This window comes from Bacillus sp. NEAU-Y102 (assembly GCF_054788175.1).
The window spans coordinates 1-55848 of the sequence record NZ_JBTWFK010000018.1 but is presented as its reverse complement, the minus strand read 5'-3'; the positions used below and the strand labels follow the sequence as shown (position 1 = coordinate 55848).

The window sequence follows — 55848 nt, the reverse complement described above, 5'->3', positions numbered from 1 at the left end:
AGAATACCGTCAATATCTACAACAAGTACTAACAGAAACTGCTGAAAGTCCACTCTTCCAATCCAAGATGATTGATATCATTAGTAAAGGTGTACAAAAGGCTGAAAAAGGTGGATCTGATAAGAAAGAAGCAGGCGGTGACGGTGGTTCTCAAGGCGAGAAGAAGGAAGAACAGTGAAAATAATAACTATAATAACGAGTGGACAATGTATAAATTGTCCACTCGTTATTACTTTATCTTGCTATTAACAGACAAAATGGCCCTCTAGTTAAGCGAAAGGTTTACTAGCAACAAAACCCTTATTGTTGCCAGTAACAGATGAACCCCACTGATTAAAGTTTTACTTTATTTTTGTGTAACAGCTGTTTTATCAATTACTGCTTCGGCTATTTTACTATAAATAATGCCGGTTGTATGTGTATCTTCATATACTGAAGGAGCAAAGTCTTCTTTATTCCAATCAGGTTGTTGCAGCGGAATACGACCAAGAACATTTGTTTGTAGTTCGGTAGCCAACTTATCTCCCCCGCCTTTTCCAAATACATATTCTTTCTCACCAGTTACCTTACTTTCAAAATATGCCATGTTCTCAACAACACCGAGAATACTATGTTCAGTGCGTAATGCCATCGCTCCAGCACGCGCCGCTACAAACGCAGCTGTTGGATGAGGCGTCGTTACAATAATCTCTTTGCAAGATGGCAACATTGAGTGCACATCTAACGCAACATCACCTGTTCCTGGTGGTAAATCTAGTACTAAATAATCTAAATCGCCCCATTCCACTTCTGTGAAGAAGTGGTTTAACATTTTCCCAAGCATAGGTCCTCTCCAAATAACTGGTGCATTATCCTCTACAAAGAAGCCCATTGAGATTACCTTTACACCTAAACGTTCCACCGGAATTATCTTGTCACCTCTTACGATGGGACGTTTTTCTATCCCCATCATGTCTGGCACACTAAAACCGTAAATGTCCGCATCAATAATACCAACTTTTTTTCCTAAACGAGCTAAAGCAACTGCAAGGTTAACGGAAACGGTTGATTTTCCCACCCCACCTTTTCCACTCGCTACTGCTAAGAATGTCGTTTTTGAATTTGGTGACAATAAAGATTCACTTTGCTCTGCTTCTTGTTCTGGTGCAAACTGAGCTAATTCCTCTTCTGTAAATTCTGCAAAACGAAGTCCAACTGTTGCTGCTCCAAGTTCTTTTACTAACTTTACAATTCCAGACTGCAACTGCATTTGTTCCGCTGTACCAGTTTTTACGATTGCAATTTTGACACTCACATGTTCCTTCTCAGGCTTGACTGTTACCTCTTTAATTGCACTTGTTTCTTTTAATGTTTTATGTAAAAACGGATCTACAATCCCTTCTAACGCTTCAACCACTTGTTCTTTCGTTACCATAATTAGCCCAGCCCCCTGTATGAAAAATAACGTAATGTTAATTGAATTCATCTTTGTTTATTCTTCAAATAAATGCGTTTACATTTCCAGTATAACATATTTTCCGAAAACTTCGTTAACGAGAGAAACTCAAAAAAATCCTCCTTATTCTGGAGGATTTCCTTTTTCCGTGAAATAACGCAATATACCACGGTATATTGCAGCTGCTACCTTCTGTTGATATTTCTCCGAATTTAACATATACCTTTCGTTCACATTCGATAAAAAGCCGGCTTCAATTAAAGCACCTGGTGTTTTCGCATACTTCAATAAGTATACGTGAGAGATTGTTTTAGCAGAACGATTCGTATTTTCTAAACTCGTTCTCAATTCAGCCTGTATAAATTTCGCAGCACGTTCATTTTCAATTGAAGAGCGATAGTAGAATGTTTGTGCGCCTTTCGATCCACTACTAGTTAAAGCATTTAAATGAATGCTTGCAAAAAAGTCTATATCTGGTTTATTGATGATTTCTACACGTTTTTTTAAATCTTCCGCTTTACGTCTACTATATGACTTTGTATCTTTGTTAGCTAAATCATAATCTCCCTCACGCGTTAAAATAACTAGTGCACCTTGTTCTTGTAAATAGTCTTGTACCTTTTTTGTAATTTCAAGCGTAATATCCTTTTCTATAATGTCCTTTCCACCAACAGCCCCTCCATCTGGTCCACCATGCCCAGCATCTAATACGATTACTTTCCCTGATAAGGGTAAATTCCAAGCTCGCCACGATTTTGTGATTTGAAATTCTTGTTTGACTAAAAAAAACAAAACAACCGCAGCGAGTGCAAAAGAGATAATTCGAATTCTCTTCATACCTTTCCTCCTCCAGCTAGTCCCTCTAATTACTTATATGGGACAAGAGGAAAGTTTATGCTTGTCTTAATGAAGCTTTAATCGATATCTTCTTTCACCTTTTTCATACCCTTCTTGCCACCACAATCCTATAAACTGCTGACAAGATTCAAAAAGTAATTCCTCATCTTTCAACTTTATTTCTCGCATAGTCATACTCGTTAAAAATTGAAATAGCGTTTCAGTTAATTGTTGTTCTTCTTCTAAAGCTCTATATTTCACATCAAAAAACGATTCACCATAATAACCAAATTTACTATATCTCGCTCCTAATAAATAAGATTCTATCCCTAATTCAATACAGTAATCTTCATACTGACGATGAAGCTCTTGCATTTGAAAGGCATCACGAATATTTGAACGTAATGTTTTTAATGATAATTCCCGCAACATCTTCCGCTCGTATTTTAACTGCTTTTCTTTTTGTTTTTCTCGTAAGCTGACAATGACATTCATAGTACTTATAAACCTCCCTAATACGTATTAGTCTAAACTTCTAAAGAAGAAGCATACGCGCGGCGGTAGCACTAAAATATTCCAAGCTATAAAAATTACAAAAGAGGAATGAAACACAAAAAAACCCCAACCAAAATGGTTGGGGTTTTTAGTTCGCAAAAATTAACGTTTTGAGAACTGAGGTGCACGACGTGCGCCTTTAAGACCGTATTTTTTACGCTCTTTCATACGTGCGTCACGAGTTAATAGACCTGCACGTTTTAGTGTTAGACGGTATTCTGGATCAGCTTTTAATAAAGCGCGAGAAATACCGTGACGAATAGCACCAGCTTGACCAGTGTATCCACCACCATTTACGTTTACAAGTACATCGTAGTTACCTAAAGTTTCTGTTGCAACTAGAGGTTGTTTCACTACTTCACGTAATGCAGCAAATGGGATATAGTTTTCAAAATCACGACCGTTAATGATAACGCGTCCTTCGCCTGGAACTAGGCGTACGCGCGCTACTGAACTCTTACGACGTCCAGTGCCATAGTATTGAACCTGTGCCAAAGTAAGCCCTCCTTTAATTAATTATCCGCGAAGTTCGTAAACTTCTGGTTTTTGTGCTTGGTGTGGATGCTCTGCTCCAGCATACACGTTAAGTTTCTTAGAAACTTGACGGCCTAAGCGTCCTTTTGGAAGCATGCCTTTAATTGCAAGCTCTAACATTTGTACAGGGTAGTTTGTACGCATTTCAAGAGCTGTTCTTTGCTTAAGTCCACCTGGGTGGTTAGTGTGACGGTAGTAAATTTTATCGTTTAATTTATTACCTGTTAAATGAATTTTCTCAGCGTTAATAATAATTACATGATCACCCGTGTCAACGTGTGGTGTAAATGTAGGTTTGTTTTTACCACGTAAAATGGATGCTACTTCAGTAGATAGGCGACCTAAAGTTTGACCTTCAGCATCAACCACATACCATTTACGCTCAACTTCGTTAGCTTTTGCCATAAAAGTCGTACGCATGTGTTTCCCTCCTCGTTATCTTTTCCATAGAAAAAATCTATTGTTTATCTTAAACACGATTTCCTTCCGGGGCTAATCGTGGTTTTAGAAACAATACCATATGTTATGATATACTTTTGAGTTTCTAATGTCAAGCAAATGTTACACCAGGATTAGTTGTTATAGTTTACCTCCCATAGGTAAAGCCCATGACCTGGAGCCATCTTTCCAGCAAACTGACGATTTTGTTTCGCTAAAATCTCTGGAATGCTATCAGGATCAAGCTTTCCTTGCCCTACGTTAAGTAACGTACCAACAATAATTCTAACCATATTATATAAAAATCCATTACCTACAAAACGAAAAATTAATTCATCATCTTGCTCAATTAACTCGATTTCATAAATTGTTCGCACTTTATCTTTTTTGTCAGTTTTTGCCGAGCAAAAAGAAGTGAAATCATGCGTTCCAATAAAATAAGGAATTGCTTTTCTTATAGAATTGATTTCGAGCGGATATGGATATTGATATACGTAATTTCTACGGAATACATCCGCAGTCTTTGATAATAATACACGATAACGATATTCTTTTTTCTCAACACCGTAACGTGCATGAAATTCTTCTGTTTTTTTCTCTACTCGCCTAATAACAATATCATCTGGCAACATTGTATTTAAAGCGTTATTCCATTGCCACTCCTCAAGAGACAAAGGAGTATCAAAGTGTATTACTTGCCCTTTTGCATGAACCGTAGAATCTGTTCTACCAGACGCCTGAACACGAACAAGTTCTCCCTTATGCAATTTCTGTAATGCTTTTTCTATCTCCTGTTGAACAGTACGATGCTTCGGCTGAATTTGATAACCACAAAAATGCATACCATCATATGCAACCGTACATTTTATTCTATCCATTTCTCTATTCTCCATTACGATCGCACCCATGCCAAAATACAAGCTAAACAAAATAAGCTTACAATCGTTACTGTATCGCTTGTTTTCCAGCGTAGTTGCCTAAATTTAGTACGTCCTTCACCACTTTGATATCCACGTGCTTCCATCGCAATAGCTAAGTCCTCTGCACGCTTAAAAGCACTGATAAACAGAGGAACGAGCAGTGAGATAATAGCTTTCATTCTATCTTTTATCGGTCCACCAGCGAAATCAATACCACGTGATGCTTGTGCTTTCATTATTTTACTCGTTTCATCCATTAATGTCGGGATAAAACGAAGAGAAATTGACATCATTAATGCGATTTCATGAACAGGAACCTTTATACGCTTCAATGGCTTTAATAACGTCTCCAAACCATCTGTAATTTCAATAGGTGTCGTCGTTAACGTTAATAATGTCGTCATTAAAATAATAACGAAGAACCGTACAGAAATGTATATCCCTTGCTCTAATCCTTTTTCATGTATCGAAAACCAACCAAGCTGGAGTAGTACATCCCCCTCTTTATTTGTAAAAATATGCAGGAAAAATGTAAAAAGAAAAATCCATAAAATTGGTTTTAAGCCCGAAAGTACATAACGAATCGGCACTTTTGCAAAAAATAAAGCAATGAGTGCATATAAAAATAAAAATCCATATGAAATCGCATTATTTGCTAAGAAAACAACAAATACATATAAAAAGACAATCAGCAGCTTCGTACGTGGATCAAGTTGATGAATAAGTGAATTCCCCGGGATATATCTCCCAATAATCAACTGCTGCATGATTCATGACCACCTTTTCGTAACACCTGCACAACTTCATGAGTAAGATCCTCTAAAGATAAGGTAGCCTTTGGAATTGAAATACCAAACTTCTCTTCAATTGCACGTTTATACTTTAATGACATAGGAAGATCCACACCAATTTTCTCTAGTTCATCAGCATGTGAAAATACTTCCTCTGCACTTCCTTGCAAAAAGACCGTTCCTTTATGCATAACTACAATCTGTTCCGCATACTGAGCAGCATCTTCCATATTATGCGTTACAAGGATAACTGTAAGCCCTTTCTCCTTATGCAACTTATAAAACATCTGCATAAGTTCGTTCTGCCCTTTTGGATCTAGACCTGCTGTAGGTTCATCTAATACAAGCACTTCAGGTTCCATTGCCAGTACACCCGCTATAGCAACACGTCTCATTTGTCCACCACTTAATTCGAACGGAGAACGTGTTAACAGTTCCGGTTCTAGCCCTACAAGTTCTATTGCCTCTCTAGCCTTTTGCTTCGCTTCGTCTCCAGATACCCCGAAATTAGTAGGTCCGAAGCAAATATCTTTCTCCACAGTTTCTTCAAACAACTGATGTTCCGGGAATTGAAAGACAACCCCTACTTTTTTACGTAGTGGCTTTAGCTTTTTTTCTTTCTTTCCTGCCGAAATCAAATGTTCACCAATTTGAACTGTACCATTTGTCGGCTGCAATAAACCATTTAAATGTTGAATCATCGTCGACTTACCTGAACCAGTATGACCGATAATGGCATAATAGCCCCCACTTGGAAACGACACGTCTACATCATAAAGTGCGCGTCTTTCAAATGGAGTTTTATATTGATAACGATGTTCTACTTTTTGGAATGTAATCTCCAAAGTTCGTTCACCAAGCTTTCCATTGTAAGATGCGTATTTTGCAAAAGAATTTCATTTCTTTTTAATAATTCTGCTATTTTCACCGAAAACGGTACATCTAAGCCAATTTCTTGGAGCATATGAGAGGACTTGAAAATTTTCTCTGGAGTCCCTTCCTCTAATATTTCTCCCTTATTTAAAATAATGACACGATCTGACTGCGCCGCTTCTTCTAAATCGTGCGTAATTGATAACACGGTAATACCTTTTTGATTAACAAGTTGTCTAACCGTTTCTACTACTTCACGTCTTCCTTGAGGATCTAACATTGACGTTGCTTCATCTAATATTAAAATAGATGGCTGAAGTGCTAAAACGCCTGCTATTGCCACTCGCTGTTTTTGCCCACCAGATAAGGAATGAGGCTCATCATTAAGAAAATCTTCCATACGGACAAGTCGTAAGGCCTGTTCTAATCTTTCAATCATTTGTTCTCTTGGCATTCCGATATTCTCTAAACCAAATACAACATCATCTTGCACTGTTGTTCCAACAAATTGATTATCTGGATTTTGAAATACCATTCCAATTTGTTTTCGAACATCCCATACCGTTTCCTCTGATAAAACCATTGAATCATTTACTGTAATAGTCCCTGCTTCCGGCAAAAACAAACCATTCAATAATTTTGCAAGTGTAGACTTTCCTGAACCGTTTTGTCCAATAATAGATACCCATTCTCCCTCATATAAGGAAAATGAAACATCTTTTAATGCATACGTGGCTGCCCCAGGATATTGAAATGATATATTTCCTATCCGAAGTTTCTCTTTTTTCAATAGAAGGCACCCTTTCCTTCGCCAAGCTCGCCTATTTTTATATTTAAAAAAAAGGGCCATGACCAGTTTCTTGAAAAGAACTGTCCTGCCCTTTTAATTATCATTATACTAACTCGATAATTACCATTGGTGCTGCGTCTCCGCGACGTGGACCAATTTTTGCAATACGAGTGTATCCGCCTTGGCGCTCAGCATAGCGTGGAGCTACATCAGCGAATAATTTTTGAAGTGCATCTTGACCAGTCTCAGCGTTAGCTACTTCATTGCGAATGAAAGCTGCTGCTTGACGACGAGCATGAAGATCTCCGCGTTTACCTAAAGTGATCATTTTTTCCACTACAGAACGAAGTTCTTTTGCACGAGTTTCTGTCGTTTGGATGCGCTCGTTGATAATTAAATCAGTAGCTAAGTCACGTAACATAGCTTTACGTTGCGCACTTGTACGGCCTAATTTTCTGTATGCCATTCGTAGTTCCCTCCTTTGTTCATGGGTTTAAATCCTCAGTCGTCTTTACGTAAACCTAAACCTAATTCCTCAAGTTTATGTTTAACTTCTTCTAAGGATTTACGTCCTAAGTTACGAACTTTCATCATATCTTCTTCTGTTTTGTTCGCAAGCTCTTGTACAGTATTAATTCCTGCACGTTTTAGGCAATTATAAGAACGAACAGAAAGGTCTAGTTCTTCGATAGTCATCTCAAGAACTTTCTCTTTTTGATCTTCTTCCTTCTCGACCATAATCTCAGCATTTTGTGCTTCATCAGTTAAACCAACAAAGATATTTAAATGCTCAGTTAAGATTTTGGCACCTAAAGAGATAGCTTCTTTTGGCCCGATGCTTCCATCCGTCCATACATCAAGCGTAAGCTTATCATAATTAGCCACTTGTCCGACACGTGTCTTTTCCACTTGGTAAGTCACACGTGATACTGGAGTATAAATAGAATCAATAGGAATTACTCCTATTGGTTGATCTTCGCTTTTATTTGCATCAGCTGGCGTATACCCACGGCCACGCTTTGCAGTTAAACGCACGCGGAAATGCGCATCTTTTGCTAACGTTGCAATGTGTAAATCTGGATTTAAGATTTCTACATCACTATCGTGAGTAATATCAGCAGCTGTGACAATACCTTCGCCCTGCACATCAATTTCCAACGTCTTCTCTTCTTCAGAGTAGATTTTAAGAGCTAACTTTTTCAAGTTTAAGATGATCGTCGTAACGTCTTCTACTACGCCCTCAACTGTTGAAAATTCATGTAATACGCCATCGATTTGGATAGCAGTAACAGCGGCACCAGGGAGTGAGGATAAAAGAATACGACGTAAGGAGTTACCCAAAGTAGTACCATATCCACGCTCAAGCGGTTCAATTACGAATTTACCATATTTAGCATCTTCGTTAAGTTCAACCGTTTCGATTTTCGGCTTTTCGATTTCAATCATTAACTAAACCCTCCTTCAAAACGTCGAAACCCCGGTTAAACAAAGGTATAACCCCTGTCTAACCGAAAGTCCCCCTTAGGCAGTTCCCGATTGTGCACAACAAGCGATGTTTCTGTACGAAATTTCTCGATAATGCATCATATCCATTATAGACAAAAGGGAAAATTCTATACAGAAAAATTACACACGACGACGTTTTGGCGGACGACATCCATTATGAGGAACTGGAGTAACATCTCTAATTGCTGTTACCTCTAGACCTGCAGCTTGAAGAGCACGAATTGCAGCTTCACGACCAGCACCAGGACCTTTAACAGTAACCTCTAAAGTTTTTAAACCGTGCTCCATTGCAACTTTAGCAGCAGCTTCAGCAGCCATTTGCGCAGCGAATGGAGTAGATTTACGAGATCCACGGAAACCAAGTGCACCAGCACTAGACCAAGAAAGTGCGTTACCGTGAGTATCTGTAAGTGTTACGATTGTGTTGTTGAAAGTAGAACGAATATGAGCTATACCAGCTTCGATATTCTTTTTCACACGTTTTTTACGAGTGTTTGTTTTACGTGCCATTGTTAGTTCAACCTCCTTTACTTATTATTTCTTTTTATTTGCTACTGTACGACGTGGACCTTTACGTGTACGAGCATTGTTTTTAGAATTTTGACCACGAACTGGTAAACCACGACGGTGACGAAGACCACGGTAAGAACCGATCTCCATTAGACGTTTAATGTTAAGAGATACTTCACGACGAAGGTCTCCCTCAACTTTAATACGATCGATAACATCACGGATACGTCCTAATTCGTCTTCCGTTAAATCACGAACTCGTGTTTCTGAAGAAATACCAGCTTCAGTAAGAATTTTTTCAGCAGTTGTGCGACCAATGCCGAATACGTAAGTTAAAGAAATAACAACGCGTTTGTCTCGAGGAATATCTACACCTGCGATACGTGCCATTCTGAATGCACCTCCTTCTGATTAACCTTGTTTTTGTTTATGTTTAGGGTTTTCACAAATAACCATTACTTTTCCACGTCTACGAATAACTTTACATTTTTCGCAGATTGGTTTAACTGACGGTCTTACTTTCATGTCTCGAACCTCCTTAAAGATTACGGAGTGCTATATTATTTAAAACGGTACGTAATACGACCACGATTTAAATCGTACGGAGATAATTCTACCGTAACTTTGTCTCCTGGTAAAATACGAATGAAGTTCATACGGATTTTACCAGAAACGTGAGCCAATACGACATGCCCATTCTCTAATTCTACTTTGAACATAGCATTTGGCAACGTTTCAAGAACGGTACCTTCGACTTCAATTACATCATCTTTAGCCATTCAATAGTTCTCCCTTCTTCAAATCAGTAACATTTTACACTGCTCTGAAATCCCGGAGAGCCAGCTACTTATAAAGTGGTAAGGATTTCGTATCCTGCTTCTGTAAGAGCAATCGTGTGCTCAAAATGGGCACACCATTTACCATCTACCGTTACCACTGTCCAGTCATCAGATAGTGTTTTTACATATCGTCTTCCTTGATTCACCATCGGCTCAACACAGATGACCATTCCCGGCTTTAATCTAGGGCCTCTATTTGGTGGACCATAGTGCGGGATTTGAGGGTCCTCATGTAAGTCTTGCCCGATTCCGTGACCAACATACTCCCTAACGATCGAGAATCCATTCTCTTCAGCATGGGTTTGAACCGCATGTGAGATATTTGATAATCTCTCGCCTGGTTTTACTTGTTCTAGACCAAGATACAACGATTTTTCTGTGACATCAAGTAGCTTTTGAACAGATTCAGAAATGTTTCCAACTGGATACGTCCATGCAGAATCTCCATGGTACCCATTGTATTTCGCACCAATATCGATACTGATGATATCGCCCTCTTTGAGCTTGCGCTTTCCTGGAATTCCGTGTACAAGCTCTTCATTTACAGAAGCACATATGCTCCCCGGAAATCCGTTGTATCCTTTAAAAGATGGCGTAGCACCATATTTTTGAATCGTCTTTTCCGCTATTTGATCGAGCTCTTTCGTTGTAATTCCTGGAGTAATGTGCTGTTTCAACTCTTGATGAGTTAAAGCAACGATTCTGCCAGCTTCTCGCATGATTTCTATCTCGCGAGGAGTTTTGCAGATGATCATTACGCTAAGCCTCCGATGAGAACATCGATATCAGCAAATACTTTATTGATATCTTGCTCACCATTAATGCTTTTTAAGTAACCAAGCTCGTCGTAGAAATCAAGCAAAGGTTTTGTTTGCTTAATATTTACATCTAAACGATTTGCTACAGTTTCTTCATTGTCATCAGAGCGTTGGTATAATTCGCCACCACATTTATCGCACACATCAGCTTTTGCTGGTGGATTGAATTCTAAGTGGTAAGTCGCACCGCACTCTTTACAAATGCGACGGCCTGTAAGGCGTTTTAATAACAACCCTGAATCCACATTAATGTTTAAAACATAGTCGATTTTTTTGCCAAGATCTTTCATAATCTCTTCAAGAGCTGATGCTTGTGCAACAGTTCGTGGGAAACCGTCTAGTAAGAAACCTCTTACGCAGTCTTCTTGACTTAAACGTTCACGAACAATTCCGATTGTAACTTCATCTGGAACAAGTGCACCTTTATCAATAAAAGATTTTGCTTGTAGACCCATTTCAGTTTCAGCCTTCATAGCTGCACGGAACATATCTCCTGTTGAAATGTGAGGGATGTTATACTTGGCTACAATCTGTTCGGCTTGTGTACCTTTACCAGCACCAGGAAGCCCCATTAAAATTAAGTTCATCCTTGTTCCCCCTCAGTACATGAGCATGTAGGGAAGATAGTTCTTCCCACTTACTCACTGCTTGATAAACCCTTTGTAATGGCGTTTTACCAGTTGGCTTTCTAGCTGCTTCATTGTTTCTAAAGCAACGCCGACAACGATTAACATACTCGTTCCACCAATCTGTGCAGATGGAGGAAGATTTCCCAATTTCGTAAAAATAACTGGTAAGATTGCAATCGCTGCTAGGAAAATTGATCCTACAAAGGTCAAACGATACAAGATTTTTGTTAGATATTGTTCTGTATTCTTACCCGGACGAATACCTGGAACATATCCACCTTGCTTGTTTAGATTCTCTGACATTTGCTCTGGATTAACCTGAACAAATGCATAGAAATATGTGAAGGCTACAATGAGCGCAACATATATGATCATTCCCACTGGGTGAGAATAGTTAAAGTTTGCAATAATCCACTGCGATACATCATGTTTCGGGAAGAACTGTGCAATAGTTGGAGGCGTAATTAAGAATGAAACAGCAAAAATGACTGGAATAACACCCGCACTATTTACCTTAAGCGGTAAATGTGTGTTTTGTGCTCCAGCATGATTCCCATTCCCTCCTGTTACACGCTTCGCGTATTGAATTGGGATCTTTCTAACAGCTTGTTGAATGAAAATAACACCAACAATAACTGCTAGCACAGCAAGTAAAATCAATGCAACTTTAACGATACTCATGAACAATTGATCTCCGATATTTTGAAACTGTTGTTGATACACTTGAGATATAACACTTGGGATCGCTGCAGCAATACCGCCAAAGATAAGGATGGAAATACCATTACCTACACCTTTAGCTGTAATCTGTTCGCCTAACCACATTAAAAATGCAGTACCAGCAGTCAGTACCGTAGCAATGTATAAATAAGTGCTCCAACCAGGATTCAAAATTAATTGCCCACCTACCATACCGTTAAAACCGATTGACATACCAAACCCCTGAATAAACGCAAGAACAATTGTAAAGTAACGCGTGAATTGCGTTAGTTTACGACGGCCCATTTCACCTTGCTTCGACCATTCCGAAAATTTAGGAACAACATCCATCTGCAATAATTGCACGATGATGGATGCTGTAATATACGGCATGATTCCCATCGCGAAGATGGAGAAGTTTTTCAAGGCGCCACCGCCAAATGTATTTAGGATGCCTAAAGCATTTAATTGGTCTTGTGCTTTCAGTACGTCTCCATTTGTAAATGGCACTGGGATAAACGTGCCAATCCTGAATACGATTAACATCGCTAAAGTGAATAATATTTTACGTCTTATCTCAGCAACGCGCATAAAGTTGGAGATTGTACGAAACATTAGATCACCTCAACTGATCCGCCAGCTGCTTCAATTGCTTCTTTAGCACTTGAAGAGAACTTGTGCGCTTTAACAGTTAGTTTTTTCTCTACTGCTCCGCTTGCAAGAATTTTAACACCGTCGTTTAACTTGCTGATAACGCCAGTTTCCAGCAATAATTCAGGTGTTACTTCTGTACCATCTTCAAAACGATTTAACGTTGATAAGTTTACAATAGTAAACTCTTTACGGTTAATGTTTGTGAAGCCGCGTTTTGGTAAACGACGGAATAATGGAGTTTGACCACCTTCGAAGCCAAGACGAACACCGCCACCAGAACGTGCGTTTTGTCCTTTATGACCTTTACCAGCAGTTTTACCGTTACCAGAACCGATACCACGACCGACACGGTTACGTACTTTACGAGAACCTTCTGCAGGTTTTAATTCATGAAGTTTCATTCCCAGGCACCTCCTTATATTAATGAGTTATCCTTAAGCTTCTTTTACAGTTAAAAGGTGAGAAACTTTGTTGATCATACCAAGAATAGCAGGAGTTTCTTCCTTAACTACAGTTGAATTCAACTTTTTAAGACCTAAAGCTTCTACCGTCGCACGTTGATCTTGTGGACGACCAATTACACTACGAGTGAGGGTAATTTCTAACTTTTTCGCCATTTGTTTTCCCTCCTTAACCTAGTAGCTCTTCTACAGATTTACCGCGTAATTTTGCAACATCTTCAGCGCGCTTAAGTTCGCTTAATCCGTTCACAGTAGCGCGAATCATGTTGATTGGTGTGTTAGAACCAAGAGATTTCGAAAGAATATCTTGTACACCAGCTAATTCAAGAACCGCACGAACAGGTCCACCAGCAATAACACCAGTACCCTCAGCAGCAGGTTTTAAGAATACTTCACCAGCTCCAAAGTGACCGTTGATTGTGTGTGGAATTGTTGTACCAACTAATGGTACAGCGATTAAATTTTTCTTAGCGTCTTCGATAGCTTTGCGAATTGCGTCTGGTACCTCTTGTGCTTTACCAGTACCGAATCCAACATGACCGTTTTTATCGCCAACTACAACTAGTGCAGCAAAGCGGAAACGACGACCACCCTTAACAACTTTCGCGACACGATTTATCGTAACTACACGTTCTTCAAGTTCTAATTTACTTGGGTCAATGCGATGCATCAATTTTCCCTCCTTTGACCATTAAAATTGTAATCCAGCCTCACGAGCAGCTTCAGCTAGAGCTTTAACACGGCCATGGTATAAGTAACCACCGCGATCGAATACTACTTCTTTAACGCCTTTCTCTACAGCACGCTTAGCAACTGATTCTCCAACTTTCGTAGCAGCTTCAGTATTGCTAGTACCGTTAAGAGCAAGGTCTTTATCAAGAGTAGATGCACTTACTAACGTTACACCATTCACATCATCAATAACTTGAGCGTAAATATGTTGGTTAGAACGGAACACGTTTAAACGTGGACGCTCTGCAGTACCAGTAAGTTTAGCACGTACACGTGCATGTCTTTTCTTACGAGTCGCATTTTTATCAGCTTTAGTGATCATTTTCTTGTCACTCCTTTCTCTCACCTAACGGGTTTACTTAGCAGTTTTACCTTCTTTACGACGAACAACTTCGCCTTCGTAACGAATACCTTTACCTTTGTAAGGCTCAGGAGCACGTACAGCACGGATGTTAGCAGCAAATTCGCCAACACGTTGCTTGTCGATACCTTTAATTACGATTTTAGTTGGTGCAGGTACTTCAACTTCAAGACCTGCTTCCGGAGTCATTTCTACTGGATGAGAATAACCTACGCTTAAAACAAGTTTATCTCCTTGTTTTTGAGCACGGTAACCAACACCGACTAATTCAAGTCCGCGTGCGAAACCTGCAGTTACACCTTCAACCATGTTTCCGATTAAAGCACGAGTTGTACCGTGTAATGCACGGTGTTCCTTCTGTTCAGATGGACGCTCAACTGTTAGTGTATTTTCTTCAATTTTGATAGACATATCAGCATTGAATTTACGAGTTAATTCACCTTTAGGGCCTTTTACTGTTACAGTATTGTCTTCTGCAATTGTAATAGTAACACCTGCAGGGATTTCAAGAATCTTTTTACCAATACGAGACATGTGGTCACACCTCCGTTCGTTTTAAATATATATTACCAAACGTATGCTACTACTTCTCCACCAGTTTGTAATTGACGAGCGTCTTTGTCTGTCATTACTCCCTTAGATGTAGAAACAAGAGCGATACCTAATCCGTTAAGTACACGTGGTACTTCGTCAGCTTTAGCGTAAACGCGTAAGCCAGGTTTACTGATACGTTTTAATCCAGTGATTACACGTTCATTGTTTGCACCATATTTCAGGAAAATACGAAGGATACCTTGTTTGTTATCCTCGATGTATTCTACATCACGAATGAAACCTTCACGTTTTAAAAGTTCAGCGATCTCTTTTTTGATTTTAGAAGCAGGAACCTCTAATTTCTCATGACGTACCATGTTCGCATTACGGATGCGAGTAAGCATGTCTGCAATTGGATCTGTCATCACCATGTGTTTTACCTCCTTCCCATTTGTGGGTTTTACCAACTAGCTTTTTTAACACCAGGAATTTGACCTTTATATGCAAGTTCACGGAAACAAATACGGCAAAGTTTAAATTTGCGGTATACAGAATGCGGACGACCGCAGCGTTCGCAACGTGTATACTCTTGTACTTTAAACTTAGGAGTACGCTTTTGTTTCGCTATCATAGATTTTTTAGCCACGTTTTCGCCTCCTCTACTTAGCGTTGGCTTCCATTATTTTTGGAATGGCATACCGAATTGTGTTAAAAGTTCACGAGCTTCTTCATCAGTTTTCGCTGTAGTAACGATTACGATGTCCATACCGCGTACTTTGCTTACTTTATCATAATCAATCTCAGGGAAGATAAGTTGCTCTTTAACACCTAATGTGTAGTTCCCACGACCATCGAATGATTTCTTAGAAACACCACGGAAATCACGTACACGTGGTAAAGAAACCGATACTAATTTGTCGAAGAACTCATACATTTGCTCGCCGCGTAAAGTTACTTTCGCACCGATTGGCATACCTTCACGAAGACGGAAACCAGCGATTGATTTTTTAGCACGAGTTACAACAGGTTTTTGACCTGCGATTTGTGTTAATTCTTCTACTGCATTGTCTAAAGCTTTTGAGTTAGATACCGCGTCACCAACACCAGTGTTGATTACGATCTTTTCGATTTTCGGTACTTCCATCACAGATTTATAGTTAAACTTGCTCACTAGAGCAGGAGTAATTTCCTTTTGGAACTTCTCTTTAAGGCGATTCAATGAAGTGACCTCCTTTCTTAAGAAAATTATTTATCTAATAATTCACCAGATTTTTTTGCAATACGAACTTTTTTACCATCTTCTACTTTGAAGCCTACGCGAGTAGGTTCACCTGTTTTCGGATCTAAAATCATAACGTTAGAAACGTGAATAGGTGCTTCTTTAGTAATAATTCCACCTTGTGGATTTAATTGAGATGGCTTAGAGTGTTTTTTAACGATGTTAACACCCTCAACGATAACACGGTTTTGCTTTGGGAAAGCCACAAGGATAACGCCTTGTTTTCCTTTGTCTTTACCAGTGATTACCTGTACTTTATCACCTTTTTTTACATGCATCTTAATTCTGCACCTCCTTAGCAAGGCAATACCTTAAATTATAGAACTTCTGGAGCTAAAGAAACGATCTTCATGAAGTTGCTATCACGTAATTCACGAGCTACTGGTCCGAAGATACGAGTACCACGTGGGCTCTTATCGTCTTTAATGATAACCGCTGCGTTTTCATCAAATTTGATGTAAGAACCGTCCGGACGACGAGCTCCGCTCTTCGTACGTACTACTACTGCTTTAACAACGTCACCTTTTTTAACAACGCCACCTGGTGTTGCTTGTTTTACCGTAGCAACGATAATGTCACCAATGTTAGCATATTTACGACCAGAGCCGCCTAATACTTTAATTGTTAAAAGTTCACGTGCACCAGAGTTGTCAGCAACTTTCAAACGAGATTCTTGTTGGATCATGTTATGAAACCTCCCTTCGGACTAAAAATTCCGATTCGTCTATTTAGATAATAACCGCTTCTTCAACGATTTCAACTAAACGGAAACGCTTAGTAGCAGAAAGCGGGCGAGTTTCCATGATTTTAACGATATCGCCAAGTTTCGCTTGGTTTTGCTCATCATGGGCTTTGTACTTCTTAGAATACTTAACACGTTTTCCGTACAAGGAATGAGTTTTGTAAGTTTCAACTAAAACTGTAATCGTTTTGTCCATTTTGTCAGACACTACACGACCAGTATAAACTTTGCGTTGGTTACGTTCGCTCACTATGCAAACCTCCCCTCAATTTATCGATTAATTCCGATCTCTCTTTCACGAACTACAGTTTTCATACGAGCAATTGCTTTACGCACTTCACGAATGCGAGTTGGATTCTCTAATTGTCCTGTAGCAAGTTGGAAGCGAAGATTAAACAACTCTTCCTTTAAAGCTTTAACTTTTGTTTCGATTTCGGCAGTGGTTAATTCACGAATATCATTAGTTTTCATTAGATTCACCACCATTTTCTTCACGTTTTACGAATTTACATTTCACAGGTAACTTGTGAGCTGCAAGACGTAATGCTTCGCGTGCTACCTCTTCAGATACACCCGCGATTTCGAACATAATTTTCCCAGGTTTTACTACTGCTACCCAGCCTTCTGGTGCCCCTTTACCGGAACCCATACGTACTTCTAGAGGTTTTGCAGTGTAAGGTTTAGAAGGGAAAATTTTAATCCATACTTTACCGCCACGTTTCATGTAACGAGTCATTGCACGACGAGCAGCTTCGATTTGACGGTTTGTAATCCATGAAGCAGCTTGTGCTTGTAAACCGAATTCACCGAAAGCAATTTCAGTTCCACCTTTAGCACGACCACGCATTTTACCACGATGCTCTCTACGATATTTTACGCGTTTTGGCATTAACATATTATTTTCCTCCTTCCTCAGAAGCTTTCTTTTTTGTAGGAAGGACTTCTCCACGGTAGATCCATACTTTTACGCCTAATTTACCGTATGTTGTATCAGCTTCAACTGCTGCATAGTCAATATCAGCGCGAAGTGTATGAAGTGGAACAGTTCCTTCACTGTAAGATTCTGCACGAGCGATATCAGCTCCGCCAAGACGACCAGAAACCTGTGTTTTAATACCTTTAGCACCTGCACGCATAGCACGTTGAATAACTTGCTTTTGTGCACGACGGAATGATACACGGTTTTCTAATTGACGAGCGATGTTTTCGCCTACTAATTTAGCGTTAAGATCAGCTCTCTTAACTTCTAAAATGTTGATGTGTACACGCTTGCCTGTTAATTGGTTAAGAGCTTTACGAAGTGCTTCAACTTCAGTACCACCTTTACCAATTACCATACCAGGTTTTGCAGTGTGAATTGTAACATTTACACGATTTGCTGCACGTTCGATTTCTACTTTAGCAACAGCAGAATCTTTTAAGCGTACATTAATGTACTCACGGATTTTGATGTCTTCATGTAATAATGTAGCGTAATCTTTCTCAGCGAACCAACGAGATTCCCAGTCACGGATAACACCGACACGAAGACCAATTGGATTAACCTTTTGACCCATCGATTATCCCTCCTTCTTTTCTGATACCACAACTGTGATGTGGCTTGTGCGTTTGTTAATTTGGCTTGCACGACCCATTGCACGTGGACGGAAACGTTTCAACGTTGGACCTTCGTCAACGAAGACTTTTTCAACAACTAGGTTGTTAATATCCATCTCATAATTGTGCTCTGCATTTGCGATTGCAGATTTTAAAACTTTTTCTACAACTGGAGAAGCAGTTTTTGGTGTGTGGTTAAGGATAGCAATCGCTTCACCCACTTGCTTACCTCGGATTAAGTCTACTACTAAACGAACTTTACGAGGAGCAATACGAACTGTTCTCGCTACTGCTTTAGCTTGCATTGAAGTGCCTCCTCTCATTATCTTCTAGTTTTCTTATCGTCAGCAAGGTGACCTTTATACGTACGAGTTGGTGCGAATTCACCTAACTTATGGCCAACCATATCCTCAGTGATGTACACAGGTACGTGTTTACGACCATCATATACAGCGATTGTGTGTCCGATGAACTGAGGGAAGATTGTTGAACGGCGAGACCAAGTTTTAACAACTTGTTTTTGCTCAGATGCAACTAATTTTTCCATTTTGCTCATTAAGTGATCATCGACAAATGGTCCTTTTTTTAAGCTACGAGCCATTTTGGTGCCTCCCTTCGTGATTGGCGTACGGTTCTAGAAATGAACCGTACTACAATCCCATTATTTTTTACGACGACGAACGATAAATTTGTCAGACGCTTTGTTTTTCTTACGAGTCTTGAATCCAAGAGTTGGTTTACCCCATGGAGACATTGGAGACTTACGTCCGATTGGAGAACGACCTTCACCACCACCGTGTGGGTGATCAACCGGGTTCATTACAGAACCACGAACTGTTGGGCGTTTACCTAACCAGCGAGAGCGACCTGCTTTACCGATTTTGATAAGTTCATGTTGTTCGTTACCTACTTGACCGATTGAAGCGCGACAAGCAGATAATACAAGACGTACTTCACCAGAAGTTAAACGTACAAGTACGTATTTACCTTCTTTACCAAGTACTTGAGCAGATGTACCAGCAGAACGAACTAATTGTCCGCCACGACCAGGCTTAAGCTCGATGTTATGAACAACAGTACCTACTGGAATGTTGATTAATGGTAATGCGTTACCGATTTTGATGTCAGCTTCTGGGCCAGACATAACTTCCATACCTACTTCTAAAGATTTAGGAGCAAGAATGTAACGTTTTTCACCGTCAACGTAGTTAATTAATGCGATATTCGCAGAGCGGTTTGGATCGTATTCGATCGTAGCAACGCGTCCTGGAATTCCATCTTTGTTACGCTTAAAGTCGATGATACGGTATTGACGCTTATGTCCGCCACCTTGATGACGTACAGTAATTTTACCTTGGTTATTACGACCAGCCTTCTTGCTTAAAGGAGCAAGTAAAGACTTTTCGGGTCTGTCAGTCGTGATTTCAGCGAAATCATTCGTAGTCATATTACGACGACCGTTAGTAGTTGGATTATACTTTTTAATTCCCATCTCAATTTCCCTCCTTCTTTAGTAAGAATTAAACACCTTGGAAGATTTCGATTTCTTTGCTGTCAGCAGTTAGCTTAACGATTGCTTTACGACGACGGCTAGTAAAACCAGCGTGACGACCAACGCGTTTTGCTTTCGGCTTGTAGTTCATGATGTTCACTTTTTCTACTTTAACACCAAAGATCGCTTCAAGAGCATCTTTAACTTCTGTTTTATTAGATTTAACGTCCACATCGAACGTGTATTTTTTTTCAGCCATCATTTCCATAGAACGTTCAGTGATAACTGGGCGCTTAATGATATCACGAGGATCTCTCATTATGCAAGCACCTCCTCTACTTTTTCCACTGCCGCTTTTGTCATGATTAGCTTATCATGATGAAGCACGTCTAAAACGTTTACGCCATCAGCAGTGATTACTGTTACTCCAGGGATATTGCGAGCAGATAACTCTACAGATTCGTTTGCATCAGCAGTTACGATAAGAGCTTTCTTCTCAACAGTTAATCCTTTAAGTACTGCTAGCATGTCTTTTGTTTTTGGTGCATTTAATACTAGGTCTTCAAGAACTACAATGTTGTTCTCAACTACTTTAGTAGCTAATGCAGATTTAATTGCTAAACGACGAACCTTCTTAGGAAGTTTGTACGCATAGCTTCTTGGTGTAGGTCCGAATACCGTACCACCACCACGCCATTGAGGAGAACGGATAGACCCTTGACGAGCACGTCCAGTTCCTTTTTGACGCCATGGTTTACGACCACCACCGCGAACTTCAGAACGAGTTTTTACTTTGTGTGTACCTTGACGTAAAGATGCACGTTGCATCATTACAGCTTCGAAAAGTACAGCTTCATTTGGTTCGATACCGAAAATAGCTTCAGCTAATTCGATTTCACCAACCTGTGAACCAGTTTGGTTATATACAGTAACTTTTGGCATTGGAATTCCTCCTTCCTATTGTGAATTATTTGCTAACCTTCACAGCGCCTTGAACAACTACAAGAGATTTCTTAGCACCTGGAACGTTACCTTTTACTAGTAATAAGTTGCGCTCAGTGTCAACTTGAACGATTTCTAAGTTTTGGATAGTAACTTGGTCTCCACCCATACGTCCAGCAAGTTTTTTGCCTTTGAATACACGGTTCGGAGCAACTGGGCCCATTGAACCTGGACGACGGTGATAGCGAGAACCATGAGACATAGGTCCGCGAGATTGTCCGTGGCGTTTGATAACACCTTGGAAACCTTTACCTTTAGAAATTCCTGTTACGTCAACGATTTCACCTGCAGCGAAAACTTCAACTTTTACCTCTTGACCAACCTCTAATCCGTCCACGTCTGCATCGCGGATTTCGCGAATGAAGCGCTTAGGAGTTGTAGATGCTTTAGCAGTGTGGCCTTGTTCAGGTTTGTTAGTTAACTTTTCACGTTTATCTTCAAATCCTAACTGGATTGCATTGTAGCCATCAGTTTCAGTTGTTTTCTTTTGAAGAACAACGTTTGGATTAGCAGCGATAACTGTTACTGGGATTAACTCACCGTTCTCAGCAAATACTTGAGTCATACCGATCTTTCTTCCTAAGATTCCTTTGGTCATGAGTTACACCTCCTACATTTTTAAGTTATATAATTTATAGTTTAATTTCGATATCTACACCAGACGGTAAGTCTAAACGCATTAATGAATCTACTGTTTGTGGAGTAGGACTCACGATATCGATTAAACGTTTGTGTGTGCGCATTTCGAATTGCTCACGAGAATCTTTGTACTTATGAACAGCACGAAGAATTGTGTAAATAGTCTTCTCAGTTGGTAATGGGATCGGACCAGAAACTGTTGCCCCAGAACGCTTAGCTGTTTCTACAATTTTCTCAGCTGATTGATCAAGAATACGGTGATCATAAGCTTTTAAACGGATACGAATTTTTTCTTTTGCCATTATTTTCCCTCCTTCGTTCGCCTATTTCTAAAATAGACCTTCTCCATGGAAATTTCCCCACACCATGCCATGGCAAAGCGGCCGGGTGTGTCAGCAACCTTCCACTTCATCGCAGTCAAAGACCAACATTGTCTATTATACAATGTTATTAGTCTAGATGCAAGCATCTTTTTGTTTGCATCTGCTTTTCTCTACTTTTGCTATTATACATGGCACTTTAAAGAATTTCAAGTTTTCATCTACTAGAATTCATTTTACAGTTTTTGGGTTTCGTTTTAATGTTTTTATATACTATAGAAGAAACTCGTCAAAACATAAAGATATCATCCAATTCATTATATAAACACAAACAAAACCCCCCAAGGGAAATCCCTTGGGGGGTTTTATATCAGTTAAGATTACTCAACGATAGTAGCAACTACACCGTAACCTACTGTACGTCCACCTTCACGAATAGAGAATTTAGTTCCCTCTTCGATAGCGATTGGAGCGATAAGTTCGATAGTCATTTCGATGTTGTCACCAGGCATTACCATTTCAGTACCTTCTGGTAATTGGATGATACCAGTTACGTCAGTTGTACGGAAGTAGAACTGAGGACGGTAGTTAGCGAAGAATGGAGTGTGACGTCCACCTTCTTCTTTAGATAATACGAAAACTTCAGCTTTGAATTTAGCGTGTGCTTTTACAGAGCCAGTTTTAGCAAGAACTTGTCCACGTTGGATGTCTTCACGAGCAACCCCACGAAGAAGAGCACCGATGTTGTCTCCAGCTTGAGCTTGGTCAAGAAGTTTACGGAACATTTCTACACCAGTTACAGTTGTAGAAGCATTCTCTTCAGCAAGACCGATGATTTCTACTACGTCACCAACTTTAACGATTCCGCGCTCTACACGACCAGTTGCAACTGTACCACGACCTGTGATAGAGAATACATCCTCGATAGGCATTAAGAATGGTTTGTCAGTTTCACGTTCTGGAGTTGGGATGTAAGCATCAACTTCAGTCATTAATTCAATGATTTTTGCTTCCCAATCAGCTTCTCCTTGAAGAGCTTTAAGAGCAGAACCTTTGATTACAGGAATGTCGTCGCCTGGGAATCCGTATTCAGATAATAGGTCACGAACTTCCATTTCTACTAATTCTAATAATTCTTCGTCGTCAACCATGTCGCATTTGTTTAAGAATACAACGATGTAAGGAACACCTACTTGACGAGAAAGAAGGATGTGCTCACGTGTTTGAGGCATTGGGCCATCAGCAGCAGATACTACTAAGATACCGCCGTCCATTTGAGCAGCACCAGTGATCATGTTTTTAACATAGTCAGCGTGACCTGGGCAGTCAACGTGTGCATAGTGACGAGTTTCAGTTTCGTACTCAACGTGTGCAGTTGAGATTGTGATTCCGCGCTCTCTTTCTTCTGGAGCAGCGTCGATTTGATCGTATCCGCGTGCTTCAGCACCACCAGCTTTTGCAAGAACTGTAGTGATCGCAGCAGTTAATGTAGTTTTACCATGGTCAACGTGGCCGATTGTACCGATGTTAACATGGGGTTTAGAACGTTCGAATTTAGCTTTAGCCATTCTAAATTCCTCCTTAGTTTATATAGGTTATTTTATATTTAGACTAGAAAGCGAAACTTACGTCCCACTTTCTAAGCTTACATAAGTAGTTATACTCGAACAATTGATAAAAATCAATTATTCGCCTTTATTTTTTTTAATAATTTCTTCTGAAACAGACTTCGGTACTTCTTCATAATGATCAAATGTCATTGAGAATGTTCCGCGTCCTTGAGTGTTAGAACGTAATGCTGTCGCATAACCGAACATTTCAGAAAGCGGAACCATAGCGCGAACAACTTGTGCGTTACCGCGAGCTTCCATACCTTCTACACGTCCACGACGAGATGTTACGTCACCCATGATGTCTCCCATGTATTCTTCAGGGATTACAACTTCAACTTTCATCATTGGCTCAAGAATTACTGGGTTACATTTAGAAACCGCAGCTTTAAGTGCCATAGATGCAGCGATTTTGAACGCCATCTCAGATGAATCGACATCATGGTAAGAACCGTCAACTAATGCTGCTTTAATGTCAACTAGTGGGTAACCAGCTAGTACACCATTTTTAAGTGAGTCTTCAAGACCCGCTCCAACAGCTGGGATGTATTCACGTGGAACTACACCGCCGACGATTTTGTTTTCGAATTCAAATCCTTTACCTTCTTCGTTAGGTGCAAACTCAATCCAAACGTGACCGAATTGTCCACGTCCACCAGATTGACGAGCAAACTTACCTTCAACTTTCGCAGCAGCGCGGAAAGTTTCACGGTATGCTACCTGAGGAGCACCAACGTTTGCTTCGACTTTGAATTCACGGCGCATACGGTCAACGATGATATCAAGGTGAAGTTCACCCATACCAGCGATGATAGTTTGGCCAGTTTCTTGGTCAGTGTGAGCACGGAATGTTGGATCTTCTTCAGAAAGCTTAGATAATGCTGTACCCATTTTATCTTGGTCAGCTTTAGATTTTGGTTCGATAGCTACAGAGATAACTGGCTCTGGGAATTCCATAGACTCAAGGATAACAAGACTCTTCTCGTCACAAAGAGTATCACCAGTAGTAGTATCTTTTAAACCTACAGCAGCAGCGATATCACCAGCGTAAACTGTTGAAATCTCTTCACGGCTGTTAGCGTGCATTTGTAGGATACGTCCTACACGCTCACGCTTACCTTTAGTTGAGTTTTTCACGTATGATCCAGAGTTTAACACACCAGAGTACACACGGAAGAACGTTAACTTACCAACATAAGGGTCAGTCATGATTTTGAATGCTAGAGCTGCGAATGGTTCTTCATCGCTAGACTTACGTTCTACTTCTTCATCTGTATCCGGAAGAGTACCTTTAATAGCAGGTACATCTAATGGAGATGGTAGGTAGTCGATAACTGCGTCTAACAGGATTTGAACACCTTTGTTTTTGAATGCAGAACCACAGATTACTGGGAAGAATTCTACAGAAGTTGTAGCCTTACGGATACCAGCTTTAAGCTCTTCTACAGTGATTTCTTCACCTTCTAGGTACTTCATCATCATTTCTTCATCAAGCTCAGCTACCGCTTCAATAAGCTTTCCACGGTATTCTTCAGCTAGTTCTTTGTGCTCTTCAGGAATTTCGACACGCTCGATGTCTGTTCCTAAATCGTTACCGTACATGTAAGCACACTCTTCAACAAGATCAATGATACCATTGAACTCATCTTCAGCACCGATTGGTAACTGAATTGGATGTGCGTTTGCTTGTAAACGATCGTGGATTGTTCCTACAGAGTATAAGAAATCTGCACCGATCTTATCCATTTTGTTAACGAATACGATACGAGGTACACCGTAAGTAGTAGCCTGACGCCAAACAGTTTCTGTTTGTGGTTCTACACCAGATTGTGCATCAAGTACTGCTACCGCACCATCAAGTACGCGTAAAGAACGTTCTACTTCTACTGTGAAGTCTACGTGTCCTGGAGTATCAATGATGTTTACACGGTGACCTTTCCATTGAGCTGTAGTTGCAGCAGAAGTAATTGTGATACCACGCTCTTGCTCTTGCTCCATCCAGTCCATCTGAGATGCACCTTCATGAGTTTCACCGATTTTATGAATACGTCCTGTGTAATACAGAATACGCTCAGTTGCTGTTGTTTTACCAGCATCGATGTGAGCCATGATACCAATATTACGAGTGTTTTCTAAAGAGAACTCTCTTGTCATTTGGTGTCTTGCTCCTTCCATATATGGATTGGATTTTTTATTTTAAGTAGCAAAAAAGCCACTTTATATTGTTACATATGCCAGTGTCCAGTACCCTCATTATGTAAAACGAGCGCCCAACGAAAGGGAGAGGCATTCTCCCTCTCCACACTTCCATAAGCGACAAATAAAGCGGTTTATGCTTACATTTATTTTACGTTGAATCCTACCAACGGTAATGAGCAAATGCTTTGTTAGCTTCTGCCATTTTATGAGTGTCTTCACGTTTCTTAACAGATGCACCAGCGTTGTTAGCTGCATCTAAGATTTCGTAAGCTAGACGCTCTTCCATAGTTTTTTCACCACGAAGACGAGCATAGTTTACTAACCAGCGAAGACCTAAAGTTGTACGGCGTTCTGGACGAACCTCAACTGGAACTTGGTAGTTAGCACCACCAACACGACGAGCGCGTACTTCAAGAACAGGCATGATGTTCTTAAGAGCTTGCTCGAATACTTCCATTGGTTCTTTATCTGAACGTTCACGAACGATATCGAAAGCGTTATAAAGAATTGTTTGAGATTTACCTTTTTTACCGTCAACCATCATTTTGTTGATAAGGCGTGTTACTAGCTTAGAATTGTACATTGGATCTGGTAACACGTCACGTTTCGCAACAGGTCCTTTACGAGGCATATTGAGTTCCTCCTTTCATTATAGGTTTATTATTTTTTAGCAGGTTTTGGTCGCTTAGTACCATATTTAGAACGTCCTTGCATACGTTTGTCAACACCAGCTGTATCAAGCGCTCCACGAACGATGTGGTAACGTACCCCTGGTAAATCCTTTACTCGACCACCGCGAATTAATACTACGCTATGCTCTTGTAAGTTATGACCGATACCTGGGATGTAAGCTGTAACTTCAATCCCGTTTGTTAAACGTACACGAGCGTATTTACGTAACGCTGAGTTAGGTTTCTTTGGAGTCATTGTACCAACACGAGTACATACACCACGTTTTTGAGGTGCAGAGATATCAGTTGATTTTTTCTTTAAAGAGTTAAAACCTTTGTTTAACGCAGGTGATTTAGATTTCCATACTTTATCAGTACGACCATTTCTCACTAATTGGTTAATAGTAGGCATTTGATTATCCTCCCTTCGCATGTTTGTATGACCACATATCCAGGTGGTTCATTATTAGTTGAAAACAAAGTTTTTGCAAGGAAGAGCAAATGCTCTCTCCTCACAAAAACAGTTTTAACTTATTATTCCTATTGCTGAAGCTCCCACTTGAATCCCCGAAACTTTTCCAAGCTTACGAACTGATTCAACTTTTGTTATGGGTATGTTATGTTGCAAAGCAGTGCGAATGATAACATGGGTTAACCGCACATCAGCATCTTCTGCAATAACAACTTCTTTAACTATACCATTTTTGATTGCTTCCAATGTTCGTTTATGACCAACGACTACATTTTCAGCATTTGACACTTTTTGATAAGACATATAAATATCCTCCAAAGCATCGTTCAGGAGCAACCTTGATTATAGTAACATTTTGACTCATACAATGTCAACTAGGATTAGCTGTTTTTATACAAAATTTACGACGGAAAATTTTACTGTTCCACATAAACTTCATCGTTTTCTACATTCATGTTATCTTGTGTTGTTTTTACAAGATCCACTTTACGATAACGATTCATACCTGTTCCAGCAGGAACAAGCTTACCGATAATAACATTCTCTTTCAATCCTAGAAGCTCATCGCGTTTACCTTTAATTGCTGCATCCGTTAAAACACGAGTTGTTTCTTGGAACGAAGCTGCAGATAAGAACGAATCTGTTTCAAGTGAAGCTTTTGTAATACCAAGTAGAACAGGTCTAGCTGTCGCTGGTTGTTTACCTTTCAGTAACACCTTCGCATTCGCATCAGTAAACTGATGGATATCTAGTAATGTTCCTGGTAATACATCTGTTTCACCTGCATCACTTACACGAACTTTACGTAGCATTTGGCGTACCATTACTTCTACGTGTTTGTCACCAATTTCTACCCCTTGCATACGGTATACTTTTTGAACTTCACGTAATAAGTATTCTTGCACTGCTGTAATGTCCGTTACTTTTAGTAATTCTTTCGGATCAATAGAACCTTCTGTTAACTCTTTACCGTGGCTAATTGGCTGTCCTGGAGTTACTTTCAGACGAGCACCGTAAGGAATAGCATACGTACGAGCTTCAACTTCACCCTGTACAACTACTTCTTGGCGATCTTTAACATCGTTGATCGCTGCGATAACACCGTCGATTTCACTGATAACTGCCTGACCTTTCGGATTACGAGCTTCGAAGATCTCTTGGATACGAGGTAAACCTTGAGTGATATCATCTCCGGCAACCCCACCTGTATGGAATGTACGCATCGTTAACTGTGTACCTGGCTCACCGATAGATTGAGCTGCGATAATACCTACCGCTTCTCCTACTTCTACGTCTGTACCAGTTGCTAAGTTACGACCGTAACACTTCTTACATACACCGTGGCGAGTGTTACACGTGAACGCTGAACGAATGTTTACAGTTTCAACACCCGAATTTTCAACGATATGAGCGATATCTTCAGTAATTAATTGGTTTTCACTAACTAATACTTCACCTGTTTCAGGATGTTTTACAGTTTTTCTTGCAAAACGTCCAACAAGACGATCATATAATGACTCAATTACTTCATTACCCTCTTTAATTGCACCAATTAATAGACCACGATCTGTTCCACAATCATCTTCACGGACAATTACATCTTGTGCAACGTCTACAAGACGACGCGTTAAGTAACCAGAATCGGCAGTTTTAAGTGCTGTATCGGCAAGACCTTTACGCGCACCATGCGTAGAGATGAAGTACTCAAGTACTGTTAAACCTTCACGGAAACTTGATTTAATTGGAAGTTCGATAATACGACCAGATGGATTGGCCATCAGACCACGCATACCAGCAAGCTGAGTAAAGTTCGATGCGTTACCACGGGCACCGGAATCACTCATCATGAAGATTGGGTTGCGTTTATTCAAGGATTTCATCAGTTTTCCTTGGATAACATCTTTTGCATTACTCCAAATAGAGATAACGCGATCGTAACGTTCTTCTTCCGTGATTAAACCGCGACGGAATTGTTTAATTACATTATCTACTTTTGCTTGTGCTTCATGGAGAATTTCATCTTTTTCACCTAATACAAGAATGTCAGATACCCCAACTGTAATACCAGCCTTTGTAGAGTACTTAAATCCTAAGTTTTTCATACGGTCAAGCATGCGAGATGTTTCCGTAATTTGGAAACGTTTGAATACTTCCGCAATGATGTTACCAAGGATCTTCTTGCTAAATGGTGCCACTTCTTCGCGACTAGCAATAATTTCTTTAATGTTCGCACCTTTTTCAACGAAATATTCCGCTGGTGTTTCTTTTTCAAGGTTTGAGTTTGTCGGTTCATTAATATAAGGGAACGACTCTGGTAAGATTTCGTTAAATATTAATTTACCAACTGTCGTTAATAGAAGCTTACCCTTTTGCTCTTCAGTAAACGTTACGTTATTTACTGAACTTGCAGCAACTGCAACACGTGTGTGCAGATGTACATATCCATTTTGGTATGCAAGTATTGCTTCGTTTGCATCTTTGAAGACCATACCTTCACCGATTGCGCCTTCACGCTCAAGTGTTAAGTAGTAGTTACCTAATACCATATCCTGAGATGGAGTAACAACTGGTTTTCCGTCTTTTGGATTCAAGATGTTTTGTGCCGCTAACATAAGAATACGAGCTTCTGCTTGTGCCTCTGATGATAACGGAACGTGAACCGCCATTTGGTCACCGTCAAAGTCCGCGTTGTATGCAGTACATACAAGTGGATGAAGACGAATTGCGCGACCTTCTACTAATGTAGGTTCAAACGCCTGGATACCAAGACGGTGAAGTGTTGGTGCGCGGTTTAGAAGTACTGGATGCTCTTTAATCACAGATTCTAAAACGTCCCAAACTTCAGGGTGTACACGCTCAATTTTACGTTTCGCACTCTTAATATTGTGTGCTAAGCCTTTTCCAACTAACTCTTTCATAACGAAAGGTTTGAACAGTTCAAGCGCCATTTCTTTCGGTAATCCACACTGGTACATCTTTAAGTTCGGTCCTACAACGATTACAGAACGGCCAGAGTAGTCAACACGTTTACCTAATAAGTTTTGACGGAAACGTCCTTGTTTACCTTTAAGCATGTGAGATAGTGATTTTAATGGGCGGTTACCTGGTCCAGTAACCGGACGGCCACGACGGCCATTATCGATTAATGCGTCTACAGCTTCTTGTAACATACGTTTTTCGTTTTGAACGATGATGCTTGGAGCACCTAGGTCCAATAGACGTTTTAAACGGTTGTTACGGTTAATTACACGACGATATAAGTCGTTTAAGTCAGAAGTAGCAAAACGTCCACCATCTAACTGTACCATTGGGCGTAGTTCTGGTGGGATTACTGGTAGAACATCTAAGATCATCCAAGATGGTTCATTTCCAGAGTTGCGGAATGCTTCTAATACTTCTAGACGTTTAATAGCACGAGTACGGCGTTGTCCTTGTGCTGTTTTTAATTCTTCTTTTAAGAAGTCTACTTCTTTATCTAAATCGATGTCTTGTAGTAGCTTTTTAATCGCTTCTGCACCCATAGCAGCTTGGAATGTGCTACCATATCGATCACGATATGCACGGTATTCTTTTTCAGAAAGTAATTGCTTCTTATCAAGTGGTGTATCTCCACTTTCTGTTACAACATAAGAAGCGAAATAAATTACTTCTTCAAGCGCGCGAGGGGACATGTCTAAGACAAGTCCCATGCGGCTCGGGATACCTTTGAAATACCAAATATGAGATACAGGAGCAGCTAATTCAATATGACCCATACGTTCACGACGTACTTTTGCACGCGTTACTTCAACGCCACATCGATCACAAACTACACCTTTATAACGTACACGTTTGTATTTTCCGCAATGACATTCCCAGTCCTTTTGTGGTCCGAAAATACGCTCACAGAACAAGCCATCTTTTTCAGGCTTTAACGTACGATAGTTAATAGTTTCTGGTTTCTTAACTTCACCGTATGACCAAGAACGAATCTTGTCAGGTGAAGCAAGTCCAATCTTCATATATTCAAAGTTATTTACATCTATCAAGGGGCCTACCTCCCTTTTAGTCTACAGGTTATCCCAATTATTCCTTAGTTGTCTCAACTTCGACATTCAATTTATCTGCTGATTGATGATCATCATCATCTTCTGTATCACGCATTTCAATTTCTGTATCGTCGCTAGACATCATTTTAACGTCCATACCTAAACTTTGCAGCTCTTTAATCAATACTTTGAATGATTCAGGAACGCCTGGTTCTGGAACATTTTCGCCTTTAACAATTGCTTCATAAGTCTTAACACGTCCAACAACATCATCAGACTTCACTGTTAAGATTTCTTGAAGAGTATAAGCAGCACCGTAAGCTTCAAGTGCCCAAACCTCCATCTCACCGAAACGCTGTCCACCGAACTGAGCTTTACCTCCAAGAGGTTGCTGCGTTACAAGTGAGTATGGTCCAGTAGAACGAGCATGAAGTTTATCGTCAACCATGTGCGCAAGTTTGATCATATACATGACACCAACAGATACGCGGTTATCGAATGGTTCACCAGTACGTCCGTCATACAGGATTGTTTTCGCGTCATTTGCCATACCAGCTTCTTCAATTGTGCCCCAAACATCTTCCTCACGAGCACCATCGAATACTGGTGTTGCAATGTGAATGCCCAGGTATCTTGCTGCCATACCAAGATGAAGCTCTAATACCTGACCGATATTCATACGAGATGGTACCCCTAATGGGTTTAACATAATATCGATTGGCGTACCGTCTGGTAAGTAAGGCATATCTTCTTCTGGTAAAATACGAGAAATAACACCTTTGTTACCGTGACGTCCGGCCATCTTGTCACCTTCAGAAATTTTACGTTTTTGAACGATATATGCACGTACAAGTTGATTCACACCTGGTGGCAATTCATCGCCATCTTCACGGTTGAATACTTTTACGTCTAAGATAATACCGCCACCACCGTGTGGTACACGTAGTGATGTATCACGTACTTCACGCGCTTTTTCTCCAAAGATAGCATGTAATAGACGTTCTTCAGCTGTTAATTCTGTTACACCTTTAGGTGTTACTTTACCAACAAGTAAATCTCCATCTTTTACTTCAGCACCAACGCGAATGATACCGCGCTCGTCAAGGTTACGTAATGCGTCTTCCCCAACGTTTGGAATGTCACGTGTAATTTCTTCTGGTCCAAGCTTCGTATCACGAGCTTCTGATTCATATTCTTCAATATGAATAGAAGTGTACACATCATCTTTTACAAGGCGCTCACTCATGATAATCGCATCCTCGTAGTTATAACCGTCCCAAGTCATGAAGCCAACAAGCACGTTACGTCCAAGTGCTAGTTCACCTAATTCCATAGAAGGACCATCCGCAAGGATTTCACCTTTTACAACTTCATTTCCAACACTTACGATTGGACGTTGGTTGTAACAAGTTCCTTGGTTAGAACGAATGAATTTTTGCATTTTGTAGCGATCTAAGTCGCCTTTTACTGTTTGACCGTCAACTTCTACATAGCGACGTACCCAAACTTCACGTGCTTCTACGCGCTCAACAACACCAGGATGTTTACAGATTACTGCAGCACCCGAGTCTTTTGCTGATACGTACTCCATACCTGTACCTACAATCGGAGATTCCGGATTCATTAACGGAACCGCCTGACGTTGCATGTTCGCTCCCATAAGTGCGCGGTTAGAGTCATCGTTTTCTAAGAACGGAATACAAGCTGTCGCTGCCGAAACTACTTGTTTTGGAGATACATCCATGTAGTCGATGCGTTCTCTATTTGTGACAATATTTTCGCCACGGAAACGAGCTACGATATCTTCACTTAGGAATTCACCTTCATCAGATAATTTCATATTCGCTTGGGCTACAACATAGTTATCTTCTTCATCTGCTGTTAAATAATCAACATGCCCTGTTACAAGACCAGTTTCTGGGTCAACACGACGGTATGGTGTTTCAATGAAACCAAACTCATTTACTTTCGCGAACGAAGATAATGAGTTAATCAAACCAATGTTTGGTCCCTCTGGTGTTTCAATCGGACACATACGACCATAGTGGGAGTAATGAACGTCACGTACTTCAAAGCCTGCGCGCTCACGCGTTAAACCACCAGGTCCTAATGCAGATAGTCTTCGTTTGTGAGTTAACTCTGCTAATGGATTTGTTTGGTCCATGAACTGAGATAACTGAGAACTTCCGAAGAACTCTTTAATAGATGCAATAACAGGACGAATATTAATTAGTGCCTGTGGTGTAATTGCATTTGTATCTTGGATCGACATTCTCTCACGAACAACACGTTCCATACGAGAAAGGCCGATACGGAATTGGTTTTGTAATAGTTCTCCAACAGAACGCAGACGACGGTTTCCTAAATGGTCAATATCATCTGTATCTCCTACTTTGTATAGTAGGTTGAAGAAGTAACTGATAGAAGCAAGGATATCACCTGGTGTGATGTGTTTCACATCACGAGTAATGTTTGCATTACCAATTACATTAATTACGCGTTCGCCTTCCGACTCAGGAGCATAAATCTTAATAGATTGCAGCTCAACATCGCCTTCTACCACTCCACCCATTGGTTTCGCTGTTTTGAATCCAATGTTTTTCTCTAAGTAAGGTAAAATGCGATCAAGTGTACGACGATCTAAGATTGTTCCTTCTGCCGCTAAAATTTCACCAGTTTCTGGATCCACTAATGTTTCAGCTAAACGTTGATTAAACAATCTGTTTTTAATGTGTAACTTCTTGTTGATCTTATAGCGACCTACATTTGCTAAATCGTAGCGCTTTGGATCGAAGAAACGAGACACAAGTAAGCTCTTAGCATTTTCTACTGTTGGTGGTTCACCAGGACGTAGACGCTCATAAATTTCAAGCAATGCTTTTTCTGTGCTATCTGTGTTGTCTTTTTCTAATGTGTTGCTTAAGTATTCGTTATCACCTAAAAGCTCGGTGATTTCTTGATCAGAGCCAAACCCTAATGCGCGTAACAAAACAGTTACAGGAAGTTTACGCGTACGGTCAATACGCACATATACAACATCCTTAGCATCTGTCTCATACTCTAACCAAGCTCCGCGGTTTGGAATTACAGTAGCAGTAAAACCACGTTTTCCGTTTTTATCCACTTTGCCACTATAGTATACGCTTGGAGAGCGAACTAACTGGGAAACGATAACACGTTCTGCACCGTTAATTACGAATGTTCCAGTCTCTGTCATGAGTGGGAAATCTCCCATGAACACATCTTGTTCTTTTACTTCACCAGTTTCCTTGTTGATTAGACGCACTTTTACACGAAGTGGTGCTGCATACGTCACATCACGCTCTTTGCATTCGTCTACAGAGTATTTAGGTTCACCTAAGCTGTAGTCGATAAATTCAAGCGATAGATTTCCCGTAAAGTCTTCAATCGGAGAAATGTCTTGGAACATTTCTCGCAAACCCTCATCAAGAAACCACTGATAAGAAGAGGTTTGAATTTCGATAAGATTTGGTAACTCTAATACTTCACTAATACGGGCATAACTTCTTCGTTGGCGGTGGCGTCCGTATTGAACTAGTTGACCTGTCAACTGCTTCACCCCTCAAATCATGAGTATTATAAATGCACAAAAAAATTTGTGCAAAATCACAAATAAATACAACTACTGCTATTAGCGTAGTCTTTTTCTCTTAAAGATAAATACGTTGAGTCTTTCTACCTGCTCAAAAAAGAAAAATGGCTTCTATAAGAAAACCATCATTCTGTTTCATAATCTGCTGATTTTACTATCTTTTCCAAGAGAAACAAAAATATACATCTTTCTCAACGCAGAAAATCATATATTGGCATTGTATAATGTTAACATAGCCAAAAATAACCGTCAACGTTTTTTTGATTTTATGATATAATATCCTTTTTTCTTTTCTACAACCTCAACTTCAGAAAATACCTCCTCTAGTTTTTTCAGCGCAGATGGTGCACCTTGCTTCTTTTGAATAACAATCCAAAGTTCTCCACCTGGAACTAAATACTCCACAGCTTTTTCTAAAATTTCATGTACGACATCTTTACCCGCACGAATTGGAGGGTTAGATAGAATAGCAGCATACTTGCCATCTACATTTCCATAGACGCTACTTTGAAAAATACGTATATTCTCGATTTTGTTATTAGCGGCGTTTTCTTTCGCAAGTCCAAGCGCCCTTTCATTCACATCCACCATGTGAACTTCACGACCTTGAAACTCTTTCGCTAGCGACAAACCAATAGGACCGTATCCGCAACCTACATCTAATATATTACCTTTAATATCTGGCATTTGAAAAGCTTCAATTAAAAGACGGGAACCAAAGTCCACTTCGTTTTTCGAGAACACCCCATGGTCGGATAAGAAAGTAAATTGAGATCCACGAAGTGCAAATTCCCATCGCTTACGATCACTTTTACTAGAAGGGTCGTTAGAAAAATAATGGTCTGCCATATGGCCACCTCTCTTCTTTACAGTTAAAAAAAAAGCTCGCATGAGAGCGAGCTTTTTTTAAAGCATCAAAAGTTAATTACTTAACTTCTACAGCAGCGCCAACTTCTTCAAGTTTAGCTTTGATTTCTTCAGCTTCTTCTTTAGCAGCAGCTTCTTTGATTACTTTTGGAGTGTTGTCAACTAATTCTTTAGCTTCTTTTAAGCCAAGACCAGTGATTTCACGAACAACTTTGATAACTTTGATTTTTTGTGCACCAGCGCTAGTTAGTTCCACATCAAATTCAGTTTTCTCAGCAGCAGCTTCTCCAGCGCCACCAGCAACAGCTACAGGAGCAGCAGCAGTTACGCCGAATTCTTCCTCGATAGCTTTTACTAAGTCGTTAAGTTCTAATACAGTCATAGATTTAACTGCTTCAATGATTTGTTCTTTAGTCATTGTAAATATCCTCCCTTAAATAGGTTTGTATTGTTTTATCGATAATACGTAATTATCTTTTAAAAAATTAAGCGCCTTGCTCTTCCTTTTGTTCTGCAACTGCTTTAGTAGCAAGTGCAAGGTTACGGATTGGAGCTTGAAGAACGCTAAGAAGCATAGAAAGTAAGCCTTCACGTGATGGAAGAGTAGCGATTGCTTTAACCTCATCAAGTGTTACAAGTTTACCTTCGATTACGCCCGCTTTAATTTCTAAAGCTTCATGATTTTTAGCGAAGTCGTTTAATACTTTCGCAGGAGCAACTACATCCTCGTTACTGAACGCGATTGCGTTTGGTCCTGTTAAGAATTCGTTTAACTCAGCCATTTCAGCAGATTCTGCAGCACGACGAGTTAGAGAGTTTTTGTAAACTTTGAACTCAACGCCAGCTTCACGTAATTGCTTACGTAATTCTGTTGCTTCAGAAACTGTTAAACCACGGTAGTCAACAACGATCGTAGATTTACTAGCACGAAGTTTGTCCGCGATTTCAGTTACAACTTGTTGTTTAGTTTCGATTACTTTGCTCATGTTATTACACCTCCTGTAGATTATATAGAAGATGTACCGAAAGTGCACTAAAAACCTCCATGCCCAACTTGTAGACATGGAGGCATATAGTCACAGAAAAAAAATTCCGTTTCGTATATTAACACCTAGGTAGGAAATTAAGTCTATTGACACCTACTGTCTACGGTACACTATTTAAATTCACAACATAAATGATTATATTAAATCTTCTTTATGAAGTCAACTTCCAATTTTTACGCTAATGTAGAAACGTCTACACGTACGCCAGGTCCCATTGTAGAAGCAACTGTTACGTTCTTCATGTAAGTACCTTTTGCAGCAGATGGCTTAACTTTTAATAAAGTATCAGCGATTGTTTTGAAGTTTTCTACTAATTTAGCATCTTCGAAAGATACTTTACCGATTGGAACGTGGATGTTACCAGCTTTATCAACGCGGTATTCAACTTTACCAGCTTTGATTTCGTTAACAGCTTTAGTTACATCGAAAGTAACTGTTCCAGTTTTAGGGTTTGGCATTAAACCTTTAGGTCCTAATACGCGACCAAGTTTACCAACTTCACCCATCATGTCAGGAGTTGCTACTACTACATCGAAATCGAACCAACCTTGTTGGATTTTACCGATGTAATCAGTATCGCCTACGAAGTCAGCTCCAGCAGCTTCAGCTTCTTTAGCTTTTTCACCTTTAGCGAACACTAATACACGTTGTACTTTACCAGTACCGTGCGGAAGAACAACTGCACCACGGATTTGTTGGTCAGCTTTCTTAGGGTCAACACCTAAACGGAATGCAGCTTCTACAGTTGCATCAAATTTAGCTGTGTTTGTTTTCTTTACTAATTCTACTGCTTCTGTTGCAGAGTAAGCAGCTGCACGGTCAACAAGCTTTGCAGCTTCTACGTACTTTTTACCTCTTTTAGCCATTTTTATTTCCTCCTCGAATGTGGTTTTAGCGGAATAACCTCCCACGTTTACGCCTGTTTTCAGGTATAACCTGAGGATGAGCGCCATCCATTTATTTAAAAACGATAATCATTTACGATAATAAAGGTTGCGAATTGGAATTCCAGACCCGCAACCTTTTTTTAAAAACAAATCGAATTAGTCTTCGATAACGATGCCCATACTGCGTGCAGTACCTTCAACCATACGCATTGCAGCTTCTACGCTAGCAGCGTTTAGGTCAGGCATTTTAGTTTCAGCGATTTCGCGTACTTTATCACGCTTAACAGTTGCCACTTTATTACGATTTGGTTCACCAGAACCAGACTCAATACCAGCTACTTTCTTAAGAAGAACAGCAGCAGGAGGAGTTTTAGTAATGAAAGTGAATGAACGGTCCTCAAATACCGTAATTTCAACAGGGATGATAAGACCAGCTTGATCTGCTGTACGAGCGTTAAACTCTTTACAGAAGCCCATGATGTTAACACCTGCTTGTCCTAATGCTGGACCAACTGGTGGAGCTGGGTTAGCTTTACCTGCAGGAATTTGAAGCTTTACCATTTTAATTACCTTTTTAGCCACGAGACACACCTCCTTAAGTCCGTGATGTGGTCAATTGGACAGTGATTTGCCCTCCCACGTCATATTTTATCTGTAAGGATAAAATCTTTCAAAAAACGCCTCCGATAATGAAGACGTACTGACTTAAAAGATATTATCACTTTTTACAATTCATTTCAAGTTTCATTTTATAATTTTTCAATTTGATGGAAGTCAAGTTCAACTGGAGTCTCGCGACCAAACATGTCCACAAGTACACTAACCTTTTTCTTCTCCACATCAATTTCTTCAATAGCACCTGTATAATCTGCGAATGGCCCCTCATTTACACGTACTGTCTCATGAAGTTCAAAGTCGAAATCAACCACTTCGTTGTCCATTCCCATATGTTTCATAATGGTAACAACTTCCTCTTCTAATAGAGGCGATGGCTTAGATCCAGAACCAGAAGAACCAACGAACCCAGTTACACCCGGCGTGTTACGTACAACATACCAAGAATCATCAGTCATGATTAATTCTACTAATACATAACCTGGGAACACTTTTCTTTTCATTAATTTTTCTTTTCCGTTTTTCATTTCTACTTCTACTTCTTCCGGGACAACAACACGGAAAATTTTATCTTGCATACCCATTGATTCTACACGCTTCTCTAGGTTTGCTTTTACTTTATTTTCATATCCAGAATAAGTATGGACAACATACCAACTTTTTTCCATTCATTTAGGACGAGCGTCCTTCCCTCCCTGACGTACATTTTTTTGCGCAAATGAAAAAACCCGTTCACCGGGCTTTTACACAGTTCTTATAAATAACATTATATCATGGATAAGTGCTTCTTATTCAAGAATTAACCAAGAATTAACCGAATTAAAGAAGAAATGCCCATATCAACTACTGCGAAGAAAATCGCAAAGAACACAACTGTAGCAACAACAGTCGCTGTTGAGCGGAGTAATTCATCTTTTTTAGGCCAACTTACTTTTTTCATTTCGCGACCTACATCGCCGAAAAAGTTCGTTAAACGCATCTGCGGGACCTCCAGTGTATTATTTCAATTATTTATTTTGTTTCCTTGTGAACTGTATGCTGATTGCATGTTTTACAAAACTTTTTTATTTCAAGTCGCTCTATTGAGCTCGTATCTTTCATAGTAGAGTAGTTTCGATTTTTACACTCTTCACATGAGAGTACAACTTTTTTCCTCATTAGTTACACCAACCTTGTAACATTATGTCCCTAAAAATGTATCATACAATAAAAGACAATGTCAATGACATGCATTTTGTACGCTCTACAAAAGAAAACAGGTGATTTATTTTACACCTGTTGCACTTGTTATTTGTTATGAATTTAAAGTTGTACTTTCTCGCATTTCCATATATCGTTCCAATTTCCTCTTCACCCGCTGTAAAGCGTTATCAATAGATTTTACATGTCTGTTTAACTGTTCTGAAATCTCTTGATAAGAACGCCCATCTAGATATAAAGAAAGTACTTTTCTTTCTAAATCGCTTAATAATTCTGATATTTTTGATTCTATGTCTGTATATTCTTCTTGGCTAATAATCATCTCTTCAGGATCAGTTACCTTCGCTTCAGAAATAACATCCAATAATGTTCGATCAGATTCCTCATCGTAAATCGGCTTATCTAAAGACACATATGAATTTAAGGGAATATGTTTTTGTCTTGTTGCCGTTTTAATAGCGGTAATAATTTGTCGAGTGATACACAGTTCAGCAAATGCTTTGAATGAAGACAGCTTGTCCTCTTTATAATCACGAATTGCTTTAAACAACCCTATCATACCTTCTTGAACAATGTCTTCTCGATCGGCACCCACTAAAAAGTAAGATCTTGATTTCGCGCGAACAAAGTTCTTATACTTGTGAATTAAATATTCTAGAGCGTCAGTATTACCTTTTCGAACTAACTCAACGATTGCCTCATCCTCTAAATCACGAAATGTAACGTCGCCTACACTTACGAAGCCTGCTTCCACCTTGATCCCTCCGACCGCTATTTATTTAGCAATATTATACAGTAAAAAGACAAAGAGCGTCAATGCTTCAACGCTCTCCTCTTCTTAATTTTTCTAATTTTTCTGTAATATCTTTACTAAATATCTTTCGCATGGCGGGTTGCTGTTCTTTCGTGTCTTTTGTACGCCTTCTTACTTGTTGCTCCATTGCCTGTACTTCCAACTCTAATTCACGCGCAGATTTCCGAAGGGCACCTTGCGCAAATATAACCCATTGTTCCGTGTAATCAGAAGTCGCAACATATATTCGTGTATTTATATTTCTAAGCTCTATCGCAAGTTGCTCTATCTTTTCATCTGCAGTTTGATTCTTTCGTGTGAATATTACTTCCACACGAGATTGTTTCATCTTTTTTTCAATACCATGTACTGTATAGGCATCAAAGACTATCATCACTTTTGTGCCTGTATAACCTTGATAATCCGCCATCTTATCAATAAGTGCATCTCTTGATGATTGTAAATCTACATCCCGCAGTTTCTTCAAATCTCCCCAAGCTCCGATAATGTTGTAACCGTCAACGATTAAAATATCGTTCATCTTTTATTTACCAATTTCGTGACGTTTACGATATACCTCATACATTAACAAACTTGCGGCTACGGAAGCATTTAAGGATGTAACTTTACCAACCATCGGTAGAGTGATTAGGAAATCACACTTTTCACCAATAATACGGCTCATACCTTTTCCTTCACTACCAATTACTAACCCAATCGGCATTTTACCATCTAAATTACGATAATCCGTTTTTCCTTTGGCATCTGTACCAGCAATCCAAAGTCCACGTTCTTTTAATTCATCAATTGTACGGGATAAGTTCGTTACGCGTGCAACAGGAATGTATTCAATTGCTCCTGTTGATGCTTTCGCAACTGACGCTGTAAGCCCCACAGCCCTTCTCTTTGGAATAATAATCCCATGAGCTCCTGTCGCATCAGCAGTACGCATAATAGAACCTAAGTTATGCGGATCTTCAATCTCATCTAAAATTAAGAAGAATGGATCTTCATTACGTTTTTCTGCCACTTTGAATAAATCTTCTAACTCCGCATACTGATATGCAGCTACTTGAGCGATTACACCTTGATGATTACCCTCAACTAATTGATCTAACTTTTTCTTTGGTGCATGTTGTAAAATAACCTTATTTTCTTTCGCTAACGCTAGTACAATCTGCACTTGTCCTTTGGCAGCACCTTCTGCGATCCAAATTTTATTAATATCTCTCCCTGATCGTAACGCTTCAATTACAGGGTTACGTCCGATAATATATTCACTACTCATGATGATGTGCCCCCTTCCTTTTCTTCTAAAACTGCAATTGCCTTATATACAATTTCGTCTAATCTTTCACGGTTATTTAATAAATGATGATAACCAATTAGCGCTTCAAAGGCTGTACTATGTCGATATGTTTGTACATCCGTATTTTTCGGAACCGTACCTGAATTTGCATTACGTCCTCTTCTTAATACCGCCTCTTCTTCCTCTGTCAAAAACGACGTCTCTAATAAATGATAAACAACTTTCGCCTGTGCTTTTGCTGAAACAAAGCTCGTCCCTAAGCGATGTAATTGATTAGGGCGAACCTTTCCTTTTTGAAGGAGGTGATAGCGGATATATTGTTCATATACCGCATCACCCATATACGCTAACGCCAAGCTGTTTAATTGCTTTGCATCAATCATCCTTATCCTCTTTTCCATCTTGTACCTTGAGCGGTATCTTCTAAAATAATATTACGTCCTTTTAAATCGTCACGAATTTGATCAGACAATGCGAAATCGCGATTTTTACGAGCCTCAATGCGCTTTTGGATAAGTTCTTCAATTTCTTCATCCAGCAATTCTTCTTGCGTTAATTCTAATCCTAAAATATCAAATAACGTTTCCAATTGTTTTACGTATGCTTCGATCACAACTTTAGATGTATGCTCTTCAAGTAAATATTGATTTGCATGATTGGCTACATTGTATAATTCGGTAATTGCATTCGCAGTGTTAAAGTCATCATTCATTGCCTCTTCAAATGCAGTCTGGAATTTCTCTATTTCAACTAACCATTTCTCATTATGGTCTGTTAAATCCGTACTGCTTTCCATACGATGCTTTAAGTTTCCATAAGCTGTTTTAATTCTTTCCAGCCCATTATTCGTACTTTGTAATAACTCTTCACTAAAGTTAATCGGATGACGATAGTGTACTGATAACATAAAGAATCTAATTAACTGTGGGTCGTATTGCTTAATAATATCGTGAACTAAAATAAAGTTACCAAGCGATTTAGACATCTTCTCATTGTTAATATTAATATATCCATTATGCATCCAGTAACGTGCAAACGTTTTTCCAGTCAATGCTTCCGACTGCGCAATTTCATTTTCATGATGCGGGAACGCCAAGTCTTGACCACCAGCATGAATGTCAATTGTATCCCCTAAGTACTTACGTGCCATTGCTGAGCATTCAATATGCCACCCTGGACGCCCTTGCCCCCAAGGGCTTTCCCAGAAGATTTCTCCTTCTTTCGCAGCTTTCCATAAAGCAAAATCAAGAGGGTCTTGTTTCTTTTCCCCTACCTCAATACGAGCACCGTGACGTAAATCTGCGATTGGTTGATGTGATAATTTACCGTAACCTTCGAATTCCTTCGTTTTAAAGTACACATCTCCCTCTGATTCGTATGCATACCCTTTATTCACAAGTTCTTGAATAAATTCAATAATGATATCCATATTTTCTGTTACACGAGGATGGACTGTTGCGTGTTTGCAACCTAGCGCTGTTACATCTTCAAAGTACGCTTCAACAAAACGATCAGCAATTGTCGGTACATCTTCACCTAATTCATTTGCCGCTTTAATTAATTTATCATCTACGTCCGTAAAGTTCGATACGTATTGCACATCGTACCCTTTATATTCTAGATAGCGACGTACTGTATCGAATACCATAGGAGGTCTTGCATTGCCAATATGAATGTAGTTATAGACTGTAGGTCCGCATACATACATCTTTACCTTATTTTCTTCTAATGGAACAAACTCTTCTTTTTGACGTGTTAACGTATTATAAATGTGAATAGTCATTTTTATCCTTCCTTTCTACCTTTACTTCCAGTTGTTTCTTCAATTTATCAAGTTCTACTTCCATAGCCTTTAATTTATCAAAAATTGGATCCGGAAGGTCAGAGTGATTTAATTCTTGACCAATCTTTACTCCATTTTGAATAACGACTCGGCCAGGTATACCTACAACTGTAGAATGTGCAGGAACTTCTTTTAATACGACAGACCCTGCCCCGATTTTAGAATTCTCTCCCACAGTAATAGAACCAAGGACTTTAGCACCCGTCGCAATTAATACATTATCCTGAATTGTTGGATGCCTCTTGCCTTTTTCTTTTCCTGTACCACCTAATGTAACCCCTTGATAAATTGTTACATTATCACCAATTTCACAAGTTTCTCCAATTACAACTCCCATTCCATGGTCTATGAAAAAGCGTCGACCAATAGTTGCTCCTGGATGAATCTCAATGCCAGTAAAAAAACGACTAACTTGTGAAACAAAACGTGCAAGAAAGAAAAAATCCCTTTTATAAAAAGCATGTGCAATTCGATGAGCCCAAACTGCATGTAATCCAGAGTAAGTTAAAATGACTTCGAAATAACCTCTTGCCGCTGGATCCTGTTCAAAAACGACTTCAATATCTTCCCGAAGCCTCTTAAACATCGATGTTCCCTCCCCTTTATGGGCTGCTTTTTCGAGTGAACTAACTCCCTACTTATCTCCCTAAATCTTTATACACGTAGATAAAATTTATACTCATACCCAGTTTTACGGTATAAAAAAAGACGCCTCTGTCATATTGACAGAGACGCCTTTTAAGCGCGGTTCCACTCTGTTTAGGCTAAAAAAGCCTCAAACTCATCTCTGATAACGGTGTACACCGCTTCTGCTTACTTTAACGCCTTAAGATGTTTCACAAAACATTTTGCTGTTCAGCAGAAGACTCGAAGGGGCATTTCAAAAACCCGCTTATAAACCACTTCCAGCCTAAAGGTGGTTCTCTCTGTAAAAAGCCTGATTTTCTACTTCTCCTTCTCGTCGCTTTTCCTTATTAGGTTTTAAGTATACTTATTATATTTCTAAACCTAGAAAATGTTAACCAATTACTTTTTGAAGACGATTTAAAACTTTTTCTTTTCCAAGAAGTGCAATAGCATTAGGAAGCTCTGGGCCATGTGTTTGACCAGTAGTTGCAACACGGATTGGCATAAATAAGTTTTTACCTTTATGACCTGTTTCCTTTTGAACTGCTTTAATAGCCGCCTTAATTGCTGCTGGTTCCATCGCCTCTAGTGCTTCTACTTGACCAGCAAATGCACGAAGTACTTCTGGTACTTGTTCACCTTTTAATACTTCTTGTCCTTCTTCTTCATGATCAACATGATCTTTGAAGAACATTTCAGAAAGCTCTACAATTTCAGCTCCAAAACTCATTTGTTCATGATATAACGCAATTACATCACGAATCCAAGCTTGCTCTTGTTCACTTAAAGTTTCACCTATACGTCCAGCTTTCACTAGATGCGGTAAGCTTAATTCTACCACCGTATCTAAATCTTGCTTTTTCATATATTGGTTGTTCATCCATTTTAATTTTTGAGAATCAAATAATGCAGGTGATTTTGATAAACGAGCTGCATCGAACATTTTGATAAACTCTTCTTTAGAGAAGATTTCTTCTTCTCCTACCGGCGACCAACCTAGTAGTGCAATAAAGTTAAAGATTGCTTCTGGAAGATATCCAAGCTCTTTATATTGCTCAATAAATTGAATAATAGATTCATCACGCTTACTTAATTTTTTACGGCTTTCATTTACAATTAAAGTCATATGGCCAAATTGCGGGATATCCCAACCGAAAGCTTCATAAATCATCATTTGTTTTGGCGTATTTGAAATATGGTCATCACCACGAAGTACATGTGTAATTTCCATTAAGTGATCATCTACTGCTACCGCAAAGTTATAAGTTGGAATTCCATCTTTTTTCACGATAACGAAATCACCGAAATCATTTGAATGGAATGCTACTTCATCTTTTACGATATCTTTAAATGTGTAATCACGATCAGCTGGTACACGGAAACGAATACTTGGAATACGTCCCTCAGCTTCAAATTCTTTCATTTGTTCTTCAGTTAAATCACGGTGGTTACCTGCATAACGAGGTGTTTCACCACGAGAAATTTGTCCTTCACGCTCTGCTTCTAGCTCTTCTTCTGTCATATAACATTTGTAAGCTAAACCACGCTCTAATAAATCTAGATATAATTTTTTATAAATATCTAAACGCTCTGTTTGACGATATGGTCCAAATTCACCACCAACATCAACACCTTCATCCCAGTCCATACCGAGCCATTTCAAGTATTTTAATTGGCTTTCTTCTCCACCAGCCACGTTACGTTTTACATCAGTATCTTCAATACGAATAATAAACTTGCCATCTAAATGACGAGCAAATAAATAATTAAATAATGCCGTACGCGCATTTCCGATATGTAAGTGTCCTGTTGGACTTGGCGCATAGCGCACTCTCACTTGCTTTTCCATAATTGGTACACCTTCCATTCTTAATGTCTACACATTCTATAATTGTACAACAAAAAAATGTGATTATCCATCTTACGAATTAAAAACCATTATTTTTTCTGTAATAATACCACTGCTTGAGAAGCAATTCCTTCTTCTCTACCTGTAAATCCTAATTTCTCTGTTGTTGTTGCCTTTACATTAATGTTATCTATAGACGTTTCTAACAGTTCACTAATACGTTTACGCATACTTTCAATATGCGGTGCCATTTTTGGCTTTTGAGCAATAATTGTACAATCTAAGTTCCCTAACTCGTAACCTTGTTCACGCACAAATTCCCAAACTTTTTGTAACAATACAGCTGAATCTGCATCTTTAAAAGCTGGGTCTGTATCAGGAAAATGCTTTCCAATATCTCCTGCTGCAATGGCACCTAAACATGCATCAGCAATCGTATGTAACAATACATCTGCATCTGAATGACCGATTAATCCTTTCTCGTGTGGAATTGTAATTCCGCCAATAATTAACGGTCTACCTTCCGCAAATTCATGCACATCAAAACCTTGTCCAATTCGAAACATTCTTTACATCCTCCTTGAGCTAAACCACTGAGCTTTATGACTCTATATTATATTGATATCCCTACAAAGAAAAGCCCGGCCATTGCCGAGCTTTCCTTTGTTATACACCATCACGGCTATTTTTTCTGAACATGAAGGAAACTTTCAGCAATTAGCAAATCCTCTGGAGTCGTCACTTTAATATTATAGTAACTCCCCTCTACTACACCTACTTGCTTACCAATACGTTCCACGAGACTTGCATCATCTGTACCAAGAAAACAACTCTGTTTTGCACTTCTATGAGCTTCTAACAAAAGAGAAACAGAGAACCCTTGCGGTGTTTGTACAGCCTTAAGCTGAGATCGTTCTACCGTTTCGACAACAACACCTTGCTCTACTTTCTTAACTGTATCCTTTACTGGCACTGCACAAATGGAAGCTCCATATTTTTCTGCTGCTGTTAATACGTCTTGAATCACTTTATTCGTTACGAATGGGCGCGCTCCGTCATGTACAAGAACGTATTCAACATCACTCGCATGCTGAATCGCGTTATATACACTATCTTGTCTTTCGGCTCCACCCTGAATAAATTGTACCTGTTTTTCAATCGGATACTTCTGCATTAATTCCTCAAAATACGGGCGTTCCTCTTCGTTAATTGCCATAACAATACTTTTGCACTCTTTATCTCTTTCAAAAGCACGTAATGTATGAACGATAATCGGTACTTCGTTTATAAGTAAGAACAACTTATTTTTGCCAGCACCCATCCGCTTTCCTTGGCCGGCTGCCGGAATAATTAATGTATACATATTAATAATCCTCTACCTATAATGCTTTTTCTAATAATTTACGTTTTGCGAAAATCATACGACCAGCCGATGTTTGTAATACGCTAGTAACCAGTACATTAAGTTGCGAACCTACATACTCTCTACCATCTTCTACTACAATCATCGTACCATCATCTAAGTACGCAACACCTTGGTTTTGCTCTTTACCATCTTTCACAACATAAACATTTAATTCTTCGCCAGGGAGTACAACTGGTTTAATTGCATTAGCTAAATCATTAATGTTTAACACCGTTACTCCTTGTAATTCAGAAACTTTATTTAAGTTGAAATCATTCGTTACTACAGTTCCACCGGTGATTTTTGCTAACTTTACAAGTTTGCTATCCACCTCTTGGATATCCTCGAAATCGCCTTCATAAATTTCTACCGGAATCGGCATCTCTTTTTGAATACGATTTAAAATGTCTAGTCCTCTGCGACCACGATTACGCTTTAAAGCATCGGAAGAATCGGCAATATGCTGAAGCTCTTCTAATACGAATTGTGGAATCACAATTGTTCCTTCCAAAAACTTCGTTTGGCAAATATCAGCAATACGTCCATCGATAATTACACTCGTATCGAGAATTTTCCAATGAGTCGTAGATTTTTCTGCTTCTACCTCTTCGTTCTCGCTATTATTTTTCTTCTTACCTCCGCGTTGGGGTAATGTAAATAATCCTAGCAATTCATTCCTCTTTTTAAATCCTACTTGGAATCCTAAATATCCAAGTAAAAGAGTGAAGAACACTTGCAACACCGTACTAATAACCGGAATTGTAAATTCACGAATCGGTATTAAAATTAAATATGCAACAATAAGACCAGAGATCAATCCTAATGTACCAAATAAAACATCTGCTACAGGCGCCTTTACAAGAGCCTCTTCAATATGCTTAATAAGTTGAACAATATAATCTACAAGCCAAAATGTTGTTAAAAATAAAATAATTGCACCAATAATCGCACGAACATAAGATCCTTCCAATAAAGGAACAGCACCGATGTCTAATACATTAATAACTTTTGGGATTAAGTAAATCCCTAACGCTCCCCCGATTACTAGAAAGAAGAGCTGTACGATCCGTTTTAACATCCAACCACCTCCTACTCATTATTAACCATTGTTTCGCTAATCAAAACGCCGAATGCAAAAGCGGACGTGTTTTTTTTTATAAATAGTTTTATTTACCAATATATCATATCATATACCAAAAATGTTCTAGTGTCGTTATATTATGGAATCAATGTAATATTCTTAATTGTGTCTACTCATATAGAGATGCTCTTGAATTCTTTTTAGGCCTTCTCGTATTTTCTTCGCCCTTACTTCCCCAATTCCTTCCACATCATCCAATTCATGAATAGTCGCGCGACAAACTCCTTGCAACGTTTTGAATCGATTAATTAAATTTTCAATGATAAGTGGCGGAACACGAGAGATTTTGCTTGTAATTCGATATCCCCTTGGCGTCACACTTTCTTCTAAACTGGTTTGCCCTGGATAGCCAAGTAATTTAACTAAATCACTATCCTCTAAAAGTTGTGTATTTGCAAGGTCCTGTAACTTTTTCAAAATTTGATGATGGTCTTGTGTTTTCTCCTGGTGATAATCTTTAATTAACAATGCTGCCTCTGCTTCTAAATCAGCTAGCAATTCTGTAAGCTGTAAACGAATTAACCTACCTTCTGTTCCTAGCTCATGAATATAGCTCAATATTTCATTTTTAATACGCAGTACCATTTCAACACTATGTAAAACGTGAACTACCTCAGACATTGTAACGACCTCTTCAAATTCTAGAATGCCCAAATTCGTAATACCATCATTCCATACAGCCTTATATTTTTCTAACGTTTGAATAGCTTGATTTGCTTTTGTTAAAATAACCCCTATATCTTTTAGTGTATAACGTAAGTTCCCTTGATATAGCGTAATTACGTTACGTCTTTGTGAAATGGCCACAACAAGGCTGCCCGTCTGCTTCGCTACACGTTCTGCTGTTCGATGACGCATACCTGTTTCAATAGAATCAATAGATGCCTCTGGAACTAACTGTGCATTCGCTATTAAAATTTTACTTCCCGTTTCATTTAAAATAAGTGCCCCGTCCATTTTTGCTAATTCATATAAACTAGCAGGAGAGAATGCACAATTAATGTGAAAACCACCATCCACAATACTTTTAATCTGCTCATTATATCCAAGAACAATTAGCCCCCCTGTTTGTGCGCGAAGTACATTATCTATCCCTTCACGCAGTGGTGTTCCTGGGGCCACGAGCTGTAAAATATTAATCATACTTTTGACACGTTGCTTATTTTCTTCCATAGCCTAGCCTCCTAATGTCAAACGAAGCGCTTCTCCTAAATTAGAAACACCTACAACCTCAATCCCATCCGGAATTGTCCATCCTCCTAAGTTTTTTCTAGGAATAATAACACGTTGAAATCCTAATTTAGCCGCTTCTTGTACACGTTGTTCGATTCTTGATACTCTTCTTATTTCTCCAGTTAATCCTACTTCTCCTATTACTGCATCAGTTGGTGCCGTAGATTTATCCCTAAAACTTGAGGCTATACTTAAAGCCACTGCTAAATCAATTGCCGGTTCGTCTAATTTCAAACCACCAGCTACTTTTAAATATGCATCTTGATTTTGCAATAGTAAACCTGTTCTTTTTTCTAATACTGCCATAATAAGCGAAACACGGTTATGATCAATTCCCGTCGCCATTCTTCGAGGATTTCCAAAACTAGTAGGGGAGATTAATGCTTGTATTTCTACTAAAACCGGTCTTGTTCCTTCCATTGAAGCAACTACTGTTGATCCTGCAACACCAACCGGCCTTTCCTCAAGGAAGATTTCGGAAGGATTTAAAACTTCCGCAAGACCAAGCTCTTTCATTTCAAAGATACCCATTTCATTCGTGGAACCAAAACGGTTCTTCACAGCTCGTAAAATACGATACGTATGGTGTCGATCTCCTTCAAAGTAAAGAACTGCATCGACCATATGTTCTAACATACGAGGTCCGGCAATCGCTCCTTCTTTTGTCACATGCCCGACGATGAAAATAGGGATTCCTTTTGTTTTTGCAAGTTTCATTAATTCCGCTGTACATTCACGTACTTGTGCCACACTTCCTGGTGCTGACGTCACCTCAGGTAAATGTATTGTTTGAATAGAATCAATAACAACAAAAGCTGGATTCATCTCTTCAATATGTGCTGCAATACGCTGCAGGTCTGTCTCTGCTACAACAAATAGATTGCTACCCTTTACATGCAAACGATCTGCACGAAGTTTAATCTGCTTTGCCGACTCCTCACCTGATATGTATAATACATCATATGAAGAATCTGCTAATTGCGATGAAATTTGTAATAGTAATGTTGATTTCCCAATCCCAGGGTCTCCACCAATAAGCACTAAGGACCCATCTACAATTCCGCCACCAAGCACACGATTAAACTCTTGAAATTCCGTTTCAATACGTGCCTCAGACTTTGTTTCTACTTCGGTAAGACGTCTTGGTTTTGTTACTTCCGTTTGAATTGCATTCGCGTAATTAAGGCGCCTGGATGATACAACTGGCTCCATTTCTTCAACAAGTGTATTCCATTGACCACATCCAGGACATTTACCCATATATTTTGGTGACTGATAACCACATTCTTGACATATAAATTTCGTTTTCTTTTTAGCCATATCTTTTTATAGTTCACTTCACTTTCGTCTATAAACGTTTATCCTTCTCGTACAAGAAAGAGGGCTATCGCGTAGCCCTCTTTGTTTGTCTATACTTATTTTACCTTTTCCGCACTATGAATGACAAATGATTCTCCTTCTACATCAAAGATAACTTTTTGTCCTTTCTCAATAGCACCTTTTAAAAGTTCTTCTGATAGTCTATCTTCTACATGTTTCTGAATTGCTCTACGAAGTGGACGAGCACCGTACTCACGATCAAATCCTTTATCAGCAATAGCTGAAATTGCCTCTTCCGTTAAGTGCAATTCGATTTCTTGTTCTTTTAAGCGATTTACTAACTGATTTACCATAAGAGTTACAATCTCTTGAATATGTTTTTTCTCAAGCATATGGAATACGATAATTTCATCAATACGGTTTAAGAATTCTGGACGAAATGCCTTTTTCAACTCATCCATTACTTTACCTTTCATATCCGAATAATCACGGCTTTCATCTTGGACATTAAATCCAAGATGTTTGTTACGTTTTAACGCCTCGGCACCAACGTTAGACGTCATAATAACAATTGTATTACGGAAATCAACTGTACGTCCTTTAGAATCTGTTAAACGACCATCTTCTAATACTTGTAGTAGAATATTAAATACATCCGGATGAGCTTTCTCTACCTCATCTAATAATACAACTGAATATGGCTTGCGACGAACTTTCTCTGTTAATTGTCCACCTTCTTCATATCCAACATATCCTGGAGGAGAACCAACTAAACGGGAAGTAGAATGCTTCTCCATATACTCTGACATATCGATGCGAATCATTGCATCTTCATCACCGAACATAGATTCTGCTAGTGCTCTTGCAAGTTCTGTTTTACCTACACCTGTTGGTCCTAAGAAAATAAATGAACCAATCGGGCGCTTCGGATCTTTTAATCCTGCTCTTGCACGACGAACAGCTTTTGCTACTGCTACTACTGCTTCATCTTGACCAATCAAACGATCATGAAGAATGGATTCTAAATTTAATAATTTATCAGTCTCTGTTTGTGCAAGTTTAGAAACTGGGATACGCGTCCATGTAGAAACGACATTTGCAATATCTTCTACCGTAACCTCTGAATTTTCTTTTCCTTGTTGCTCTTTCCATTGACGTTTTGTATCTTCTAACTTCTCACGTAAGCGTTGCTCCATATCACGTAAGGATGCAGCCTTTTCAAATTCTTGACTTTGTACAGCTGCATCTTTTTCTTTTCGAATCTCCTCAAGCTTCACTTCAAGCTCTTTTAAGTTTGGTGGTGTTGTATAAGAACGTAAGCGAACTTTTGAAGCAGCTTCATCAATTAAATCAATTGCTTTATCCGGTAAAAAGCGATCTGTAATATAACGATCTGAAAGTTTTACAGCTGCATCAATAGCGTCATCTGTAATAGATACACGGTGATGCGCCTCATAACGATCACGTAAACCTTTCAAGATTTGAATCGATTCTTCTAAACTTGGCTCATCAACATGAATTGGTTGAAAACGTCTTTCTAAAGCCGCGTCTTTTTCAATATATTTACGATACTCATCTAAAGTTGTTGCCCCAATACATTGTAGCTCTCCTCGTGCTAAAGATGGTTTTAAAATATTCGATGCATCGATTGCACCTTCTGCTCCACCTGCACCAATTAATGTATGAAGCTCATCAATAAATAGAATAATATTGCCTGCTTGGCGAATTTCATCCATCACTTTCTTTAAACGATCTTCAAATTCACCGCGATATTTTGTTCCAGCTACCACTGTACCCATATCTAGTGTCATAACACGCTTATCTCTTAAAGTTTCAGGAACTTCATTATTTACAATTTGCTGTGCTAATCCTTCTGCAATTGCCGTTTTACCTACACCAGGCTCACCAATTAATACTGGGTTATTTTTCGTTCTACGGCTTAATACCTCAATTACACGTTGAATTTCTTTACCGCGTCCAATAACAGGGTCTAAGCGATTTTCACGTGCAACAACTGTTAAGTCCCTTGCTAAACTGTCCAGTGTCGGTGTATTTGCATTTGTTGCTGAACCACCTTGATGACCTGAACTAGCTTCATTACTTCCAAGAAGTTGTAACACTTGTTGTCTTGCTTTATTTAGACTTACACCTAAATTATTTAAAACACGTGCGGCTACACCTTCACCTTCACGGATTAAACCGAGTAAAATGTGTTCTGTTCCAACGTAAGAATGGCCTAGCTTACGCGCTTCATCCATAGATAATTCAATAACCTTTTTAGCACGAGGTGTATAATGTACAGTTTGAGAAGCTTCTGTTCCTCGCCCAATTAACGCTTCTACTTCTTTTTGAACTTTCTCTGGACTTAATCCAAGAGCAATTAATGCTTTTGCTGCAATTCCTTCACCTTCGCGTACAAGCCCAAGTAAAATATGTTCTGTTCCAATATTATTATGCCCAATACGAATTGCTTCCTCTTGAGATAAAGCTAACACTTTCTGTGCTCTTTCTGTAAATCTTCCAAACATCATAGAAATCGCCTCCTACTTGCGCTTAGTTTTTTCAATACGTAATCGCTCACGGATTAAGGTTGCTCTTCGATAATCTCTTTCTTCTGGCCCTAAAGGTCCACCTGCGTATTGTTGTAAAATACCTGGTTGCGTAAGAACCATTAGCTCAGTCAAAATATTTCTCGATATACCTTTTATATATCCTAGATCAATACCAAGTCGTACATCTGATAAGCAATTGGCTGCTTCTGCAGATTGAATTAAACGACTGTTTGCTAGTATGCCGTAAGAACGATAAACCTTATCTTCAAGTTCAATACTTGAATTTTGTACAATTAATTCTCTAGCCATTTTTTCTTGCTGTATAATTTGTTGAATGACACTCTTTAAATCTGCAATAATATCTTCTTCAGACTTTCCTAGCGTCATTTGATTTGAAACTTGAAATATATTACCTAACGCTTCGCTACCTTCACCGTATATTCCTCTTACTACTAACCCTAATTTTTGAATTACTTGTATAATACGGCTAATTCTTTTTGTTAAAACCAGTCCCGGTAAATGTATCATCACAGAAGCTCTTAACCCTGTGCCAACATTAGTAGGACAACTCGTAATATATCCAAGTGATTCATCAAAAGCGTATTCAACTTCTTTCTCAATCCAATTATCTATTTGATTGGCACTTTGAAGTGCCTCTGATAACTGTAATCCTGAAAATAGGCACTGAATCCGAATATGGTCTTCTTCATTAAGCATAACACTAATATGTTCACTTTCTGATAGTAGACATGCTCCATATTCTGTCCCTGCAAGATTTGGACTAATTAAATGCTTTTCGACTAAAACTCTCCTTTGAAGAGGGGTTAATTCATTCATCTTTAATAGTCCAAACTCCCCAAAAGACCCTACTGCTTTATTTATGAATTTCTTTTTGAATAATTCATGAATCTGTTTAGCTTCTTCTTCGTTTTGCATAGTGGAAAATTGATATTGTTTAAAGTTACGAGCCAAACGAATTCGACTACTTAAAACAATATCAGAATCAGGGCCATCCCCCTTCATCCATGGACTAATTGCTTCGTTCATAATTTTGTCCAGTGACATAGAACTATTCCCCCTCTCTATGCTCACTAAGCTGTATTTCAAGACCTCGGATCTTATCTCTTACTTCTGCAGCTTTCTCAAATTCCTCTTTCTGTACGTATTGTTTCAGAATAAGTTTTAGTTCATCTAATTCTTTCTTTAAGTGGATATTTCCTTCTATACGTTCCGGAATTTTCCCACAATGTTCTGTATGCCCACCGTGAAGGCGTTTTAATAATGGCTTTAAATGCTCCTTAAATGTATCGTAACAAGAATAACAGCCAAAACGTCCGACTTTTGTAAATTGTTCATATGTCATCTTACAATCTGGACATCTTACTATATCTGCATTTGAAAATCCATTTTTTCCTTCTTCAAACATTGTTGATTCACCGTGTAATAAACCAGCAAATAAATCATGAAATGAAAAGTTAGACTGCGATGATGGAAAGAAAGACGTATAGCCACTTTGCTCTGCACATTGCTCACAAAGATGAACTTCCGCCTTCTTCTCGTTAATTACTTTTGTATAATGTAAAGTTGCTGGTCTTATATTACAGTTTTGACAAGTCATCACTATCCCCACCTTTACAACAGGAACGCTCTATCTCATGGTACTTTTCATACATTACTAGATTGTTCGCTTTCCTGAATCCGTTTAAATAAAAGTGCATGTTCTTTTTCAAAACTTCTACAATATTTAACTGCTTTATCTTAGTTATCAATCTTTTACAAAAGTTATATTTATTTATATTTCAGTGTTCTTAACATTGCGCATAATATTCGAGCCCTAAGTTCATCTCGAGAAGGAACATCCATTGATAATACAGAACGATCTATTACGCTTAACATCAGTTTCGCTTCACGATTTGTTATAATTCCCTCTTCTATTAAACGTATAATCATACTTTCTGCATTCCCTTGCGCAACGCTATGATCAATCATATGAAGCATTTGATCAATAATATCTATATCGTCATGCAGTTTGACTTTTATAATGCGAATGTAACCTCCTCCACCACGTTTACTTTCTACTACAAATCCTCTTTCTAACGTAAAACGGGTATTGATTACATAATTGATTTGAGATGGTACGCACTCGAATCGATCCGCAATCTCATTTCTCTTGATTTCAATCACATTATTATTACTTAAGTCAATAACTTGCTTTAGATATTGCTCAATGATATCAGATATATTTCTCATTTATCCGCCACCTTTATTGACTTTGACTATCTTTGACTTTAATTATATACGTATTAATAAAATTTGCAACTCTTTTGCTTATTCACTATCCTAGCCACATTCCCCTGTATTTAAACAAAATATGAATACTTTAAACACATTTTTTATTACTATGGATTATAAAATAAAACACGAAAAAACACGAGTCATTTGACTCGTGTTTTAGTTGCTTGGCGACGTCCTACTCTCACAGGGACAAGGTCCCAACTACCATCGGCGCTAGAGAGCTTAACTTCCGTGTTCGGTATGGGAACGGGTGTGACCTCTCTGCCATCATCACCAAACTATGAAGG

71 protein-coding genes, 1 rRNA gene and 2 other annotated features (1 of these 74 only partly in view) are annotated in these 55848 nt (G+C 39.1%); of the genes, 1 reads left to right on the top strand and 71 read right to left on the bottom strand.

What is annotated here, in order from left to right; all coding sequences use genetic code 11:
* On the top strand, positions 1–178 hold the final stretch of the coding sequence (gerD, locus tag ACYFX0_RS29425; RefSeq protein WP_000821601.1) for a spore germination lipoprotein GerD. The gene continues 440 nt to the left of window position 1, outside the view; only the last 178 of its 618 coding nucleotides appear in the window; the start codon falls outside the window, past its left edge; its stop codon occupies positions 176–178.
* Between the two features lie 168 nt (positions 179–346).
* Here the strand turns inward: gerD and ACYFX0_RS29420 are convergent, their stop codons facing one another.
* The 71 genes from ACYFX0_RS29420 to rrf form a co-directional block, all read right to left on the bottom strand.
* Entirely contained in the window at positions 347–1414 is a 1068-nt protein-coding gene (locus tag ACYFX0_RS29420) for an Mrp/NBP35 family ATP-binding protein (RefSeq protein ID WP_086397600.1), read from the bottom strand.
* Positions 1415–1558: 144 nt separating this feature from the next.
* Positions 1559–2272, bottom strand: a complete 714-nt coding sequence (gene cwlD, locus ACYFX0_RS29415) for an N-acetylmuramoyl-L-alanine amidase CwlD (RefSeq protein WP_000822437.1) — start codon at positions 2270–2272, stop codon at positions 1559–1561.
* 66 nt (positions 2273–2338) lie between these two features.
* On the bottom strand, positions 2339–2767 hold the full coding sequence (locus ACYFX0_RS29410) for a DUF2521 family protein (RefSeq protein ID WP_001101008.1): 429 nt from the start codon (positions 2765–2767) through the stop codon (positions 2339–2341).
* A 162-nt stretch (positions 2768–2929) separates the two neighbouring features.
* Positions 2930–3322: a 30S ribosomal protein S9 gene (gene rpsI / locus ACYFX0_RS29405; RefSeq protein WP_000079986.1), complete on the bottom strand. Its 393-nt coding sequence runs from the start codon at positions 3320–3322 to the stop codon at positions 2930–2932.
* A 21-nt stretch (positions 3323–3343) separates the two neighbouring features.
* Complete coding sequence (rplM, locus tag ACYFX0_RS29400; protein ID WP_001260795.1) at positions 3344–3781, bottom strand: 50S ribosomal protein L13; 438 nt, start codon at positions 3779–3781, stop codon at positions 3344–3346.
* Between the two features lie 152 nt (positions 3782–3933).
* Positions 3934–4677, bottom strand: coding sequence for a tRNA pseudouridine(38-40) synthase TruA (gene truA, locus ACYFX0_RS29395; RefSeq protein WP_002084072.1), 744 nt, complete (start codon positions 4675–4677; stop codon positions 3934–3936).
* A gap of 14 nt (positions 4678–4691) precedes the next feature.
* Entirely contained in the window at positions 4692–5486 is a 795-nt protein-coding gene (locus tag ACYFX0_RS29390; protein ID WP_001186530.1) for an energy-coupling factor transporter transmembrane component T family protein, read from the bottom strand.
* Positions 5474–6355 (bottom strand): energy-coupling factor ABC transporter ATP-binding protein, encoded by an 882-nt coding sequence (locus ACYFX0_RS29385; RefSeq protein ID WP_000406529.1) that lies wholly within the window; start codon positions 6353–6355, stop codon positions 5474–5476. The genes ACYFX0_RS29390 and ACYFX0_RS29385 overlap by 13 nt, the downstream gene beginning before the upstream one ends.
* Entirely contained in the window at positions 6331–7173 is an 843-nt protein-coding gene (locus ACYFX0_RS29380; protein ID WP_000711763.1) for an energy-coupling factor ABC transporter ATP-binding protein, read from the bottom strand. Before ACYFX0_RS29380 ends, ACYFX0_RS29385 begins: the two co-directional genes overlap by 25 nt.
* A 103-nt stretch (positions 7174–7276) precedes the next feature.
* Positions 7277–7639 (bottom strand): 50S ribosomal protein L17, encoded by a 363-nt coding sequence (gene rplQ / locus ACYFX0_RS29375; RefSeq protein WP_000331490.1) that lies wholly within the window; start codon positions 7637–7639, stop codon positions 7277–7279.
* Between the two features lie 35 nt (positions 7640–7674).
* Positions 7675–8619 carry a DNA-directed RNA polymerase subunit alpha gene (locus tag ACYFX0_RS29370; RefSeq protein WP_000569643.1) on the bottom strand — a complete coding sequence of 315 codons (945 nt, stop codon included), beginning with the start codon at positions 8617–8619 and terminating at the stop codon, positions 7675–7677.
* A 180-nt stretch (positions 8620–8799) separates the two neighbouring features.
* On the bottom strand, positions 8800–9189 hold the full coding sequence (gene rpsK / locus ACYFX0_RS29365; RefSeq protein WP_000101797.1) for a 30S ribosomal protein S11: 390 nt from the start codon (positions 9187–9189) through the stop codon (positions 8800–8802).
* Positions 9190–9213: 24 nt separating this feature from the next.
* The gene (rpsM, locus tag ACYFX0_RS29360; protein WP_000090792.1) at positions 9214–9579 is read right to left on the bottom strand and encodes a 30S ribosomal protein S13; all 366 of its coding nucleotides are present in this window, start codon (positions 9577–9579) and stop codon (positions 9214–9216) included.
* A gap of 21 nt (positions 9580–9600) precedes the next feature.
* Complete coding sequence (gene rpmJ, locus ACYFX0_RS29355) at positions 9601–9714, bottom strand: 50S ribosomal protein L36 (protein ID WP_000868344.1); 114 nt, start codon at positions 9712–9714, stop codon at positions 9601–9603.
* 35 nt (positions 9715–9749) lie between these two features.
* Positions 9750–9968, bottom strand: coding sequence for a translation initiation factor IF-1 (infA, locus tag ACYFX0_RS29350; RefSeq protein WP_001029884.1), 219 nt, complete (start codon positions 9966–9968; stop codon positions 9750–9752).
* Positions 9969–10036: 68 nt separating this feature from the next.
* Positions 10037–10783, bottom strand: coding sequence for a type I methionyl aminopeptidase (gene map, locus ACYFX0_RS29345; protein ID WP_000582539.1), 747 nt, complete (start codon positions 10781–10783; stop codon positions 10037–10039).
* On the bottom strand, positions 10783–11433 hold the full coding sequence (locus tag ACYFX0_RS29340) for an adenylate kinase (protein ID WP_001048995.1): 651 nt from the start codon (positions 11431–11433) through the stop codon (positions 10783–10785). Before ACYFX0_RS29340 ends, map begins: the two co-directional genes overlap by 1 nt.
* A 54-nt stretch (positions 11434–11487) precedes the next feature.
* Entirely contained in the window at positions 11488–12789 is a 1302-nt protein-coding gene (secY, locus tag ACYFX0_RS29335) for a preprotein translocase subunit SecY (protein ID WP_000490118.1), read from the bottom strand.
* A complete protein-coding gene (rplO, locus tag ACYFX0_RS29330; RefSeq protein WP_000766083.1) occupies positions 12789–13229 on the bottom strand; it encodes a 50S ribosomal protein L15 in 441 nt (146 codons plus the stop codon). The genes secY and rplO overlap by 1 nt, the downstream gene beginning before the upstream one ends.
* A gap of 33 nt (positions 13230–13262) precedes the next feature.
* Positions 13263–13445 (bottom strand): 50S ribosomal protein L30, encoded by a 183-nt coding sequence (gene rpmD, locus ACYFX0_RS29325; RefSeq protein ID WP_001085233.1) that lies wholly within the window; start codon positions 13443–13445, stop codon positions 13263–13265.
* 13 nt (positions 13446–13458) lie between these two features.
* Complete coding sequence (gene rpsE, locus ACYFX0_RS29320; RefSeq protein WP_000554646.1) at positions 13459–13959, bottom strand: 30S ribosomal protein S5; 501 nt, start codon at positions 13957–13959, stop codon at positions 13459–13461.
* A 21-nt stretch (positions 13960–13980) separates the two neighbouring features.
* Positions 13981–14343 carry a 50S ribosomal protein L18 gene (gene rplR, locus ACYFX0_RS29315; protein WP_000628818.1) on the bottom strand — a complete coding sequence of 121 codons (363 nt, stop codon included), beginning with the start codon at positions 14341–14343 and terminating at the stop codon, positions 13981–13983.
* A gap of 33 nt (positions 14344–14376) precedes the next feature.
* The gene (gene rplF, locus ACYFX0_RS29310) at positions 14377–14916 is read right to left on the bottom strand and encodes a 50S ribosomal protein L6 (RefSeq protein ID WP_000086551.1); all 540 of its coding nucleotides are present in this window, start codon (positions 14914–14916) and stop codon (positions 14377–14379) included.
* Positions 14917–14948: 32 nt separating this feature from the next.
* Positions 14949–15347 carry a 30S ribosomal protein S8 gene (rpsH, locus tag ACYFX0_RS29305; protein ID WP_000245511.1) on the bottom strand — a complete coding sequence of 133 codons (399 nt, stop codon included), beginning with the start codon at positions 15345–15347 and terminating at the stop codon, positions 14949–14951.
* A gap of 29 nt (positions 15348–15376) precedes the next feature.
* Positions 15377–15562 (bottom strand): 30S ribosomal protein S14, encoded by a 186-nt coding sequence (gene rpsN, locus ACYFX0_RS29300; protein WP_001085700.1) that lies wholly within the window; start codon positions 15560–15562, stop codon positions 15377–15379.
* Between the two features lie 33 nt (positions 15563–15595).
* Positions 15596–16135, bottom strand: coding sequence for a 50S ribosomal protein L5 (gene rplE / locus ACYFX0_RS29295; RefSeq protein WP_001080829.1), 540 nt, complete (start codon positions 16133–16135; stop codon positions 15596–15598).
* Positions 16136–16161: 26 nt separating this feature from the next.
* Positions 16162–16473 (bottom strand): 50S ribosomal protein L24, encoded by a 312-nt coding sequence (gene rplX, locus ACYFX0_RS29290; protein WP_000558200.1) that lies wholly within the window; start codon positions 16471–16473, stop codon positions 16162–16164.
* Positions 16474–16511: 38 nt separating this feature from the next.
* On the bottom strand, positions 16512–16880 hold the full coding sequence (gene rplN, locus ACYFX0_RS29285) for a 50S ribosomal protein L14 (RefSeq protein WP_000615912.1): 369 nt from the start codon (positions 16878–16880) through the stop codon (positions 16512–16514).
* 43 nt (positions 16881–16923) lie between these two features.
* Positions 16924–17187: a 30S ribosomal protein S17 gene (rpsQ, locus tag ACYFX0_RS29280; RefSeq protein ID WP_000004106.1), complete on the bottom strand. Its 264-nt coding sequence runs from the start codon at positions 17185–17187 to the stop codon at positions 16924–16926.
* 20 nt (positions 17188–17207) lie between these two features.
* Positions 17208–17408, bottom strand: a complete 201-nt coding sequence (gene rpmC, locus ACYFX0_RS29275; RefSeq protein WP_000855718.1) for a 50S ribosomal protein L29 — start codon at positions 17406–17408, stop codon at positions 17208–17210.
* Positions 17398–17832, bottom strand: coding sequence for a 50S ribosomal protein L16 (rplP, locus tag ACYFX0_RS29270; protein WP_000928969.1), 435 nt, complete (start codon positions 17830–17832; stop codon positions 17398–17400). Before rplP ends, rpmC begins: the two co-directional genes overlap by 11 nt.
* 1 nt (position 17833) lies before the next feature.
* A complete protein-coding gene (rpsC, locus tag ACYFX0_RS29265) occupies positions 17834–18493 on the bottom strand; it encodes a 30S ribosomal protein S3 (RefSeq protein WP_000529956.1) in 660 nt (219 codons plus the stop codon).
* A 3-nt stretch (positions 18494–18496) separates the two neighbouring features.
* Positions 18497–18838 carry a 50S ribosomal protein L22 gene (rplV, locus tag ACYFX0_RS29260; RefSeq protein WP_001148024.1) on the bottom strand — a complete coding sequence of 114 codons (342 nt, stop codon included), beginning with the start codon at positions 18836–18838 and terminating at the stop codon, positions 18497–18499.
* A gap of 17 nt (positions 18839–18855) precedes the next feature.
* Complete coding sequence (rpsS, locus tag ACYFX0_RS29255) at positions 18856–19134, bottom strand: 30S ribosomal protein S19 (protein WP_000124454.1); 279 nt, start codon at positions 19132–19134, stop codon at positions 18856–18858.
* A 60-nt stretch (positions 19135–19194) separates the two neighbouring features.
* Complete coding sequence (gene rplB, locus ACYFX0_RS29250) at positions 19195–20025, bottom strand: 50S ribosomal protein L2 (RefSeq protein ID WP_000511583.1); 831 nt, start codon at positions 20023–20025, stop codon at positions 19195–19197.
* A gap of 28 nt (positions 20026–20053) precedes the next feature.
* Positions 20054–20344, bottom strand: a complete 291-nt coding sequence (rplW, locus tag ACYFX0_RS29245) for a 50S ribosomal protein L23 (RefSeq protein ID WP_001205558.1) — start codon at positions 20342–20344, stop codon at positions 20054–20056.
* Positions 20344–20967 (bottom strand): 50S ribosomal protein L4, encoded by a 624-nt coding sequence (rplD, locus tag ACYFX0_RS29240; RefSeq protein WP_001127258.1) that lies wholly within the window; start codon positions 20965–20967, stop codon positions 20344–20346. Before rplD ends, rplW begins: the two co-directional genes overlap by 1 nt.
* A gap of 25 nt (positions 20968–20992) precedes the next feature.
* Positions 20993–21625, bottom strand: a complete 633-nt coding sequence (gene rplC / locus ACYFX0_RS29235) for a 50S ribosomal protein L3 (protein ID WP_000160209.1) — start codon at positions 21623–21625, stop codon at positions 20993–20995.
* Between the two features lie 34 nt (positions 21626–21659).
* On the bottom strand, positions 21660–21968 hold the full coding sequence (gene rpsJ, locus ACYFX0_RS29230) for a 30S ribosomal protein S10 (protein ID WP_001040595.1): 309 nt from the start codon (positions 21966–21968) through the stop codon (positions 21660–21662).
* Positions 21969–22366: 398 nt separating this feature from the next.
* Positions 22367–23554 (bottom strand): elongation factor Tu, encoded by a 1188-nt coding sequence (gene tuf, locus ACYFX0_RS29225; protein ID WP_001029617.1) that lies wholly within the window; start codon positions 23552–23554, stop codon positions 22367–22369.
* A 117-nt stretch (positions 23555–23671) separates the two neighbouring features.
* A complete protein-coding gene (gene fusA, locus ACYFX0_RS29220; protein ID WP_000196384.1) occupies positions 23672–25750 on the bottom strand; it encodes an elongation factor G in 2079 nt (692 codons plus the stop codon).
* A gap of 205 nt (positions 25751–25955) precedes the next feature.
* The gene (rpsG, locus tag ACYFX0_RS29215; RefSeq protein WP_001137492.1) at positions 25956–26426 is read right to left on the bottom strand and encodes a 30S ribosomal protein S7; all 471 of its coding nucleotides are present in this window, start codon (positions 26424–26426) and stop codon (positions 25956–25958) included.
* A gap of 29 nt (positions 26427–26455) precedes the next feature.
* Positions 26456–26878 (bottom strand): 30S ribosomal protein S12, encoded by a 423-nt coding sequence (gene rpsL, locus ACYFX0_RS29210; RefSeq protein ID WP_001142341.1) that lies wholly within the window; start codon positions 26876–26878, stop codon positions 26456–26458.
* Positions 26879–26992: 114 nt separating this feature from the next.
* Positions 26993–27241: a 50S ribosomal protein L7ae-like protein gene (locus tag ACYFX0_RS29205; protein WP_000121833.1), complete on the bottom strand. Its 249-nt coding sequence runs from the start codon at positions 27239–27241 to the stop codon at positions 26993–26995.
* Positions 27242–27354: 113 nt separating this feature from the next.
* On the bottom strand, positions 27355–30966 hold the full coding sequence (gene rpoC / locus ACYFX0_RS29200; protein WP_000567944.1) for a DNA-directed RNA polymerase subunit beta': 3612 nt from the start codon (positions 30964–30966) through the stop codon (positions 27355–27357).
* Between the two features lie 37 nt (positions 30967–31003).
* On the bottom strand, positions 31004–34537 hold the full coding sequence (rpoB, locus tag ACYFX0_RS29195) for a DNA-directed RNA polymerase subunit beta (RefSeq protein WP_000147553.1): 3534 nt from the start codon (positions 34535–34537) through the stop codon (positions 31004–31006).
* A gap of 291 nt (positions 34538–34828) precedes the next feature.
* Positions 34829–35428: a class I SAM-dependent methyltransferase gene (locus ACYFX0_RS29190; protein WP_106082520.1), complete on the bottom strand. Its 600-nt coding sequence runs from the start codon at positions 35426–35428 to the stop codon at positions 34829–34831.
* Between the two features lie 76 nt (positions 35429–35504).
* Positions 35505–35864 (bottom strand): 50S ribosomal protein L7/L12, encoded by a 360-nt coding sequence (gene rplL / locus ACYFX0_RS29185; RefSeq protein WP_000159736.1) that lies wholly within the window; start codon positions 35862–35864, stop codon positions 35505–35507.
* Positions 35865–35931: 67 nt separating this feature from the next.
* Complete coding sequence (rplJ, locus tag ACYFX0_RS29180; RefSeq protein WP_000048717.1) at positions 35932–36432, bottom strand: 50S ribosomal protein L10; 501 nt, start codon at positions 36430–36432, stop codon at positions 35932–35934.
* A 39-nt stretch (positions 36433–36471) separates the two neighbouring features.
* Positions 36472–36616 (bottom strand) — a sequence feature (ribosomal protein L10 leader region).
* A gap of 49 nt (positions 36617–36665) precedes the next feature.
* Positions 36666–37358 carry a 50S ribosomal protein L1 gene (gene rplA, locus ACYFX0_RS29175; protein WP_002084079.1) on the bottom strand — a complete coding sequence of 231 codons (693 nt, stop codon included), beginning with the start codon at positions 37356–37358 and terminating at the stop codon, positions 36666–36668.
* Positions 37359–37535: 177 nt separating this feature from the next.
* On the bottom strand, positions 37536–37961 hold the full coding sequence (gene rplK / locus ACYFX0_RS29170) for a 50S ribosomal protein L11 (RefSeq protein WP_001085872.1): 426 nt from the start codon (positions 37959–37961) through the stop codon (positions 37536–37538).
* Between the two features lie 167 nt (positions 37962–38128).
* Positions 38129–38662, bottom strand: a complete 534-nt coding sequence (nusG, locus tag ACYFX0_RS29165; protein ID WP_000415794.1) for a transcription termination/antitermination protein NusG — start codon at positions 38660–38662, stop codon at positions 38129–38131.
* Positions 38663–38793: 131 nt separating this feature from the next.
* On the bottom strand, positions 38794–38973 hold the full coding sequence (gene secE, locus ACYFX0_RS29160; protein WP_001241323.1) for a preprotein translocase subunit SecE: 180 nt from the start codon (positions 38971–38973) through the stop codon (positions 38794–38796).
* Between the two features lie 32 nt (positions 38974–39005).
* The gene (gene rpmG, locus ACYFX0_RS29155; protein WP_014481927.1) at positions 39006–39152 is read right to left on the bottom strand and encodes a 50S ribosomal protein L33; all 147 of its coding nucleotides are present in this window, start codon (positions 39150–39152) and stop codon (positions 39006–39008) included.
* Between the two features lie 136 nt (positions 39153–39288).
* A complete protein-coding gene (locus tag ACYFX0_RS29150; protein WP_000387198.1) occupies positions 39289–39948 on the bottom strand; it encodes an RNA polymerase factor sigma-70 in 660 nt (219 codons plus the stop codon).
* Between the two features lie 67 nt (positions 39949–40015).
* Positions 40016–40528, bottom strand: a complete 513-nt coding sequence (locus ACYFX0_RS29145; RefSeq protein WP_000997887.1) for an NYN domain-containing protein — start codon at positions 40526–40528, stop codon at positions 40016–40018.
* A 3-nt stretch (positions 40529–40531) separates the two neighbouring features.
* Positions 40532–41275: a 23S rRNA (guanosine(2251)-2'-O)-methyltransferase RlmB gene (gene rlmB, locus ACYFX0_RS29140; protein ID WP_000093762.1), complete on the bottom strand. Its 744-nt coding sequence runs from the start codon at positions 41273–41275 to the stop codon at positions 40532–40534.
* Positions 41272–41679, bottom strand: a complete 408-nt coding sequence (locus ACYFX0_RS29135; protein WP_000564265.1) for a Mini-ribonuclease 3 — start codon at positions 41677–41679, stop codon at positions 41272–41274. The genes rlmB and ACYFX0_RS29135 overlap by 4 nt, the downstream gene beginning before the upstream one ends.
* A gap of 2 nt (positions 41680–41681) precedes the next feature.
* Positions 41682–43079, bottom strand: coding sequence for a cysteine--tRNA ligase (cysS, locus tag ACYFX0_RS29130; protein ID WP_000152279.1), 1398 nt, complete (start codon positions 43077–43079; stop codon positions 41682–41684).
* Positions 43060–43725 carry a serine O-acetyltransferase gene (gene cysE / locus ACYFX0_RS29125; protein ID WP_000476495.1) on the bottom strand — a complete coding sequence of 222 codons (666 nt, stop codon included), beginning with the start codon at positions 43723–43725 and terminating at the stop codon, positions 43060–43062. Before cysE ends, cysS begins: the two co-directional genes overlap by 20 nt.
* Positions 43726–43863: 138 nt before the next feature.
* Positions 43864–44110, bottom strand: a binding site (T-box leader).
* Between the two features lie 47 nt (positions 44111–44157).
* The gene (gene gltX / locus ACYFX0_RS29120) at positions 44158–45615 is read right to left on the bottom strand and encodes a glutamate--tRNA ligase (RefSeq protein ID WP_000415148.1); all 1458 of its coding nucleotides are present in this window, start codon (positions 45613–45615) and stop codon (positions 44158–44160) included.
* 89 nt (positions 45616–45704) lie between these two features.
* Complete coding sequence (gene ispF / locus ACYFX0_RS29115) at positions 45705–46181, bottom strand: 2-C-methyl-D-erythritol 2,4-cyclodiphosphate synthase (RefSeq protein WP_000488386.1); 477 nt, start codon at positions 46179–46181, stop codon at positions 45705–45707.
* Positions 46182–46297: 116 nt separating this feature from the next.
* On the bottom strand, positions 46298–46978 hold the full coding sequence (gene ispD / locus ACYFX0_RS29110) for a 2-C-methyl-D-erythritol 4-phosphate cytidylyltransferase (protein ID WP_000288312.1): 681 nt from the start codon (positions 46976–46978) through the stop codon (positions 46298–46300).
* Positions 46979–46994: 16 nt separating this feature from the next.
* Positions 46995–48098, bottom strand: a complete 1104-nt coding sequence (locus ACYFX0_RS29105; RefSeq protein WP_000919681.1) for a PIN/TRAM domain-containing protein — start codon at positions 48096–48098, stop codon at positions 46995–46997.
* A 162-nt stretch (positions 48099–48260) separates the two neighbouring features.
* Positions 48261–49334, bottom strand: coding sequence for a DNA integrity scanning diadenylate cyclase DisA (disA, locus tag ACYFX0_RS29100; protein ID WP_000392164.1), 1074 nt, complete (start codon positions 49332–49334; stop codon positions 48261–48263).
* A 3-nt stretch (positions 49335–49337) separates the two neighbouring features.
* Positions 49338–50714, bottom strand: coding sequence for a DNA repair protein RadA (radA, locus tag ACYFX0_RS29095; protein ID WP_001085199.1), 1377 nt, complete (start codon positions 50712–50714; stop codon positions 49338–49340).
* A 95-nt stretch (positions 50715–50809) separates the two neighbouring features.
* Complete coding sequence (gene clpC, locus ACYFX0_RS29090; protein WP_000971172.1) at positions 50810–53245, bottom strand: ATP-dependent protease ATP-binding subunit ClpC; 2436 nt, start codon at positions 53243–53245, stop codon at positions 50810–50812.
* A 12-nt stretch (positions 53246–53257) separates the two neighbouring features.
* Positions 53258–54331 (bottom strand): protein arginine kinase, encoded by a 1074-nt coding sequence (locus ACYFX0_RS29085; protein ID WP_460272033.1) that lies wholly within the window; start codon positions 54329–54331, stop codon positions 53258–53260.
* A gap of 4 nt (positions 54332–54335) precedes the next feature.
* Complete coding sequence (locus ACYFX0_RS29080; RefSeq protein WP_000128376.1) at positions 54336–54884, bottom strand: UvrB/UvrC motif-containing protein; 549 nt, start codon at positions 54882–54884, stop codon at positions 54336–54338.
* 170 nt (positions 54885–55054) lie between these two features.
* Entirely contained in the window at positions 55055–55516 is a 462-nt protein-coding gene (ctsR, locus tag ACYFX0_RS29075; RefSeq protein ID WP_001244560.1) for a transcriptional regulator CtsR, read from the bottom strand.
* 207 nt (positions 55517–55723) lie between these two features.
* A 5S ribosomal RNA gene (rrf, locus tag ACYFX0_RS29070) occupies positions 55724–55839 on the bottom strand.
* Between the last annotated feature and the right edge of the window lie 9 nt (positions 55840–55848).

What these genes read in the sequence shown, in the direction of transcription:
- ACYFX0_RS29420 (WP_086397600.1), bottom strand. Translation starts at nt 1,414, where the DNA reads ATGGTAACGAAAGAACAAGTGGTTGAAGCGTTAGAAGGGATTGTAGAT.
- cwlD (WP_000822437.1), bottom strand. Translation starts at nt 2,272, where the DNA reads ATGAAGAGAATTCGAATTATCTCTTTTGCACTCGCTGCGGTTGTTTTG.
- ACYFX0_RS29410 (WP_001101008.1), bottom strand. Translation starts at nt 2,767, where the DNA reads ATGAATGTCATTGTCAGCTTACGAGAAAAACAAAAAGAAAAGCAGTTA.
- rplM (WP_001260795.1), bottom strand. Translation starts at nt 3,781, where the DNA reads ATGCGTACGACTTTTATGGCAAAAGCTAACGAAGTTGAGCGTAAATGG.
- truA (WP_002084072.1), bottom strand. Translation starts at nt 4,677, where the DNA reads ATGGATAGAATAAAATGTACGGTTGCATATGATGGTATGCATTTTTGT.
- ACYFX0_RS29390 (WP_001186530.1), bottom strand. Translation starts at nt 5,486, where the DNA reads ATGCAGCAGTTGATTATTGGGAGATATATCCCGGGGAATTCACTTATT.
- rplQ (WP_000331490.1), bottom strand. Translation starts at nt 7,639, where the DNA reads ATGGCATACAGAAAATTAGGCCGTACAAGTGCGCAACGTAAAGCTATG.
- ACYFX0_RS29370 (WP_000569643.1), bottom strand. Translation starts at nt 8,619, where the DNA reads ATGATTGAAATCGAAAAGCCGAAAATCGAAACGGTTGAACTTAACGAA.
- rpsK (WP_000101797.1), bottom strand. Translation starts at nt 9,189, where the DNA reads ATGGCACGTAAAACAAACACTCGTAAAAAACGTGTGAAAAAGAATATC.
- rpsM (WP_000090792.1), bottom strand. Translation starts at nt 9,579, where the DNA reads ATGGCACGTATCGCAGGTGTAGATATTCCTCGAGACAAACGCGTTGTT.
- rpmJ (WP_000868344.1), bottom strand. Translation starts at nt 9,714, where the DNA reads ATGAAAGTAAGACCGTCAGTTAAACCAATCTGCGAAAAATGTAAAGTT.
- infA (WP_001029884.1), bottom strand. Translation starts at nt 9,968, where the DNA reads ATGGCTAAAGATGATGTAATTGAAGTCGAAGGTACCGTTCTTGAAACG.
- map (WP_000582539.1), bottom strand. Translation starts at nt 10,783, where the DNA reads ATGATCATCTGCAAAACTCCTCGCGAGATAGAAATCATGCGAGAAGCT.
- ACYFX0_RS29340 (WP_001048995.1), bottom strand. Translation starts at nt 11,433, where the DNA reads ATGAACTTAATTTTAATGGGGCTTCCTGGTGCTGGTAAAGGTACACAA.
- secY (WP_000490118.1), bottom strand. Translation starts at nt 12,789, where the DNA reads ATGTTTCGTACAATCTCCAACTTTATGCGCGTTGCTGAGATAAGACGT.
- rplO (WP_000766083.1), bottom strand. Translation starts at nt 13,229, where the DNA reads ATGAAACTTCATGAATTAAAACCTGCAGAAGGTTCTCGTAAAGTACGT.
- rpmD (WP_001085233.1), bottom strand. Translation starts at nt 13,445, where the DNA reads ATGGCGAAAAAGTTAGAAATTACCCTCACTCGTAGTGTAATTGGTCGT.
- rpsE (WP_000554646.1), bottom strand. Translation starts at nt 13,959, where the DNA reads ATGCATCGCATTGACCCAAGTAAATTAGAACTTGAAGAACGTGTAGTT.
- rplR (WP_000628818.1), bottom strand. Translation starts at nt 14,343, where the DNA reads ATGATCACTAAAGCTGATAAAAATGCGACTCGTAAGAAAAGACATGCA.
- rplF (WP_000086551.1), bottom strand. Translation starts at nt 14,916, where the DNA reads ATGTCTCGTATTGGTAAAAAGATTCTTGAAATCCCTGCAGGTGTTACT.
- rpsH (WP_000245511.1), bottom strand. Translation starts at nt 15,347, where the DNA reads ATGGTGATGACAGATCCAATTGCAGACATGCTTACTCGCATCCGTAAT.
- rplX (WP_000558200.1), bottom strand. Translation starts at nt 16,473, where the DNA reads ATGCATGTAAAAAAAGGTGATAAAGTACAGGTAATCACTGGTAAAGAC.
- rplN (WP_000615912.1), bottom strand. Translation starts at nt 16,880, where the DNA reads ATGATCCAACAAGAATCTCGTTTGAAAGTTGCTGACAACTCTGGTGCA.
- rpmC (WP_000855718.1), bottom strand. Translation starts at nt 17,408, where the DNA reads ATGAAAACTAATGATATTCGTGAATTAACCACTGCCGAAATCGAAACA.
- rplP (WP_000928969.1), bottom strand. Translation starts at nt 17,832, where the DNA reads ATGTTAATGCCAAAACGCGTAAAATATCGTAGAGAGCATCGTGGTAAA.
- rpsC (WP_000529956.1), bottom strand. Translation starts at nt 18,493, where the DNA reads ATGGGTCAAAAGGTTAATCCAATTGGTCTTCGTGTCGGTGTTATCCGT.
- rplV (WP_001148024.1), bottom strand. Translation starts at nt 18,838, where the DNA reads ATGCAAGCTAAAGCAGTAGCGAGAACAGTTCGTATTGCTCCTCGTAAA.
- rpsS (WP_000124454.1), bottom strand. Translation starts at nt 19,134, where the DNA reads ATGGCTCGTAGCTTAAAAAAAGGACCATTTGTCGATGATCACTTAATG.
- rplB (WP_000511583.1), bottom strand. Translation starts at nt 20,025, where the DNA reads ATGGGAATTAAAAAGTATAATCCAACTACTAACGGTCGTCGTAATATG.
- rplW (WP_001205558.1), bottom strand. Translation starts at nt 20,344, where the DNA reads ATGAGAGATCCTCGTGATATCATTAAGCGCCCAGTTATCACTGAACGT.
- rplD (WP_001127258.1), bottom strand. Translation starts at nt 20,967, where the DNA reads ATGCCAAAAGTTACTGTATATAACCAAACTGGTTCACAGGTTGGTGAA.
- rplC (WP_000160209.1), bottom strand. Translation starts at nt 21,625, where the DNA reads ATGACCAAAGGAATCTTAGGAAGAAAGATCGGTATGACTCAAGTATTT.
- rpsJ (WP_001040595.1), bottom strand. Translation starts at nt 21,968, where the DNA reads ATGGCAAAAGAAAAAATTCGTATCCGTTTAAAAGCTTATGATCACCGT.
- tuf (WP_001029617.1), bottom strand. Translation starts at nt 23,554, where the DNA reads ATGGCTAAAGCTAAATTCGAACGTTCTAAACCCCATGTTAACATCGGT.
- fusA (WP_000196384.1), bottom strand. Translation starts at nt 25,750, where the DNA reads ATGACAAGAGAGTTCTCTTTAGAAAACACTCGTAATATTGGTATCATG.
- rpsG (WP_001137492.1), bottom strand. Translation starts at nt 26,426, where the DNA reads ATGCCTCGTAAAGGACCTGTTGCGAAACGTGACGTGTTACCAGATCCA.
- rpsL (WP_001142341.1), bottom strand. Translation starts at nt 26,878, where the DNA reads ATGCCTACTATTAACCAATTAGTGAGAAATGGTCGTACTGATAAAGTA.
- ACYFX0_RS29205 (WP_000121833.1), bottom strand. Translation starts at nt 27,241, where the DNA reads ATGTCTTATCAAAAAGTGTCAAATGCTGAAAATGTAGTCGTTGGTCAT.
- ACYFX0_RS29190 (WP_106082520.1), bottom strand. Translation starts at nt 35,428, where the DNA reads ATGGCAGACCATTATTTTTCTAACGACCCTTCTAGTAAAAGTGATCGT.
- rplL (WP_000159736.1), bottom strand. Translation starts at nt 35,864, where the DNA reads ATGACTAAAGAACAAATCATTGAAGCAGTTAAATCTATGACTGTATTA.
- rplJ (WP_000048717.1), bottom strand. Translation starts at nt 36,432, where the DNA reads ATGAGCAAAGTAATCGAAACTAAACAACAAGTTGTAACTGAAATCGCG.
- rplA (WP_002084079.1), bottom strand. Translation starts at nt 37,358, where the DNA reads ATGGCTAAAAGAGGTAAAAAGTACGTAGAAGCTGCAAAGCTTGTTGAC.
- nusG (WP_000415794.1), bottom strand. Translation starts at nt 38,662, where the DNA reads ATGGAAAAAAGTTGGTATGTTGTCCATACTTATTCTGGATATGAAAAT.
- secE (WP_001241323.1), bottom strand. Translation starts at nt 38,973, where the DNA reads ATGCGTTTAACGAACTTTTTCGGCGATGTAGGTCGCGAAATGAAAAAA.
- rpmG (WP_014481927.1), bottom strand. Translation starts at nt 39,152, where the DNA reads ATGAGGAAAAAAGTTGTACTCTCATGTGAAGAGTGTAAAAATCGAAAC.
- ACYFX0_RS29145 (WP_000997887.1), bottom strand. Translation starts at nt 40,528, where the DNA reads ATGAACGATATTTTAATCGTTGACGGTTACAACATTATCGGAGCTTGG.
- rlmB (WP_000093762.1), bottom strand. Translation starts at nt 41,275, where the DNA reads ATGAGTAGTGAATATATTATCGGACGTAACCCTGTAATTGAAGCGTTA.
- ACYFX0_RS29135 (WP_000564265.1), bottom strand. Translation starts at nt 41,679, where the DNA reads ATGATTGATGCAAAGCAATTAAACAGCTTGGCGTTAGCGTATATGGGT.
- cysS (WP_000152279.1), bottom strand. Translation starts at nt 43,079, where the DNA reads ATGACTATTCACATTTATAATACGTTAACACGTCAAAAAGAAGAGTTT.
- cysE (WP_000476495.1), bottom strand. Translation starts at nt 43,725, where the DNA reads ATGTTTAAGAGGCTTCGGGAAGATATTGAAGTCGTTTTTGAACAGGAT.
- gltX (WP_000415148.1), bottom strand. Translation starts at nt 45,615, where the DNA reads ATGGAAAAGCAAGTGAGAGTGCGCTATGCGCCAAGTCCAACAGGACAC.
- ispF (WP_000488386.1), bottom strand. Translation starts at nt 46,181, where the DNA reads ATGTTTCGAATTGGACAAGGTTTTGATGTGCATGAATTTGCGGAAGGT.
- ispD (WP_000288312.1), bottom strand. Translation starts at nt 46,978, where the DNA reads ATGTATACATTAATTATTCCGGCAGCCGGCCAAGGAAAGCGGATGGGT.
- ACYFX0_RS29105 (WP_000919681.1), bottom strand. Translation starts at nt 48,098, where the DNA reads ATGTTAAAACGGATCGTACAGCTCTTCTTTCTAGTAATCGGGGGAGCG.
- disA (WP_000392164.1), bottom strand. Translation starts at nt 49,334, where the DNA reads ATGGAAGAAAATAAGCAACGTGTCAAAAGTATGATTAATATTTTACAG.
- radA (WP_001085199.1), bottom strand. Translation starts at nt 50,714, where the DNA reads ATGGCTAAAAAGAAAACGAAATTTATATGTCAAGAATGTGGTTATCAG.
- clpC (WP_000971172.1), bottom strand. Translation starts at nt 53,245, where the DNA reads ATGATGTTTGGAAGATTTACAGAAAGAGCACAGAAAGTGTTAGCTTTA.
- ACYFX0_RS29085 (WP_460272033.1), bottom strand. Translation starts at nt 54,331, where the DNA reads ATGTCACTGGACAAAATTATGAACGAAGCAATTAGTCCATGGATGAAG.
- ACYFX0_RS29080 (WP_000128376.1), bottom strand. Translation starts at nt 54,884, where the DNA reads ATGACTTGTCAAAACTGTAATATAAGACCAGCAACTTTACATTATACA.
- ctsR (WP_001244560.1), bottom strand. Translation starts at nt 55,516, where the DNA reads ATGAGAAATATATCTGATATCATTGAGCAATATCTAAAGCAAGTTATT.